The sequence below is a fragment of the Sporosarcina sp. E16_3 genome (genome assembly GCF_017347125.1).
GTDB lineage: Bacteria > Bacillota > Bacilli > Bacillales_A > Planococcaceae > Sporosarcina.
Window position 1 is genome coordinate 1 of record NZ_JADPRX010000031.1, and the last position, 49,228, is coordinate 49,228.

53 protein-coding genes, 1 other RNA gene, 1 riboswitch and 1 other annotated feature are annotated in these 49,228 nt (G+C 39.5%); of the genes, 12 read left to right on the plus strand and 42 right to left on the minus strand.

Going from position 1 to position 49,228, the window contains the following annotated elements:
• Positions 1–718 precede the first annotated feature (718 nt).
• Positions 719–1,912: an NAD(P)-dependent malic enzyme gene (locus I2483_RS15510; protein ID WP_207278011.1), complete on the plus strand. Its 1,194-nt coding sequence runs from the start codon at positions 719–721 to the stop codon at positions 1,910–1,912.
• Between the two features lie 63 nt (positions 1,913–1,975).
• Here I2483_RS15510 and I2483_RS15515 read toward each other — a convergent pair whose 3' ends face one another.
• The 4 genes from I2483_RS15515 to I2483_RS15530 all read right to left on the minus strand — a co-directional run bounded on the left by I2483_RS15515 (position 1,976) and on the right by I2483_RS15530 (position 6,418).
• Complete coding sequence (locus I2483_RS15515; protein WP_481886354.1) at positions 1,976–2,686, minus strand: YetF domain-containing protein; 711 nt, start codon at positions 2,684–2,686, stop codon at positions 1,976–1,978.
• Positions 2,687–2,826: 140 nt separating this feature from the next.
• Positions 2,827–4,740, minus strand: coding sequence for a PTS fructose transporter subunit IIABC (locus I2483_RS15520; RefSeq protein WP_207278053.1), 1,914 nt, complete (start codon positions 4,738–4,740; stop codon positions 2,827–2,829).
• A complete protein-coding gene (gene pfkB / locus I2483_RS15525) occupies positions 4,740–5,669 on the minus strand; it encodes a 1-phosphofructokinase (protein WP_207278012.1) in 930 nt (309 codons plus the stop codon). The genes I2483_RS15520 and pfkB overlap by 1 nt, the downstream gene beginning before the upstream one ends.
• A complete protein-coding gene (locus I2483_RS15530; RefSeq protein WP_207278013.1) occupies positions 5,666–6,418 on the minus strand; it encodes a DeoR/GlpR family DNA-binding transcription regulator in 753 nt (250 codons plus the stop codon). The genes pfkB and I2483_RS15530 overlap by 4 nt, the downstream gene beginning before the upstream one ends.
• Before the next feature lie 133 nt (positions 6,419–6,551).
• On the opposite strand from I2483_RS15530, the gene I2483_RS15535 reads away from it, so the two are divergent.
• Positions 6,552–6,818 carry a phosphocarrier protein HPr gene (locus tag I2483_RS15535; RefSeq protein WP_218624982.1) on the plus strand — a complete coding sequence of 89 codons (267 nt, stop codon included), beginning with the start codon at positions 6,552–6,554 and terminating at the stop codon, positions 6,816–6,818.
• Between the two features lie 95 nt (positions 6,819–6,913).
• Here the strand turns inward: I2483_RS15535 and I2483_RS15540 are convergent, their stop codons facing one another.
• The 3 genes from I2483_RS15540 to metA form a co-directional block, all read right to left on the minus strand.
• Positions 6,914–7,171: a PepSY domain-containing protein gene (locus tag I2483_RS15540; protein WP_207278014.1), complete on the minus strand. Its 258-nt coding sequence runs from the start codon at positions 7,169–7,171 to the stop codon at positions 6,914–6,916.
• Positions 7,172–7,351: 180 nt separating this feature from the next.
• The gene (locus tag I2483_RS15545; RefSeq protein WP_207278015.1) at positions 7,352–8,110 is read right to left on the minus strand and encodes a hypothetical protein; all 759 of its coding nucleotides are present in this window, start codon (positions 8,108–8,110) and stop codon (positions 7,352–7,354) included.
• A 61-nt stretch (positions 8,111–8,171) separates the two neighbouring features.
• Entirely contained in the window at positions 8,172–9,080 is a 909-nt protein-coding gene (gene metA / locus I2483_RS15550; RefSeq protein WP_207278016.1) for a homoserine O-acetyltransferase MetA, read from the minus strand.
• 101 nt (positions 9,081–9,181) lie between these two features.
• A riboswitch (SAM riboswitch) is annotated at positions 9,182–9,289 on the minus strand.
• 183 nt (positions 9,290–9,472) lie between these two features.
• Between metA and I2483_RS15555 the strand changes: the two genes are divergently transcribed.
• Positions 9,473–9,652 (plus strand): hypothetical protein, encoded by a 180-nt coding sequence (locus I2483_RS15555; RefSeq protein ID WP_186673132.1) that lies wholly within the window; start codon positions 9,473–9,475, stop codon positions 9,650–9,652.
• A 172-nt stretch (positions 9,653–9,824) separates the two neighbouring features.
• Here I2483_RS15555 and I2483_RS15560 read toward each other — a convergent pair whose 3' ends face one another.
• The 17 genes from I2483_RS15560 to I2483_RS15640 form a co-directional block, all read right to left on the minus strand.
• A complete protein-coding gene (locus tag I2483_RS15560) occupies positions 9,825–10,622 on the minus strand; it encodes a PP2C family serine/threonine-protein phosphatase (RefSeq protein ID WP_207278017.1) in 798 nt (265 codons plus the stop codon).
• Positions 10,619–11,374 carry an NUDIX hydrolase gene (locus I2483_RS15565; protein WP_207278018.1) on the minus strand — a complete coding sequence of 252 codons (756 nt, stop codon included), beginning with the start codon at positions 11,372–11,374 and terminating at the stop codon, positions 10,619–10,621. The genes I2483_RS15560 and I2483_RS15565 overlap by 4 nt, the downstream gene beginning before the upstream one ends.
• A 29-nt stretch (positions 11,375–11,403) precedes the next feature.
• On the minus strand, positions 11,404–11,769 hold the full coding sequence (locus tag I2483_RS15570) for a hypothetical protein (protein ID WP_207278019.1): 366 nt from the start codon (positions 11,767–11,769) through the stop codon (positions 11,404–11,406).
• 95 nt (positions 11,770–11,864) lie between these two features.
• On the minus strand, positions 11,865–12,515 hold the full coding sequence (locus I2483_RS15575; protein WP_207278020.1) for an SIMPL domain-containing protein: 651 nt from the start codon (positions 12,513–12,515) through the stop codon (positions 11,865–11,867).
• Between the two features lie 80 nt (positions 12,516–12,595).
• Complete coding sequence (locus I2483_RS15580; RefSeq protein ID WP_207278021.1) at positions 12,596–13,411, minus strand: DUF2785 domain-containing protein; 816 nt, start codon at positions 13,409–13,411, stop codon at positions 12,596–12,598.
• A gap of 19 nt (positions 13,412–13,430) precedes the next feature.
• Positions 13,431–13,994 carry a nucleotidyltransferase family protein gene (locus tag I2483_RS15585; protein ID WP_207278022.1) on the minus strand — a complete coding sequence of 188 codons (564 nt, stop codon included), beginning with the start codon at positions 13,992–13,994 and terminating at the stop codon, positions 13,431–13,433.
• A complete protein-coding gene (locus I2483_RS15590; RefSeq protein ID WP_207278023.1) occupies positions 13,978–14,901 on the minus strand; it encodes a GNAT family N-acetyltransferase in 924 nt (307 codons plus the stop codon). Before I2483_RS15590 ends, I2483_RS15585 begins: the two co-directional genes overlap by 17 nt.
• A 53-nt stretch (positions 14,902–14,954) precedes the next feature.
• Positions 14,955–15,824, minus strand: a complete 870-nt coding sequence (locus tag I2483_RS15595) for a hypothetical protein (RefSeq protein WP_207278024.1) — start codon at positions 15,822–15,824, stop codon at positions 14,955–14,957.
• Positions 15,825–15,828: 4 nt separating this feature from the next.
• Complete coding sequence (locus tag I2483_RS15600; RefSeq protein WP_207278025.1) at positions 15,829–16,125, minus strand: DUF2087 domain-containing protein; 297 nt, start codon at positions 16,123–16,125, stop codon at positions 15,829–15,831.
• 35 nt (positions 16,126–16,160) lie between these two features.
• Positions 16,161–17,114, minus strand: coding sequence for an alpha/beta fold hydrolase (locus I2483_RS15605; protein ID WP_207278026.1), 954 nt, complete (start codon positions 17,112–17,114; stop codon positions 16,161–16,163).
• Positions 17,115–17,169: 55 nt separating this feature from the next.
• Positions 17,170–17,727: a GNAT family N-acetyltransferase gene (locus I2483_RS15610; protein ID WP_218624983.1), complete on the minus strand. Its 558-nt coding sequence runs from the start codon at positions 17,725–17,727 to the stop codon at positions 17,170–17,172.
• 94 nt (positions 17,728–17,821) lie between these two features.
• Positions 17,822–18,340: a GNAT family N-acetyltransferase gene (locus I2483_RS15615; RefSeq protein ID WP_346267738.1), complete on the minus strand. Its 519-nt coding sequence runs from the start codon at positions 18,338–18,340 to the stop codon at positions 17,822–17,824.
• 106 nt (positions 18,341–18,446) lie between these two features.
• The gene (locus I2483_RS15620) at positions 18,447–18,986 is read right to left on the minus strand and encodes a Rossmann-fold NAD(P)-binding domain-containing protein (RefSeq protein WP_207278027.1); all 540 of its coding nucleotides are present in this window, start codon (positions 18,984–18,986) and stop codon (positions 18,447–18,449) included.
• Positions 18,987–18,990: 4 nt separating this feature from the next.
• Positions 18,991–19,560, minus strand: a complete 570-nt coding sequence (locus tag I2483_RS15625; RefSeq protein WP_207278028.1) for an NUDIX hydrolase — start codon at positions 19,558–19,560, stop codon at positions 18,991–18,993.
• 143 nt (positions 19,561–19,703) lie between these two features.
• On the minus strand, positions 19,704–20,150 hold the full coding sequence (locus I2483_RS15630; RefSeq protein ID WP_207278029.1) for a GNAT family N-acetyltransferase: 447 nt from the start codon (positions 20,148–20,150) through the stop codon (positions 19,704–19,706).
• Positions 20,151–20,279: 129 nt separating this feature from the next.
• On the minus strand, positions 20,280–21,152 hold the full coding sequence (locus I2483_RS15635; RefSeq protein WP_207278030.1) for a YitT family protein: 873 nt from the start codon (positions 21,150–21,152) through the stop codon (positions 20,280–20,282).
• 80 nt (positions 21,153–21,232) lie between these two features.
• Positions 21,233–21,712 (minus strand): metal-dependent hydrolase, encoded by a 480-nt coding sequence (locus I2483_RS15640; RefSeq protein ID WP_207278031.1) that lies wholly within the window; start codon positions 21,710–21,712, stop codon positions 21,233–21,235.
• A gap of 146 nt (positions 21,713–21,858) precedes the next feature.
• On the opposite strand from I2483_RS15640, the gene ssrS reads away from it, so the two are divergent.
• The 3 genes from ssrS to I2483_RS15655 all read left to right on the plus strand — a co-directional run bounded on the left by ssrS (position 21,859) and on the right by I2483_RS15655 (position 23,828).
• Positions 21,859–22,050: non-coding RNA, 6S RNA (gene ssrS / locus I2483_RS15645), on the plus strand.
• A gap of 74 nt (positions 22,051–22,124) precedes the next feature.
• Positions 22,125–22,682: an SLOG family protein gene (locus tag I2483_RS15650; protein WP_207278057.1), complete on the plus strand. Its 558-nt coding sequence runs from the start codon at positions 22,125–22,127 to the stop codon at positions 22,680–22,682.
• Between the two features lie 420 nt (positions 22,683–23,102).
• Positions 23,103–23,828: a glycerophosphodiester phosphodiesterase gene (locus I2483_RS15655; RefSeq protein ID WP_207278032.1), complete on the plus strand. Its 726-nt coding sequence runs from the start codon at positions 23,103–23,105 to the stop codon at positions 23,826–23,828.
• Between the two features lie 47 nt (positions 23,829–23,875).
• Here I2483_RS15655 and I2483_RS15660 read toward each other — a convergent pair whose 3' ends face one another.
• From I2483_RS15660 to I2483_RS15675, 4 genes are all read right to left on the minus strand, one after another.
• On the minus strand, positions 23,876–24,580 hold the full coding sequence (locus tag I2483_RS15660) for a gamma-glutamyl-gamma-aminobutyrate hydrolase family protein (RefSeq protein WP_207278033.1): 705 nt from the start codon (positions 24,578–24,580) through the stop codon (positions 23,876–23,878).
• A gap of 133 nt (positions 24,581–24,713) precedes the next feature.
• Entirely contained in the window at positions 24,714–25,031 is a 318-nt protein-coding gene (locus I2483_RS15665) for a thioredoxin family protein (RefSeq protein ID WP_207278034.1), read from the minus strand.
• A gap of 112 nt (positions 25,032–25,143) precedes the next feature.
• Positions 25,144–25,938 carry a GNAT family N-acetyltransferase gene (locus I2483_RS15670; protein ID WP_207278035.1) on the minus strand — a complete coding sequence of 265 codons (795 nt, stop codon included), beginning with the start codon at positions 25,936–25,938 and terminating at the stop codon, positions 25,144–25,146.
• Between the two features lie 108 nt (positions 25,939–26,046).
• Positions 26,047–26,556, minus strand: coding sequence for a DUF3231 family protein (locus tag I2483_RS15675; RefSeq protein ID WP_207278036.1), 510 nt, complete (start codon positions 26,554–26,556; stop codon positions 26,047–26,049).
• A gap of 227 nt (positions 26,557–26,783) precedes the next feature.
• Between I2483_RS15675 and I2483_RS15680 the strand changes: the two genes are divergently transcribed.
• Positions 26,784–27,746 (plus strand): M23 family metallopeptidase, encoded by a 963-nt coding sequence (locus tag I2483_RS15680; RefSeq protein ID WP_207278058.1) that lies wholly within the window; start codon positions 26,784–26,786, stop codon positions 27,744–27,746.
• A 131-nt stretch (positions 27,747–27,877) separates the two neighbouring features.
• Here the strand turns inward: I2483_RS15680 and I2483_RS15685 are convergent, their stop codons facing one another.
• The 4 genes from I2483_RS15685 to I2483_RS15700 all read right to left on the minus strand — a co-directional run bounded on the left by I2483_RS15685 (position 27,878) and on the right by I2483_RS15700 (position 32,552).
• Positions 27,878–28,519, minus strand: a complete 642-nt coding sequence (locus I2483_RS15685; protein ID WP_207278037.1) for a Type 1 glutamine amidotransferase-like domain-containing protein — start codon at positions 28,517–28,519, stop codon at positions 27,878–27,880.
• A 148-nt stretch (positions 28,520–28,667) separates the two neighbouring features.
• Positions 28,668–29,150 (minus strand): hypothetical protein, encoded by a 483-nt coding sequence (locus I2483_RS15690; RefSeq protein ID WP_207278038.1) that lies wholly within the window; start codon positions 29,148–29,150, stop codon positions 28,668–28,670.
• A 223-nt stretch (positions 29,151–29,373) separates the two neighbouring features.
• The gene (locus tag I2483_RS15695) at positions 29,374–31,410 is read right to left on the minus strand and encodes a prolyl oligopeptidase family serine peptidase (protein ID WP_207278059.1); all 2,037 of its coding nucleotides are present in this window, start codon (positions 31,408–31,410) and stop codon (positions 29,374–29,376) included.
• A 125-nt stretch (positions 31,411–31,535) separates the two neighbouring features.
• On the minus strand, positions 31,536–32,552 hold the full coding sequence (locus I2483_RS15700) for an LLM class flavin-dependent oxidoreductase (protein ID WP_207278039.1): 1,017 nt from the start codon (positions 32,550–32,552) through the stop codon (positions 31,536–31,538).
• A 154-nt stretch (positions 32,553–32,706) separates the two neighbouring features.
• Positions 32,707–32,934, plus strand: a binding site (T-box leader).
• 58 nt (positions 32,935–32,992) lie between these two features.
• Between I2483_RS15700 and I2483_RS15705 the strand changes: the two genes are divergently transcribed.
• The gene (locus tag I2483_RS15705) at positions 32,993–34,153 is read left to right on the plus strand and encodes a pyridoxal-phosphate-dependent aminotransferase family protein (protein WP_207278040.1); all 1,161 of its coding nucleotides are present in this window, start codon (positions 32,993–32,995) and stop codon (positions 34,151–34,153) included.
• Positions 34,154–35,740 carry a phosphoglycerate dehydrogenase gene (serA, locus tag I2483_RS15710; protein WP_207278041.1) on the plus strand — a complete coding sequence of 529 codons (1,587 nt, stop codon included), beginning with the start codon at positions 34,154–34,156 and terminating at the stop codon, positions 35,738–35,740.
• Positions 35,741–36,300: 560 nt separating this feature from the next.
• Here the strand turns inward: serA and I2483_RS15715 are convergent.
• From I2483_RS15715 to I2483_RS15750, 8 genes are all read right to left on the minus strand, one after another.
• The gene (locus I2483_RS15715) at positions 36,301–36,660 is read right to left on the minus strand and encodes a hypothetical protein (protein ID WP_207278042.1); all 360 of its coding nucleotides are present in this window, start codon (positions 36,658–36,660) and stop codon (positions 36,301–36,303) included.
• Positions 36,661–36,806: 146 nt separating this feature from the next.
• The gene (locus I2483_RS19775) at positions 36,807–37,304 is read right to left on the minus strand and encodes a YjdJ family protein (RefSeq protein WP_481886355.1); all 498 of its coding nucleotides are present in this window, start codon (positions 37,302–37,304) and stop codon (positions 36,807–36,809) included.
• A gap of 425 nt (positions 37,305–37,729) precedes the next feature.
• Positions 37,730–38,083 carry a hypothetical protein gene (locus tag I2483_RS15725; RefSeq protein ID WP_207278044.1) on the minus strand — a complete coding sequence of 118 codons (354 nt, stop codon included), beginning with the start codon at positions 38,081–38,083 and terminating at the stop codon, positions 37,730–37,732.
• A 243-nt stretch (positions 38,084–38,326) separates the two neighbouring features.
• Entirely contained in the window at positions 38,327–38,752 is a 426-nt protein-coding gene (locus I2483_RS15730) for a hypothetical protein (protein WP_207278045.1), read from the minus strand.
• 278 nt (positions 38,753–39,030) lie between these two features.
• A complete protein-coding gene (locus tag I2483_RS15735; protein ID WP_207278046.1) occupies positions 39,031–39,624 on the minus strand; it encodes a hypothetical protein in 594 nt (197 codons plus the stop codon).
• Between the two features lie 465 nt (positions 39,625–40,089).
• Entirely contained in the window at positions 40,090–40,896 is an 807-nt protein-coding gene (locus I2483_RS15740) for an HAD family hydrolase (RefSeq protein WP_207278047.1), read from the minus strand.
• Between the two features lie 106 nt (positions 40,897–41,002).
• Positions 41,003–43,069, minus strand: a complete 2,067-nt coding sequence (locus I2483_RS15745) for a catalase (protein WP_346267739.1) — start codon at positions 43,067–43,069, stop codon at positions 41,003–41,005.
• A gap of 150 nt (positions 43,070–43,219) precedes the next feature.
• Complete coding sequence (locus I2483_RS15750) at positions 43,220–44,308, minus strand: branched-chain amino acid aminotransferase (RefSeq protein WP_207278048.1); 1,089 nt, start codon at positions 44,306–44,308, stop codon at positions 43,220–43,222.
• A gap of 403 nt (positions 44,309–44,711) precedes the next feature.
• Here I2483_RS15750 and I2483_RS15755 point away from each other — a divergent pair, with 403 nt between their 5' ends.
• Positions 44,712–45,680 (plus strand): ring-cleaving dioxygenase, encoded by a 969-nt coding sequence (locus I2483_RS15755; protein WP_207278049.1) that lies wholly within the window; start codon positions 44,712–44,714, stop codon positions 45,678–45,680.
• A gap of 152 nt (positions 45,681–45,832) precedes the next feature.
• Here I2483_RS15755 and I2483_RS15760 read toward each other — a convergent pair whose 3' ends face one another.
• Together I2483_RS15760 and I2483_RS15765 are read right to left on the minus strand one after the other, a co-directional pair.
• Positions 45,833–46,282, minus strand: a complete 450-nt coding sequence (locus tag I2483_RS15760) for an SRPBCC family protein (RefSeq protein WP_207278050.1) — start codon at positions 46,280–46,282, stop codon at positions 45,833–45,835.
• A 154-nt stretch (positions 46,283–46,436) separates the two neighbouring features.
• Positions 46,437–47,054 (minus strand): cyclase family protein, encoded by a 618-nt coding sequence (locus I2483_RS15765; RefSeq protein WP_207278051.1) that lies wholly within the window; start codon positions 47,052–47,054, stop codon positions 46,437–46,439.
• A gap of 315 nt (positions 47,055–47,369) precedes the next feature.
• On the opposite strand from I2483_RS15765, the gene zwf reads away from it, so the two are divergent.
• Positions 47,370–48,806: a glucose-6-phosphate dehydrogenase gene (gene zwf, locus I2483_RS15770; RefSeq protein WP_207278061.1), complete on the plus strand. Its 1,437-nt coding sequence runs from the start codon at positions 47,370–47,372 to the stop codon at positions 48,804–48,806.
• Positions 48,807–48,945: 139 nt separating this feature from the next.
• Positions 48,946–49,228: NAD(P)-binding domain-containing protein (locus I2483_RS15775; protein ID WP_255550477.1), on the plus strand; the 283-nt coding region annotated here is incomplete at its 3' end.

The following is a 49,228-nucleotide window of genomic DNA, read 5'->3' on the forward strand; positions in this document are numbered from 1 at the left end:
CATCCTGTAGGCCCGCGGCAGGCATAAGGCGGGTAAAGGAAGGCAGTCTAAGTTCGCGACGTCGTGTCGCAACTACTGCATGACCTGCATCCTGCAGGCCCAAGCGGCGTTCTTTGCCGCAAGCCGGACCGACTTATGACCCAAGCCTCTAGGCGCTGGAGTCTAGACGTAATCAAAAGCGAAAGACGCCGTTTAGCCCCGACAAAGTAGGAGGGATGCAATTCAATCCCTCCCAGCTGGAGGAATTGATGGTAAAGGCGTTCTTTGCCTTTGTCATCAATTCTGAAGCGACTCGAGGGGCTGGCGCCTCCGAGCCTAGAAGTATCAAAAGCGCAAGCGCCAATGTCCTAAAAAAAGAAACGTACATCCGTATTAATGGATGTACGTTTCTTCAATACGTTCAATTTATACTTTTACACAACAAATCCTTTTTTGAATTTCATGACAGCTGGATAGATGATTAGTATATATGTTTTTACTCTCTTTACGCCCCGTTCTCCAATTTACCGAAGTCTGATAAATCCACCAATTCAATCACACTATTGAATTTTTATCGGAAAATATATTTTCAGTATAAACATTGTAACAAAGCTAATGTAAGCGCTGCAATTTCCAAGCATTTAAATTGTCCGGAATTTTCAGACTTGTGTTATTTTCGAGTTCATGGTAAAAACTTATAATAACAATTAAAAATTCGGAGTGGAATGGGGTATGGTTAATGACGAGTAGTTACAAGTCTTCTTTAGAAATGCATCGTATTCATACAGGGAAAATGGAAACAGTATCAAAGGTTCCACTTGAAAACAGTGTAGATCTCAGCCTAGCTTATTCTCCTGGGGTAGCTGATCCATGTTTAGAAATCGCAAAAAACCCCTATGCGGTATACGACTATACAATCAAAGGGAATCTAGTGGCAGTAATTACAGATGGTACTGCTGTGTTAGGATTAGGCGATATAGGACCCGAAGCAGCACTTCCCGTCATGGAAGGGAAAGCGATGCTGTTAAAGAGATACGCTAACATTGACTCGTTCCCAATCTGTCTTGGCACTAAAGATGTTGATATCATCGTGCAAACAATCAAAGCAATCAGCCCGACGTTTGGCGGGATCAATTTGGAAGACATATCTGCCCCGCGATGCTTCGAAATTGAACAAAGATTGCGTGAAGAGTGCAATATCCCCGTGTTCCATGATGATCAGCATGGTACCGCTATCGTTGTTGCCGCTGGATTATTAAATGCGTTGAAAGTTGTTGGAAAAAGTATGGATTCCATTAAAATAGCCGTTAATGGTGCCGGTGCTGCCGGAATTGCTATAGTGAAACATCTGAAGAATATTGGATTTAAGAAGATTGTCATCTGCGATTCAAAAGGTATTATTTACAAAGGCCGCCCGAATGGTATGAATCCTACTAAAGATGAAATCGCTGAAATTACAAATCCTTCTGGCTTAACAGGCTCGTTACAAGTTGCCATGACAGATGCCGACGTATTCATAGGTGTTTCCGCTGCCAATATATTGACGTTGGAACATATTGACTGCATGAGTAGCGATCCGATTGTCTTTGCTTTGGCAAATCCGGACCCCGAAATCGCACCCGCTTTGGCAAAAGCATATGGAGTTCGCGTCATTGCAACCGGCAGATCTGATTATCCCAATCAAGTCAACAATGTGCTTGCGTTTCCTGGTATTTTCCGGGGGGCACTGGATGTCCGAGCAACCGAAATAAATGAAAACATGAAACTGGCCGCAACTTACGCCATTGCATCATTGATTCAAGAATCCGAGTTACGCGATGATTATATTGTTCCTGATCCTTTTGATGAAAGAGTTGTTAAAGCCGTTACACAGGCGGTAAGTAAAGCTGCGATTGAGTCAGGCGTATCTGCTCTTATGTGTACTGTCCGATAATAGTAAATAACCCATTAAAAAGCGTCGCAGAAAAGTTCACTATCCTTTTCGCGACACTTTTCCTTATTTTTCACCATCAGCCTTCATATCTACATGAAGACTTCCATCTGTTTGGACTTCTGCAAAAAATATATTTTTGACATTTCCAATACCCTGCTTTTTCAATTGTTCGTACAACCATTCTTCCGTCAAATTTAGCTCCGTTAAATTCTTATCTGTAATTTTCCCTTCTGCTATTACTTCAGTCGGTATATATTTAGGCACCTGTGAAGGAGCATTTACATCTTTTTTCGTTGCAGCTTCTTGCCCTGCTTTTTTTAAGACACTTAACTGTCCGTTTGTTTCAAGTATCGCATAATGAACATCTTTGATTGAAAAAATACTTTGTTCGCGAAGCATCATACTTAAATCATTTAAATGGAGACGCAACTTTTTCAAAGAATCTTCAACTATTTTCCCTTCATATACAACGATAGTAGGCTGATCATCAAGAATGATTCGAGCCTTTTTCGATTTAAATGCAATGTAACTCATAAGCATCGTGAGGAATGCCCACCAAACCATTGCTACAAGTCCATCCAAAAGAGGGACTTTGGACACTCCTGCGATTTCCCCTGCAATGGAACCTATCGTGATACCGGTTACGTAATGAAAAAACGTCAGCTGAGAAATTTGTTTTTTCCCCATAAATCGCGCAAGTATAAGTAGGACAAAAAATGTAACCGTCGCCCTCAGTATCATTTCCCAAAAGTCCACTTCAAAAAAGTCTTCCAAGTTCACACCTCCGCTATAAAAGAAGTGTTCCACCATTCCTCATCGCCTATTCATATAGATGACTTAAATTTTATATTTAACAACAAAAGAAAGCTCTTCCAAAAGTAATGTCAGAATGACCTTTGGAAAAGCCTTCATTTTTAAATTGCTTGAATTTTGTTCTTCTTCAATACTCCTGCGAGTAAAGCCGTAACTAAAGCACCAGCGGCTATTGCCAATGCGTATAGTAACACTTTTCCAATTCCACCATCGACAAGTCCCATAACGAAAACGCCGCCATGTGGTGCACGTAAACCAATATCAAATAACATCGTAAGTCCACCAGCCAATGCAGCTCCCACTACAGATGCTGGGATGACACGTGCAGGGTCTGCCGCCGCAAACGGTATGACACCTTCCGTTATAAAGCAAGCTCCAAGGACGTAAGCCGTTTTCCCCGCTTCACGCTCTTGTTTTGTAAAACGTTTTTTAAACAATGTTGTTGCAATTGCCATCCCTAGTGGTGGCACCATTCCCGCTGCCATGACCGTCGCAATGAACCCAAAGTTCTGTGCATCGAGCATTGCAATACCAAATGTGTAAGCGGCTTTATTAATCGGACCTCCCATATCAATTGCCATCATTGCACCTAATAAAATACCCACTAGCACTTGGTTTGTTCCACCAAGCCCTTCCAAAAATGCTGACATCCCTGTGTATAATTTAGTTAATGGAGGATTGACCATCATCATGATTAGTCCAGTGATTGCGATGCTGAATACAGGGTAGAACAACACCGGTTTCAAGCCTTCAAGCGCATCAGGTAGTGCAGCAAACGCTTTTTTAACGAGAACTGTTACATACCCTGCTAGGAAACCGGCAATGATTCCACCTAGGAATCCAGAGCCGCCACTAACACCGTCCACACCTGTAACTGTGATGGCGATTAATCCACCGACCATACCAGGAGCAAATCCAGGACGGTCAGCGATACTCGACGCAATGAATCCTGCTAGCACAGGGACCATCAGGAAGAATGCATTTCCACCGCCGATTGTATTTAACATTGCAGCGAATGCATTGTAATCTGCACTATTCGGGTCACTTGAATTAATACCCCAGAAGAATGATAACGCAATTAAAATTCCACCACCGACAACAAATGGTAGCATGTTAGACACACCATTCATCAAGTGTTTATAAAACCCACTTTTGGTTTCGGATGTGTCATTATCATCTTTAGACTTTTCATGTTTGTAAATTGGTGCATCTTTGAGGATTGCACGATTCAGCAATTCTTCCGTTTCATATATCGCCTTTCCGACCTTAGTCTGTATGACCGGCTTTCCATTAAACCTAGCCATTTCCACTTTAGTATCTGCAGCAACGATGATGGCATCCGCTTCCGCTATGTCAGCATCTGTCAATCGATTTTTCACACCGGATGAGCCGTTCGTTTCCACTTTTAGTGAAATGCCCATTTCTTTCGCTTTATCAGTCAACTTTTGTGCCGCCATATAGGTATGTGCTATCCCCGTTGGACATGCAGTAACGGCAAGTATTTTCGATGTAGGCGAAAGAGTTGATTCTGATTCACTAATCTCTTCAGGTCCTTCCAACTCGATTTCCTTGTCATTCACCGCTCGTAGAATTTCAGTTTTTGACGTAGCACTTAGAACTTTCTCTCTAAAATTTGAATCCATCAAAAACGTAGCTAGTCTTGATAGCGCTTCCAAATGATCGTTGTTTGCGCCTTCGCTGGCTGCAATCATGAAAAACAGATGAGCCGGCTGACCGTCTAGCGATGCATAATCGATACCTGGTAAAGATCGTCCGAATGCGATTCCAGGCACCTTCACCGCAGCAGATTTCGCATGTGGAATTGCAATTCCATCACCGATTCCTGTTGTGCCCTGCTCTTCACGGGCCAAAATATCTTTTGTAAATGCCCCTTTATCACTCAAATTTCCTGCACGATCGAACTGATTGATCAGTTCCGTCAATATATCCTGTTTCGATGTCGCTTTCACGTCCAAAATAATTGTAGCTTCAGTCAATAACTGTGTGATTTTCATCATTTCACATCCCCTTCATCTAATGAACTGATCAACACTTGATCCAGCAATGCTAGTACATCTTCTTTCTCACAAAGATCCATTCTAAAAGCGGTTGCACTTCCGCTTGCAACACCCGTCCGGAATGCCTTGATCGGATCTGCCTCTTTCGTGAAGGATGCAAGAAACCCGGATACAAGTGAATCACCAGCCCCCACTGTATTCACAACTTTTCCTTTTGGCGCTTCCGCAAAAACTGCAACCTCTTTCGTAACCAGCAGCGCTCCTTCCCCGCCCATTGAAACGATGACATGTCCAACGCCTCTTTCAACAAGTTTCTTAGCGTAATGCTGTGCTTGCTGTTTGTTTACGATTACTGTATCGAACAATTCACCAAGCTCTTGCGCGTTAGGTTTAATAAGAAATGGATTCATGTCTATCAAGCCTTTTAACGCAGGGCCCGATGTATCTAGGACGAAACGGACACCATTGTCATTACAAATTGTTGCGATATCCTTGAAAAAGCTCTTCGCTATTGATTCAGGAAGACGACCCGCAAGAACGAACCAATCACCTTTTTTCATTTTCTGCACTTGCGCTATCAATTGCTGTTGCTGTCCTAGTGTTATATCAGGACCAGGTCCATTTAACTCAGTTTCTTCATCGGCTTTGATTTTCACATTGATACGCGTAATTTCTTCTGTTTGGATAAAGTCTGTATGAACCCCTTCTTGATGAAGAGATTGTTGAATATAATCACCTGTGAACCCGCCAACAAAACCTAAAGCGATGTTGTCAACCCCTAATCGTCGTAACAGACGGGACACGTTAATTCCTTTTCCTCCGGGATAGTAATATACTTCTTTAGAACGGTTCAGTTTACCGCTCCTGAATTCGGGTAAATAGGTAGTATAATCAAGCGAGGGTGTGATTGTGCACGTATAAATCATGATTTCCCCACCTTTAGTGTGGTCTTTTGTTCCAATAAGTTGATAGCTTGTTTTTCGAAATCACTTACAATTAATACGGCTTTATCGAGGGGCATAATAGTAGCGAAACTTACTTTGTTATATTTCGAATGATCCGCCACGACATATGTTTTTCTCGAGAGAGTAGCAGCAAGTCTTTTAACAGCGGCTTCTTCTGGATCCGGCGTTGTATATCCTATTTCCAGATGGAAACCGTTGACGCCCAGAAAGCATTTGTCAAACTGATAATCGCCAAGCGTTTGAATTGTTTGAGGTCCAACAAGTGCACGCGTGCGGGACTTTATATAGCCCCCCGTCAAGTAAGTCGTTATTTCGTGTTCCATCAATAAATCAACATGTGTCAATCCGTTCGTCACAACGGTCACTTTTTTATCCTTTAAATAAGGAATCATTTGTATTGTGGTAGTTCCTGCATCAAGAAAAATGCAATCCCCTTCCTGGACAAAAGAGGCGGCATAATTGGCAAGCTGAATCTTCTCTTGAAGGTTTTTGGAGGATTTATCGGAAATACTAAGCTCTTTTGTGATGCGCTCGCTTATAGTAGCGCCTCCATGGATACGATCCAATTTGTTAAGGTCTTCTAGATCATTCAAATCTCTGCGAATTGTCGACTCTGATGCGGATGTTGCATCAACCAACTCTTGGATTTTAACGGTCTTTTTTTCAGTCAATAAATGCAAAATTAATTCATATCGTTCATTTGTCAACATATGAACACCACCTCTAATTAGCTTTAAACTCATAATACTCTAAACAACCTTCACAATCAATCACAATCTTCCATAACCAATCAACAATTTTCATAATGTAAAAATTGATACTATTAATTAGGAGGAATACACAATGATAGAAAAGCAATATACAATTTTAGGAACTGCAGGTTTACATGCCCGTCCAACATCAACTCTCGTTAGTGCGGTCAGTTCTTTTACATCGGATATCACACTGGAATACGTAGGTAAAAAAGTGAATTTGAAATCCATTTTAGGTGTAATGTCACTTGGAGTAGCTTCAGGCACTACTATTACAATTGCGGCGGATGGTGAAGATGAAGCAGATGCCATTGCAAAAGTCGATGCAATTATGGAATCCGAAGGCCTTGGACAGTAATAACAACCACAAATCTTCATAATTTCCATGACATAAAAAAATGAAAGCCACGAATGGTATCCGTTACCATCCGTGGCTTTTCACATATTATTTTATTAATCTAGTTTCACTCTGAGGATTGCACCTGTATTCGCATCAATTTTCACTTCATACTTATAACCTTCTGCCGTTCTTACGTCAATTTCATATACTAACATTCCATCGTCGTAATCCAATTCCGCTTTTACGACCTGGCCTGGAACACGTTCCAATGCAATGGCCATCGCCTGATTGATTGTAATCCTTCGGTATTGTGGGTTCTGATAATGTTCATGCCAATGTTGATTTTGATTATGTCGATTTTGATTTGTCACCCAATCTCCTCCAATTCGATTATCCCGTTGTCCTTAAGATTCTATTCAAGGATCGGCGAATATCTGCTGAATCTCTGAACTTATAACTGAAAATACAATTAATCTGGCCTAAGTACATGATTTTCACTTTCGACTTGCTTAAAAGTGGTGATGTTTTTCATCATTAAATAGCCATCCCTTTTAATCAACGTTCTTCTCTGTTTCTTCCTGCTTTTGGCTCGCCATTAGACGCGTTGAAACTTGATCCGATCTAGTCAATAATTTGGATATATATGAAGACGTCATGTTATAGCTACCCTCTATTTTCTCTGATAAAAAGTGGGTTCGCTCGAATAGGACAAAGCGCAGATAATCCAGTTGCCTTATTATTTTCCCTAGCATCCCTTCTTGGTTGTCCAACCTACTAATCATGTCTTTTTGTACATCATTTTGTTTCAATATTTGCTCGGACAATAGCTTTTGGTAATCTAACTGTTCATTCATTTTGACCACAATTTCCTCATTTGCAGAAGTCAGTGTTTCCATACGATTTACAATTTCTTCATTTGTCTGGCTGACCTCATTCACTTTCTCGATGAATTCTTGATTTATTATTCGCTCATGCTTTAACGTACGTTGTAACATTTCGTTTTTTGTTTCTACTTTTTTTAATGATTCCATAACCTCAATACCAAATTTTTCATGTCGGATATCACTTTTCTTGATTTCATTCAAACGATTATGGATTGATTTCAATTGATTGGATTGTGAATTCTTCTGTTGCTTAAGTAAGGTTTCCATGATATTGAACTGATCGCCAACTGAGTGAGTCGCTTCGCTCTGTTCCTTCATCCATTCCGCTAATGGATCTATTTTGTAGTGTTCTTGATTCATCCCTAAAATGTCTACATTATTTTTAAAAACATCCGGGTGCCCATTTCTGTTTATAAACAACCCCATCCCTCATAACCCCCTTATCGTATTAGCTTATGCAATTCACGACAAAAGGGTCATTAAGTAGTTATTCCCATTCATAAGGTGTTTCTTGATACACATAATAATTAAGCCAGTTGGAGAAGAGCAGGTGGGTATGAGAGCGCCACGTATTCAATGGTTCTTTGCTTGGATCATCATTTGGAAAATAGTTTTCAGGGATATCAATGGCAACTCCTTTTTGCAAATCACGGGCATATTCTTCCGCCAGCGTATCCGCATCATATTCCAAATGACCTGTAATCATAATATGTTTATTGTCTTTAGAGATGACGATGAATGCCCCTGCATCCTCTGATTTGGCAAGTAAGTGTAGACGAGGTTCATTTTCGATTTCCTCTGTTGAAACGGATGTATAACGTGAATGTGGTGCTTTAAATTCATCATTAAAGCCACGCGCAAGATTAATCGTCGGATCGGATAGGCGATGCGTAAAAACGCCTGAACATTTTTTCGGCAATTCAAATTTCTCGATTCCATAATGGTGATAGAGTGCCGCTTGAGCACCCCAACAAATATGTAAAACAGAAGTTACATGTTCTTTTGACCATTCCATAATCTCCGTTATTTCTTTCCAGTAATTAACGTCTTCAAATTCCAAATGTTCTATTGGGGCACCCGTAATGATTAATCCGTCGAAACGACGATGTTTCACTTGTTCAAATGTCGTATAAAATGCATTTAAATGTGTTTTACTAACGTTTTTTGAATCATGAGTGGCCGTGTTCATAAACGTAATATTTACTTGTAGCGGTGTATTTCCTAATAGACGTAGTAGCTGCAACTCGGTTCTTTCTTTTTCAGGCATTAAATTTAAAATAGCGATGTTCATAGGACGTATATCTTGGGATGTTGCGCGTTCCTCATCCATCACGAATATTTTTTCCTTCTTTAATAGTTCCCCTGCTGGCAATTGTTTTGGTATGTTGATCGGCATCTGTCATCTCTCCCTTTTCGCTTTGGTTTGAATCTCATTATTCAACATAAAAAACCCACTTTTCTATAAAACAAGAAAAGAGGGTTTATTTTGGCTCTCTGTTCTTATCTCTCAAGAAAAAAATCTTGTTGGAGGTAGCACCTTCCTGACAATGTCAGAGGTTGCTGAAGCTTCATAGGGCCATATCCCTCAGCTTCTCTTGATAAGAATATTCAATTATTTACTATTATACTATTAAAACCACTATTGTAAACCGTCTTTTTTGATGATAATCACCGCAAGAAATATATTTATTTTAATTTTCCCGTTAATCCAACATGAAAGTTGCTGAATAATATTACTTTAGAAAGCCATATTAACGAGGCAATGAAAAAATGAAGGGAGTTGTTAGAATGGGAAGAGATGACAACAAAACTGGTGGAAATAACGCACGGTCATTACCACAAACGCCGAAAAACCAAAAAATAAAACCGGCTGACATGAAAGAAGAAATGGCCCGCGAGTTTGCTGAACTCCGTTCCCTGCAACCAAAACGCGAACGAATGAACGCAAATGAAAAGAAGAGAAAATGAATTCTTTTCTTAAGAAGATCTACTGAAAACCGCCATGTAAAAGATAAGACCTCGCATAAGTATCATTCTTGTGCGGGGAATTATTTATCCTTAGCCTATATCTGATATAAAGAGCTTTGATTTCATTTAACTCAGGTGATTTCAAATTCTTTTCCTTCTGCGATTTTCCCCTTCACCCAAAATGATTGCTCGGGATGCTGCCTTCCTTTTCTACTTCCACATTCCACGCAATAATTGTTGTACTGTCTCGTACATTCTGTCTTTCGATTTCCATCAACAGCTGCGAAATACCTTCATCAAGCTCTTTTTCATTCAGTGTAGCAACAAGATTTGACGGATCCGAAAAAGGTTCCCCCGGGCATTCCACTAAACCATCAGTCGACAATAAAATAAGGTTGTTCCCTCTTCTCAATTCCCTCGTCCCCGACGTGTAGCATGGTACTGCTTGCCCAAACGTATTCACTTGACCAATCCACTCAAAGAACTGCCTTTGATTGAGTTGAAATTGGTTCAGGGCTATCAGGTCCTGGTGTAATACATATGCTAGGCAATCTCCAACGGAAAACCACCATACATAATTAGCTTTCCTGACAATGATGAGACAAGCCGTTTCTCCTGTGACACGCCTGCATTTATCCAGAAATTTCTCGGATTGAAAAATTTTAAGTAGTATCACTTCCAAATATTTAAAATCCAGAGATTCCTTCATTTCTAAAATTTCTACAAAATCTTCTTTATGCTGTTCAATTGTGTCAATGACAAGTTTCGCACTTTCTGCACTTTTATGTGCATCCAAAATAGCTGCGAATTCCCAATCCCCATTTTGCCAAATAATGCAGCCATCTTCATTCTTGGTTTGTCCCGCTGAAGAATTACCTCCAAAACGACCAACCGCCACACGATTAACCCACCGAACATCCCGTTTATCGACAAAGTCCTCTTCACTTCCAACCCAAGAGAGATTATTCATGAGCGCTCAATCAGTCGATATGGTCTCACTTCATAACTTTCATAAGCAATCGGATCGTCATTTCGAGCATCATCCACTCTAGATGCAAATTGCGGGCGCTTTATCCAGTCTTCTACTTGTTCTTTATCAAAGTCAACAAATTGTGCGTCAATCGTTTCAGGAGGCTGCGCGGCCGGTACACCTGACATCGCTCTCCCCCGAAAAACCATGCAGATGACGCCCGACGTTACATTTTGATAAACGCCTGTCATATCACCGATTTCAGCGTGGATACCTGTTTCTTCTAGCACTTCCCGTTTAACCGCCTCTTTCAAGGTTTCACCAAGCTCAAGTCGCCCACCCGGCATTTCATATGTATCATTCCGGTGATTGTTCCGTACCAATAATACGTGTCCTTCCTCATTGACAATGTAGCCACTAACAGCAACGATTTGTTTAGATTGTTCGTAATCCCCCGTAGAAGTGAAAAATTCTTCGTTTGATGAAATAAATAATGGGGCTAATGATTTTCGATAGTTTTGAGCTTCGGCATGCATTTCCGATGCCCGAATGCCAATGTCAACTGTCTCGTAATGAGCCCTATTATCATATGACCACATTGCCATTATCTCCGTCTGTTCTTCATTGACCCACCGACCAACCAATTGCGCTCCATGCGTCAGCTGATTCGGAAGCAAATAGGTGTGAAAAAAGTGGGTAAACGTTTCGTACATCGCCGGTTCTATCGTGTACGTTTTTCTGCGATACAACATTCAATAATTCCCCCTATACGAATAAATTTTCAGCGAGCCTTTTTCAATAACCAAACTAGGCCTAGCGTAAATACAGCAACTAGGGTTAAAGTGAATTTGAAGTCTATTATTGGTCTGAACTTCACATTTTCCGCATCAATCTCGTAGACACCTAAAGGTTTGACGGAGATATGCCCCCCGCCTCCCTCACCTTGTGCAACTGAAGAACCACCTGTTTCACCAGAATATCCCCCACCCCCACCAACAACATAATTGATTTTTGCTACCGGAAGGACTTTTTTGTTTTCAATACTAATCGGTTCACCATAAATCAACGATACGTCTTGTTGCCGTGAAAACTTGTCAAATATCCGCGCAATAGGTGATTGGTAACTAGAAGGTTTTTTAGTTCCCATGACTTCCTCACTCCTTAAACTTTTAGTCAGTATTCGTTTTGATGTCGATTTTTTTGTCAGCGTAAAATGATATCCATCTATTTTACGCTGATATTTTAATACTGAAATTGCACTTTAACCGTAGCGCTAATCGTAATCTGTCCCTGTTCAATCGGTGTGGAGCCAGTCATTTCCTTCGCTGCAAATGTTCGATACGCAACGGGTTCTGCTCTTAATTCCTCAACGATTTTAATTGGATGGGGATCAAGTTGCAGCTGCATTGTCCCAGCAATTGTTTGCGCTTTGGCTAAAGCATTTTTTAGTGCAAGGCTCAATGCTTTTTGATAGTCCAAATGTTCATTTTCAACCTTGAACTGAATATTTGATACCCTATTTGCCCCATTCTGGACAGCCACATCTATAACATTTCCAACTTGATCAATATCTGTGATTTTTACTGTAATCGCATTCGTAACTTCGTATCCTCTAAATACTTGTTCGCCTTCAATATAGTTGTATTGGGGAACTATAGTGTAAGAAACCGTTTGTATATTCTCTCTGTCAATTCCCAATTTCAGTAACGAATCGATAACCTGATTCATTTCATAAGCATTTTCTTTTTGTGCATGATTAAGCTGTTTGTTTTCCGTACTGACTTCCAACTGGATTTGAGCAATATCCGGTGTTATTTTAAGACTCCCGATTCCAGTAACTGTCATAACTCGCTGTTGCCGACAGGTCATTTGTTGGGCATAAGGATAATACATATGTCTCCACCTTTCCTGAGTATCATTATGCTACCTTAGATAGTATGCTGATTGTCTCGAAAAGATAATTGCGGTGGCACTTAACGAAGATACATCCATTTTTCGAGAACTTCAAAAACGTCGCTGTTTACTTTCTTGCCGATTCCCTTCGAACTCAAAATCACATGAACTGATTTCAAAAAGTTCTTTACTGTTCTTTTAAAATGATAAGCTTCCAGTGATCCTTTATTTTCATCCATTTGAGTTTCGACCATTCCAGTCATCTCCTCAATCCATACTCGTATATCCGCTTCATTATCTTGATGCTTTATTAATGATGCTATTATTATAGCTAAGCGTTCCTCCTCTTCATCCAAATAATCCACTTGCCTGAACAAGGAATGTTGAACTGCATGCAGAATTCGACTGATATCCTCTTTTTTTAGTAAGGAATGTTTCGCCAAGGCGTCCAAAGCATCAGCACCATGTGCAATAGCATGCGCCCACCCTTTCCCATCGACAAAACCTCTAGTGTCTTTTTCTTCCATCATATAGTTTATAACCTTATTCGCTACATGCAGAACAAGATCAGGATTCACTACTTTTTTCTCGATATCATGTTCAATAATCGCAGCAATGACGAGTGCAGAGAAAGAACGTGTAAAAACCGAATCGGTTCCAGAATCGCCAATTCGGTAAAATAGGTAGTCTTCCTGTACGACCGCTTCAAGTAAAGCCTGAAGTTCTTCCGGATTTAATTGATTGGAAACAATCATTTTTCCAAAGCTTTGATAGATTAACCTGTCACGCAAATAACTATCTGGATTTCCGATTTGCTTCAACATCTCTTGCCTAACTTCCTTTGACAGCTTTGTTATTCTATTATCGAGATAACTTTCTAAAGTTGTTGCTAGCATCACTATTCCCCCTATGCAATCAAATAATTTCAACCTTGTTCCATACAGCTCGCCAATTCTTATCCCTAATTCTTTCATCATAAATCTTCATCTGTTCTTTCTGCCCATAGAAAGAAGGGGTAGGTTTTACTCTCAAATTAACAACGTCATGTATACCATGAGGCGCTGTTAATATGACATTGTTTCTTTCATCCAATTTCACTCCTAAAGCTGTTGCTGTTTCAGGAAAACTTGATATCGCATCAATAGACGAGGTATAGGGTGAAACATTATTAACACTATGCATTCTTGCCTGATTCTTGACCGACCAAGGGATTGCAGGTAGAAGCCTTTTCAATGCTTCCTCGTATTCCTTTTCCAAACTCTTTTCCATATTAGTTCGATCATAATAGATTACGTCAATATCTTGAATCCTCGTCCTTTCGTCGAAACCGTGTTGTACGTCCCAAATTTTAGATCGAATAAATCCGGCGCAGATCCACCAATCGGGTAAATTCAGTGATTGAGCGCATTTCAATAGCCCCATCATCCATTTGTCTTCTTGAATCGATGCAATAATATCCTCTTCATTTTTTATTATCATGAAATACTTCCTCGAATCCTGGGAATGTGGTTTGGAAATGTATAAGTTCATGCCTCATTTTGAATCCGGCAGCTAGATATAGTTTAAGGGCACTCTCATTTTCTTTTTCCACACATAATGAAATTTTCTCTATTTCATTAAACGAGAAAAGATTAACTAATGCGAATTTCATTAACTTTGCACCAACACCTTGTTTTCTATTTTGAATAGAAACAGCAATATATTCAATCGAGCCCTCATTATGTTGTGGTTGAGCCTCTATATAGACATATCCCTTAATGCACTGGTCGCCACTTGTCATTATGAATAACTGATTCATATCATTCTGACGACTAAGAATTTCTTGCGCGCTATAATACGTACTAGGAAATTCAGCCTCATGAAGAGCAGAGAAAGTTTGTTCATACGGTGGGCTATATTTTTCTAATTCATCAACATCAACTTCCCCAAGTTCGTCGCGGCGGGCTAGTAAAATTGCATGATGACCTTTTTCAACTCCACCGTGTTTCAATACAAATTCTTTTCCACGTGAATTTTTCTTATTCAGAAAAAAACTAATATGTTTTAGCTGAATTGAAGAATAGGAGATCACTGCTGCCAAAAGCTCGTCAATAACATTTGGATCATCTATTTTATCGTCAATAAAAGGTCCCCATACTTCCGCACTAAATTCAGCTTTATCAATATCCACCCCTACGGCGCCGACAATACATCCTTTTTCATAGGCAACTGCAAAGGACTGAGACAAATCTAAATCCGAGAAGTCATGAAGAAGGGTTTGATAGATTTCCTCTTCTGCTTCACCACAATAGCCGACGTGGCTACTTGAAATTTTATTCATTTTTTCTAAAAAAACTGCGAGATCTCTTATGTCACTTGGTGGAGTAATTGTGATGGTAGTGGTCATGCTTTTCATCCTAACTTTGATTAATGGAAAAACTGTTAAAGTTGTCGAGTAGTTTATGTTTGTACGTACGCATACCAGGTCTCCGACACATCATAGGATAGCGACTTCACAATATGCAGTGAATAGGGACATGTTGAGTCCACTTCTTTTTCGATGTACGTAATTTTTTGTTCATTCGCATCGCGAAGTTGTTTATCCAAAACGAGATTCAATAGAGTCATTTCATCGCTATTGACTACGCCAATCCAACCCAACTCCCAACTGTTTTCTTCACTCTCATACATCAAACTGAAAGCAATTATACTATCTCCGTTTACTACAACATAACTACTTGAGCCGATAAGATCATCAAGAATAACTTTTTCCCAACTTAAATTGGACAAATCAGCAACTGGATTATCTACATGAGTCTCTGTATATGTTTTTTTGCATATCTCAATTAAGCTGGACAGTAAATGCGGGTTATGTAGAATCTGCTCAACGGTTTTAACCTCTTTATCGCTATCAACTTTTACAGAAGAGAATCTTCCAGGATCGATATTAACCACATCTGTTTTTCTAATTAATTGGAAATGCTTTTGCGCCAGTAATTCAGCTAAACGACTAAAACGATCGTCGATCAAAAAAAATAATGGTTTCTTAACTTCATCTTTCAGGAACTCAATAATGAACTGAATTGCTCTTTCATCAACACAATTGAAATCATAGGCAAGACGTACATAAACGCAGTGAGGATGCCAAATCGAACAGTGAGTAGAAGCGGCGACCTTCATTCCATTTACATTTTCGATTGAATAAATCCCCTCATTCATATGACTTTCCATACTCGTACAAAAAAGCTGGATCAAATCGTTATGCTCACCAAAGACCTTTTCAACGAACAAACTAACATCTTTCCGTACCATGTTTCTATGTATTTGCATGTGATCAACCTTCAATCCAGTACTGCCTGCCGTCATAACTTCGAGTCATGAAACGGTAATCTATCAGAAATCGTCTTACTGTGGAAAATTCAGGATAAATCGTCGCCAAAAGGTCATTTATTTCTTTTTCCACATACATTCTATCTACTTCAAATTGTTTAATTATTTCTTGGGCAATAATGTACTTTCTTTTTTCTTTACTCGGAAATACGTCAAGTGGTCCTTGTATACCTTGTTTGAAGTAATTTCCCAATACTTTTTCCCATTCTATATCCGTGATTGTAAATCGTTCACCCAACATAATCATTCCTTCCAAATTAAATAACTTGCCTAATCTTAACGCATGAGAAATGTTTCAATCTCATTTGCAATAAGTTCAGGTTCCCACACATGAACATAATGTCCGACATTCAAATATAAAAACTGACCACGGTCAAGTTGACCAATATAATCAGAGAGCATCTCCCGCCAATTCGGTATCCCGATTTCATTTCCATCTGAGATGAAGAAATACATTGGAACTTCAAAAGGTATCTCAGCTTGGTCGACTTTTTCAGCGTTCGCCTGGACTTGTTTCACTTCTTCAAGCATGTTGGAAGTGAGCGTCCTCCGATAGAAAAGCGAACGATACATCGTAATATCCTCCGCTGTCAAATAGCCTGATTCAATAGCTGAAGAACTATTGACGATAAAAGGAACCAACCTAATCATCCCGGTGCGAGCGAAAGCTGTGGCTGCTAGTATTGAAGGTAACGAAGGAAGTGGCAAGACTTCGTAAATAGCTGGAATCGCGGGGTCAAGGCCGATAATCGCCTCTACTTCTTCCGGGTACTTTTGTGTCCATCGGATGGCTTCCAATCCTGACATTGAATGAGCGGCCAAAACGTACGGTGGTTGAACACCCGCAAGCTGAAGCGCAGTTCTGTTTTCTTCAAGAACGATATCAATCTCCCTTGATACATCCGCTGTATCGCTCCAACCATATCCGGCTTTTTCCACGACCGCAATTGTATACGTAGGAGATAGTTCCGACCAAAGCGGCTTGAAATCCAATGTAGGCGCACTCGTCCCAGCACCCGAAAGGAATACAATCGTTTGCACTCCGTCTCCTTCTGTGTAAACATGTATTTGATGACCATCCACGTCAACAAGTACTCCTGGCGCTGGAGTTGAGGCAATTTCTTTTTTCAAAACAGTCGAATGATAAACCCAAGAGCCCGAAATGATGACAACAAAAAGAATGATAATTGAAAGAACAATAATCTTGAAAATTCTTTTCATCTTCCGCATTTTCACATTCCATTCCTAAGTGAATTCCATTCGTAATGAACAAATGGTTATACAACTATAAATAAGTAGCTATATCATCCCATCCATATGCAACTTCACTTAACTTCTTGCCTTCAATTTCGATTTCATCAGTGTCAATTTTCTTTCCACCAAGCGTTTCATAGAAACGGCAAGCTGGGTTCTCATCTATCGCCCATATGAGCATCGAGTTAAAATTCTTATCTATTAAGTCATCCACAACAGACTGGACAAGTAATCGCCCAATTCCTTTACCTTGGGATTCTTTCAAGATATAAATCGCATATAATTCCCCTGTATATGCTTCGTATTTCCCGGTACGTTCTTTGCCACCTGTAGAAAATCCTACCACTTGACCATGCTCATTTTCTGCTATGTATACGTTATTCTCTTTTATACCCTTTTTCCAGGTAAGCTCGCGCTGCCCGTAGGAAAGGTTATCTAAAAAAGTATTCGGCACAATTCCTTTGTATGTGGTCCTCCAACTATCCACGTGGACTTTCGCAATTCCTTTTACATCCTCTACCTCTGCTTTTCGAATTAATATCTCAATCACTCCTTTAATCGTTGTAAAAAGACTGAAATAACGGGTCAAAATGAGGCGTCGTCATATCCTTAAATTTCAAACAACCTCCTCTCGAAATGTTTTCTAGGTCGTGCTTCATAAAGAAACAATCTTTATATAGTTATTATTTATAATCGGATATATCATCCCATCCGTATGCGATTTCTCTTAATTTCTTACCCCCAATTTCAATTTCCCGAGTACCAATTTTCTTTCCACCTAATAATTCATAAAATTGGCAAGCAGGATTTTCTTCTATGACCCAAATGAGCATTGAAAATAACTTCTTTTTCTTTAAATCGTCAACTACTGATTTGACCAGTAATCGCCCAATTCCTGTTCCCTGGTGTTCTTTCAAAATGAAAATTGAATATAATTCACCTGGAAATGCTTCATAGTTACCGGTACGTTCTTTTCCGCCTACTGAAAATCCAATTACATGACCATTTTCATCTTCTGCTATGTATAGATTATTCTCCATTACTGCACGCTTCCAAATAGGCTCCCGTTTATCGTATGAAAGGCCTTCCAAAAAATCATCCGGCACAATCCCTTTGAACGTCGTCCTCCAACTATCCACTTGGACTTTCGCTATACCTGCCGCATCCTCTACCTCTGCTTTTCGTATTAATATCTCAAACACCCCTTCCTATCACTCGCTTCAAAATCATACCTACTTCCGTATTTTCGTTTCAGCATCAACGCACTCACTTTATATTAATTTCAACGTACAAATTGCTATGAAAAAGTTATCTCGGCCGTGCCTTATATGGATGGATTTGACCTATTATCCTTACCTCTTCATTTGTCTCAATTTGTTTAATAACTCCATTCGCAATCTCATCAAGTGTGAGCCAGCGTGAACCACTCTCTTCTTTTACAAATCCTAAAAAGACTTTTCGGTAGCTGCACAGACTAGGAATCCGGATTGGTTCGTCTTGGAAATACCGCCCGCTTCCCTTTACATGGACTAAACGAAACGGCGATTTTCCAGGATTCATTTCACAAATCCGCTCAAGCATACTGTAATTTGGTGTCCAACTGATAATAAGATCAAACGGACCGCGTTCTCGAATCGCTTTATTAATTTCGACATATACATCATCTGTGTCGTAATCAGTCGTAAGTGGAAATATAGAATTTGGTGGACTCTCTACTATCAATCGTTTAAACTTCGACAATGTACGCCCAATGACAGAAACAGAATAGTCTTCACGTGCAAGATGAATACACACTCCCGCAAGCATCCCCGTACCACCAATGACTAGTGCATGATCATTACGTTTCATTCACTCACCTCTTTTCTGAAGACAAGACAAATGAATTATTCAACAGATCTTTAGCCATATAATAGGCACTAACTGAAAAAAGTTGAGTTATTTGTTGTCCGCGGATCATCTCATCTATTTCATCTAAAGGAATGAGTTTCACTTCTATTTCTTCCGTTTCGTCCAATTCCTGATCATATTCTTTGAAAGCATCTACTATTAGAAAGGTGACAACCCTATTTGTTTGAGTAGCCGGATTTACCATGAATTCACCTAGTTTTATCGGTTTCGTCGTCGAAATAAAACCCGTCTCTTCTCGTAACTCCCTCAAAATCCCCTCCTCATATGACTCTCCCTCTTCAATTTTCCCAGCAGGAATTTCTAAATAAAATCCTTGACCAGGATGACGGTACTGTTCCACGAATACGACCCGATTATCTTTCGTTAGTACAACTGCATTTACCCAATCCTCATACTCGTGGACAAAATAATCTTCAATGATTGACCCGTTCGGAAGCTGACACGTGTCTTTCCTCAAGTTTCCAAAAGGAGTCTTAAAGTGATATTCTGACTTAATCGTTTTCCATTTCTCCATAAAAAAACCTCAATTCTTTTGTGACATAGCAATGCTATATTTCGTAATAAAAACAATACAAAGTTAACCAGGCATAGATATGATCCGGAATCATTTCTGCACCTGGTATTGAATTTATTCGAGTAGACTACGGAGTATCCCTATTACAACTTCATTAAATGTGTCGTCTCAGAAGCAGAGTCATCCAATTCGAATCCATTGGCCCTATAAAAAGCATCTGCTTTTGAAGATTCTGTCCGCACTGTTACTTCTTTGAATGCATCGCGTGAATGGTCAACAATTTCCTTCAGTAAAAGTGAGCCTACACCTTGCCGCCTGGCATCATCTAAAACGTAAAACCGCTGCAAACGTGCAACTTGTGTATCTTCGGAAAAAGGTGATTGGTTTACCCCACCGATCGCTACTACCTCACCGTCTTCATTTTGAACAGCTAACAGTGCTTCACCCGGTTTGTTGAACGTATTTGTTCCATCCTCATAATCATTGACTAGTCGTGTTAAAAATCGGTACCCCTCCGTTTCGCTTTCTTTCACTAAATGAGAGATATCAATTGCCTTTAAATCCTCAACTTGCTCCACTTTGTACGTCATTTCTATTCCTCCTATCAATCAAATGATTGCAACATACAGTCTATTTCGACAAATCAGGTAAAAAAACCTTTATAATTATTAAAAATGACCTGTATGCGAAAGTTTCCGCAACAGGTCATTTTTTCGATTTCATTTCACATCGTCTTCATCATATTGCGCCCTAGAAAAGCCGCGACCGAGTATCTCCGATGCATTTAAGAAGATTACAAATGAGGTCGGTTCTTGTGTTTGAAGTAATTTCTTAAAGTAAACAGCTTCCGATTGTTCAACGACACATAAAATCATTGTTTTTTCTTGATTGGAGTAACCGCCTATGGTTTTAATTTTTGTTAATCCGCGATTGATATCGTTGTTAATAATACTTTGAACTTTCTCTTCTTTATCCGTAATGATGAGAACCAATTTGGTCGGCGACGTTTGCAACTGAACAAAATCGATTACTTTGCTCGTAACATAAATCGCCATCATTGCGTAAAGCGCAAGTTCAAAATTGAAGACGAATGCTGATGTAACCACAACTAGTCCATCTACGAGCAATTGCGAAAAACCACTCGAAAGACCCGTGTATTTCTTGACCAATTGAGCGATTAAAGCAGTACCGCCCGTAGAGCCGTTTGCCCTGTATACAATGCCGAGTCCGACACCCAGCATGATCCCGCCGTAAATAGCGCTTAACAATGGATTGTCTACGGAAAGCTTTATGTCAGTCGTGAGCCAGATGACAAACGGAACAAAGAACGTCCCAACAAGCGTTTTCATACTGAATTCCTTGCCGACAAGCAAGACCCCTAGTATTATTAACGGAATATTAATGAGCCACTGAACGTAAGCCGGATTGAATTGGAAAAGTTCATATAGTATTGTACTAATCCCTGAAACGCCGCCCGCCGCTAGCCTGGAAGGTAACAGGAAAATATTAAAGGCTAGACCAACGAGTGCAGCACCAAAGATGATTTGAATATATTCAAATAAGATCGTTTTTCTAAACTTTTGTATTGCCATTTTTCACGCCCCCCTTTCACCCTTTCCATTCTAACAAAAAGCGGGCTATGACATCGTTTTATTTTCGAAAACGACTTAAATTATAGATAATAACTGAATGCTTCATAGCCAAAATAGAATGATAAAAGCGCTAGAACACTGAACACCGCGCTTTCTACCTTGCTTCCGGTTCTTGTCGTCAACGGAAAGCGTACTGTCATGCTAAGTGGGAAAAGCAGTTTAATACCATTTTTCGTTGCCATGTCTAATATGTAATGACTCACCATTCCCGCTAAAACCCCTGCCTTCACAGCCTCATTCGGAATAAATGAATTCAGTAACGTGGCGATGATCACTAAGAACAACAAACTATGTGTAAATGTACGATGTCCAAATAGCATACTGATGAGTTTTGATAACAGCTTAAATTTCCGTCCAATTTTACTGCCTGTATGACAAATGTCAGGAAGTAACGCGCCTACTATCCCTGCCCCAAGCATTATAATCGGATCATAATTTGTAATTTGTGCATAAGCAAGACTTGCTGCAATGCCTCCTACGATGTGTGTTTTCCCTGTCATGCTTATCCTCCTTTTATCAGCTATATTCTTTACTATACTAGTATAAGCGTTGTTGCGTTTCCTAGCACGGAAACATTTCGGCTGGTTCACAATAGATTTCCAACTATTTCATTTGAAAATACAAAGCGGATGATGTACACTATATTTACAAGCTGCGTTGTGCGTATAAATATTAAGTTTTAACCCTTAAGCTGTAATCGGGAGTTTTACCTAGAAACAGGAATGGCATACCCAGTTCTTTCGATAACTGGGACATACAGGATTGTTTCTGCGAACACCCACTTGGAGAAGTGGTGGTTTAAAACTTTCTAAGACCATACGGCAAAGGCGGCTGTTATTTTAATAATTTAAACAAAACTGGTTTCCATTGGAAGCTGGTTTTTTTATTATAAATTCGAAGGGGGCGGACAACATTCTCAAACGATTGGTGGTCACGGGTTATAAACCCCATGAACTCGGCATATTCGATGACAAGCATCCTGGCGTCCGATTTATAAAGAAGGCATTAGAAAAACGGCTCGTAGCCTTACTCGACGATGGGTTGGAGTGGGTAATTATTAGCGGGCAACTAGGAATCGAAGCATGGGCAGCCGAGGTCGTTATTGATTTGAAAAAAGAATATACAGATTTGAAATATGCCGTTATTACTCCTTTTACAGACCAAGAGAAAAATTGGAACGATATGAAAAAGGAAAAGTATCATACCCTCATCGCTAAAGCAGACTATCATACGAGTCTTACGAAAAGGCCCTATGAAGCTCCATGGCAATTTATTGAAAAAGATAAATTTTTCATGCGTAATTCTGATGGAATACTCATTGTCTATGATGAAGAAAATGATGGTTCACCAAAGTTCGTGAAGAAGGCAGCCGAAAAGTATGCGGAACGTTCCGATTATCAAGTCCTAACAATTAGCGCGGACGACTTGCAAGTGATTGCGGAAGAAGAACAAATGGACGAATGGCAATGAGGATTCCGATTCCTTGACACTTTATGCACTACATGGTATGATAGTTCCGTTAACAATAAGGTAATGCTTAAGATTTGAATATCTGGCATTCTACGTACTGTTTTTGAGAATACTTATTCACACTGGCGCGACTAAAGGGTCGCAAGGACGTAAAAGTAGGCAGGGTTTACGTTGCTTAAGTTAGAAAGCACCCAGTGGAACAATGACCGCGGCTCTGAAAGCTTATCCTTTCTATGGAAATTATTCCCCGAATTATCGGGATGAAAAATTAAATTCAAAAGTATAGTGTTACCTGACAAAACAAAGGGATGTCCTCAATCGAGGGCATCCCTTTTCCAATTTCATTTTCTAATCGGACTTATTATTGCGTTGCTGTTAAACACATATTACAATAGCAACAAAAGGATGGTGGTCTCAATAATGGATATTTATGCACATCGCGGTTCGTCCGGCACACATCCAGAAAATTCACTTGCCGCCTTCCACGAAGCTGCCAGGCTTCCTATTTACGGCGTAGAATTTGATGTTCATTTGACAAAAGACGGTGAACTGGTTGTCATTCATGATGAAACAATAGCTAGAACATCGAATGGCCAAGGTTTCGTGAAAGATATGACACTTGCGGAGTTAAGGTCGTTTGATTTCGGTGGTTGGTTTTCCGATGAATTCCGTGGTGAACTTATACCGACTTTACATGAAGTACTCGAAGTTTTCTTGGAGACTTCTCACCATCTGAATATCGAACTAAAATCGGATATTTTTCCTTACGAGGGGATGCCGGAGAAAGTTGTTGCAATGGTTCAGAAGATGAAACTCGATTCACGTGTCGTTATTTCATCATTCGATCATGAAGCTGTTCGAGCGGTGAAAAAAATTGCACCACACATCGAAACTGCCGCTTTGTTCATGGAAGTATTAGTCGATCCGCTCGATTATATGCGTACTATCCCTGCCGATGCACTCCATATTTCATTACCATCCGCTGTCCGTCCATCTATGAGGAAAGTCGTAGATGAAGGGGTTGCTGTTCGTGTCTTCACTGTTAATGAAGAAAAGTACGCGAAAGTACTAAGGAAAGTCGGTGTCACCGCACTATTTACTGATTACCCCGAGAAAATGATGATTTATTTGGATAGAAAAAGCTAAGCAAGCCCAGCTTTTTCTATTCATACATTCTATTGACGGCGTTATCCTTAATTAGCACACGCGCTAATAAATCTTTCAAATATTCGTAAGGACACAGCATCCCCTTTTTCCGATAATGCTTCAGGATGCCATTGAACGCCGAATACAAATTGTTCGTCCGTACTTTCAATTGCCTCCACAATACCATCGCTCGCTACACCAGTAACTTTGAAAAATGACGGTACATCCTTTAGTGATTGATGATGATACGAATTCACCTGAATGCGTTCACTTCCCGCAATCGATTCAAGCAAACTTCCTTTTTCTACTTGAACATAATGGGAAGAATGCGTGTTGGGTGCTTTTTGTATGTGTTGAAGAATTGGCCCATCGTTTTGTTTATGAAGATCTTGGTATAATGTTCCACCAACTGCGACGTTCAGTACTTGCAGCCCTCTACAAATGCCAAGAATCGGTTTTCCCGTTTTGAGCATTTGACGCGCAAGTTCCAGCTCGCTTGAATCTCTGCTTGGTGAAACTTCTCCAAGATGCGCATGTGGTTCCTCATTAAACAACATCGGATTGATGTCATTTCCCCCAGACAATAGAAGACCATCAAGCATTTCGACCAATTGATCAACGTCTTCCTCCAACCCAACTGGAATAATCATAGGCAATCCACCCGCCCGAATAACTGCCTGTACATATGTGTTTTTTAATATATTTCTACCGTCTTCTTCAAAATCCGTCGTTATTCCAATAATTGGTTTCATCCACTAATCCCCCTGTTAACTAATATATTCTTACGCACCCGTATAGTTTGCACATACCCTTCCCTCTAGTCCTCATGAAAAAAATATAGCTGCCAAGGAATATCCCTTTCGACGAACGGTACCTTCCCTTAATTTAAGCGGAAAGACTGTTAATAAATTCTTCGATTTCCGTTTGCGATTTGCGGTCCTTGCTCACAAAACGACCCGCTTCAACACCGCTATGGAATGCGATAAAACTTGGAATTCCAAAAATATCTAGGTCTCCACATAGATCTATAAACTCATCACGGTCAACAAGAATGAAACTATATTCCGGATAATCTGCTTGGATTCCAGGCAATAACGGCTCAATTACTCTACAGTCGGGGCACCAATCTGCGGAAAACATGAACATTGTTCTCTCCTCATTTTTCAGTTTATCGAATTGTTCCATTGATTGTAGTTTTTCCATTTGAATTCACTCCTAATTTTTAGTTAACAAATACGATTTTATTATATCATTAACAAAGCCACTATTTACTATTTTCAGTGAATTATAGTCGTATATCAACTAGATCATTCTGTTATTCGAAACTCCACATGCACCATTTGCCAATATCGACAAAACCAATTCGTTTATAGATGGAGCCTGCAGCAGGATTATCATAGAAAAGACAGAGCATCTTACCCTCATCAAGCAGTTCGGCACAAAGTACAGACATACAAAACGAAGCTAACCCTTTTTTCTCGTATCCTGACAATGTACCGACGCCAACAATCATGGCAGATTGGCTGTTTTCCGCTGTGCTCGATGCGGAACTTATTAACCGCCCATCCTCTTCGATGAAGTACGTCCGCGCAGATTTATTACTAATTGACTCACGTTTATGTTCAACACTGAACGTTCTCGTAGCAAATTCGGGTATTCCATACATTTGATCGATTATTCGTTCCGCGTCATCGGGCGTAGCTTTCTTCACTTCAATTTGTGCAGGAACTTCTTGCAAATCTTTAGCATGCTCACATTTAGCATAATAAAGTACACGTGGATTTGACGGTTTACTAGTCAAATACGGTTCCAATTTAATAACGATCTGCTCGATTCCTGAAATGAACTCGTACTTTTCATCATGATTGATAATTTCAGCAAACCCTTTTGCATCGAATTCCCCCGGCGCATAGACAATGAAATTTCCATCATATTTTAATAAGATACCCCGTAACTCACCATCTTCGATAAAATCGCCCCATAGTTTCTGAATCGGATTAGTAAATCCATACGCTTCAATATCCCCTATGATAAAAAGATTTTCCGCCGCCTTCTGAGAAACGAAATTCAATGTAACTCTCCTGTCTTCTTCCATAAGCTGTCGAATCATCTGAATCATCCCTCTTGAAGTTTTATGGAATAGCTTACCATATAAGACTTTCATTACGCAATATGAAAAGGACCTTGTCAACTTAATGACAAAGTCCTTTTCGTTTCGTTACTGACTGGGAGAACCCTTATGGAGCGGGGGCGGAATAATCCAGCCTTTTTCTTTGTTCATTCTTAATAATTTAAAACCGAACAGCATTTTATCCGTATGGAATTTCCCGAACAACATTGCAATGTCTTCACGCAGGCATTGCCCCATCACTTGACTGCAAGACACGAGAGCTTGTCCGACATTTATCGAGATGGCACCGCTGATTTCAGGATCCATAAACCTTGCACCAACCGGTATATCCTCCGCATTCGCTTTTGGACGCTCTGGCAATGACGGTGGCAATGCAATTCCATTCTCTTTTAAAATGTTTTCAAGTTGTTTGTTTTCCGATTTCATCGTTTTTATTGCTTCTTTTAAAAGTTCGATAAGCTCCTCGTCACCTGCATGATTAACAAATCCTTCATAAGCACTGATTAGCCCATTATTTGCCCCAACAAATGCCCATGATCCTAGTACTTCACCATAGTGCAATGGTTCATCTTTTGGTTCACCATTTAAAATACCCAATTTATCTCTCCCTTTCTCTCCACTTGCGTAATGGAATTCAATTGTATTATGTGTAAGGAAAACATTAATATACGCCAATCTTTAAAGGGACAGTGACCAAGTCTACACAAGTTCAATTCTGAATTGTTTTTCCAGAAATACACTCATGAATAAATCCAATTGGGGAATTCTAAATAACATATGTATAAAGAGGAGGTTTTTTCGTGCGTCACTGGTTTATCTTACCGATGTATGTCATTGCATGGTCATTTTTGTTTTTGACGGTTGTTTCGGCAAAAGAGGAGCCGACAAAAGAAAATATCCTAGATGAACGAATGCGTCTATATTTACGTTTTGAAAACGTTACTGTCCCTTGGTATTATTTAGCGGCCGTTGATCAATTTGAACGTAACATCCAACAAGTTCGAACGGATATTCCGAAGAAAGAAGGATCCATCTCCATTCAATTTTCTGATGATTATTGGACAGGTCCACTAAACCCCGATAAACGGGACATCCTTGCTGAATCGATTGCCTACTTTGACGGGAATGGACTCGACGGCAATGATGACGGGTTAGCTGATCCAAACGTTGCAGAAGACATTCTCTATACAATGGCAACTTATTTAAGCGCATATGGGCAAGCCGAGGAAGATTTCAAGTTGGCGATATGGGATTATTACCAGCGCGAGGACACAGTTAAACAAATAATGACAATCGCAAAACTATATAAGCGCTTTGAAACGCTGGACTTGGATGAACATGCCTTTCCTGTTCCAACTAATTACAATTACAGTTACAAAGGGACATGGGGTGCTAGCAGAGGGTGGGGTGGCAGAAGGATTCATGAGGGGACCGATTTATTCGCCGGATATGGTACCCCAGTTCGAGCCACATCTTACGGGGTTATCGAAATAATGGGGTGGAATGACTTCGGAGGTTGGAGGGTCGGCATTCGTGACACCCATAATACGTACCATTATTTTGCCCATTTAGCTTATTTCAATAAAGACTTGAAAGAAGGCGACATCGTTGAGCCAAAGACCATCATTGGTTCAGTAGGAAGCTCAGGTTACGGAAAAGCAGGGACGTCCGGCCGATTCCCTCCTCATCTCCACTATGGGATGTACAAATATAACGGTCGAACAGAATGGGCTTTTGATCCGTATCCTTCGCTTAGAATTTGGGAACGACAAGACAAGCAAAAATGAATTAAGCGGAAAGCATCGGTAATCACATCGATGCTTTTTATTTTCGAATACGTTTCATCTTAAAAAACCCCGCCCCCTTCTCACCTAAATGCCAATTTTCCGGTTTCTTCTTCAAGTAAAGGGGCACTTTTTTAGTCAATAACGAAATTAATTATTTTCCCTTCCGTTAGTGAAAGTGTTTCATTTTTAAAATAGATTCCTGCTTCATCATCAATTCCATAACCTATTGATAACTGGGTTCTAGCTAAAGCAGTTTTCAAGTTTTCTTCTTCATCCCATTTAGTGAAATGAACACTTATACAACAATTCTTTATTAGCCCAAGTCCATTGAGAAATAGATGCTTATTTTCCGTGTTATCTATTGGGGGTATCACGCAGTTTTTGGGACAAATTAAAGCACCCGCTGAAAATCCTGATACCGGAACGCCCTGTTCATACATTTCTCTAATATGTTTAGCCATTAATGTCTCAACGATATAGTTATGATAAAGCTCCGTTTCTCCTCCACAAATAATTATTCCAGTGCAAGAAATCAGCTCCTCTATGGTGCTTTTTGAAGGTTTCGAAGAAAGTGGTAGATAAGTAACTTGAACTAAACCATTTTCCTCCAAAACACTTTTATATTTTTTCATATAATCTTCCCAGCCATCTTTTTCAATAAATAAAATCGCTACCTTCCCATTATCGTTTAAGGAAAGGTTTGCAAACTTTCTTCCAAGAATTTTACCAAACGGCGGACTTCCTCCAAATAAAAATAAATGTCTATCTTTCAAAATTCCACCCCTCAATTCTATTAAAACTGTCAAACTGACTTTAAAAGTGATGCAGAGTTTAATAAAAAAACGAACAATAAATTATACGAAAAACCGCAACCTTATCACAGTTTAGCCGCAGATTCCATCGTTCTTACCAACCCTATCTTTAATTAATTCCCCTTTTTAATAACATAAGAATTTGATAACCATCCGAAGGAAGTCCCGCATAAGGTTTCCACCATTTTGGGTATCTAATGGGAATAATCGTGCAGATAAACATGAAGAGATTACAGTAAACAATTCCATTTAGAAAGTTCTTGGTTTCAAAATGTGTTACTTCTGCCATCGCAAGATAAGCGGTAACAAACAGCACCAGAGAGACGATTGGCCCACCTATGAAAAACATGATGTTTTGAAATTTCGAGAAGTCTGTCTTGTTGTTCACGGCACAGAAACCAAAATATGCCCAATTCATGTGGAATTGTATCCTTCCAATTTGAAAGTTTTTCTTATTTGAATCATTTGCGGAACCAAGATATACATGCGGTTTTTCTTTTGTAAATATTATTACGCCCATTGCGTGACCCACCTCATGTAAAAGCACGGAAACAGGTATTCCTATTAAATAAAAAAGAAAAAGTGAAACCATTTCCAACTCACCTCAAGAATTTATATAGGTTGTAAATCACTACTAGTTTCAAATAACTCTGAAGGTTCCCCCCGTGAAATCCACCTTAAATCTGTTACCTTTTTATTGAAAAAACCATAGAAATGCATACACCATCAAAACTAGGACCTACCCGCTATAGCGAATAGATCTGTAGTTTCTCTATCAAAAGAACTCGTTACTTTTGTTTCGGTACTTGCCTAAATTAAATTTCAATCTCCAATGTTTTAAACAAGAACGAATACATATCTGTCTGCTCTTCGATGATCTTAACTGTCGGTTTACCCATTCCATGACCAGCATTCTTTTCCACTCGCAGAAGGATTGGGTTATTTCCTTGTTGTGATGCTTGCAATGTTGCCGCAAATTTCGTCGCATGCCACGGAACTACACGGTCATCCGTATCAGCTGTCGTAACAAGTGTCGGCGGATACTCGATTCCTTCTTTGACATTGTGAAGCGGAGAATACTTGTACATGAACTCAAATTGTTCCTTGTTTGTTTCAGCATTTCCATAATCGGTCACCCAATAGCGTCCCACGGTAAATTTATGATAACGCAACATATCAGTGACAGGAACGAGACAAAGTGCCGCCCCATATAGATCAGGCCGCTGAGTGATGCATGTAGCAACAAGCAATCCACCATTACTCCCGCCCATAATGGCGAGTTTCTTGCTGTTCGTATAGTTTTGTTCAATCAACCACACCGCCGCGGCAATAAAGTCGTCGAAGACATTCTGCTTTTGCCCCAACGTCCCCGCTTTGTACCACTTCGTACCGAACTCCCCACCACCACGTAAATTCGCAACCGCATACACGCCGCCCGCCTCAATCCACATACGCTGTGATGGAGAAAAAGCCGGAGTCAAGCTAACATTAAAACCGCCATAGCCATACAACAAAACAGGATTATCACCCGTCAATTCCAACCCTTTTCGATGCGTTAGGAACATCGGAATATGCGTACCATCTTTGGATGGATAAAATACTTGAGTAGTCTCAAAACCAGCTGTTTCAAACAGCTCCGACGTATCGAAGACAGTATCCAATTCATCCTTTTCAAAATCATAGCGTGCTATGGTTGTCGGCACCAAGTAAGAAGTGTAGCCTATGAACATCGTTGACGCTGTTTTCTTACCGGTCACGCCAGATAATGAAATGTAATTAGGAAGAGGCACTTCTTTTTGTAACTGCCCCTCTAAGTCATAAATACGTAGTTTGTAATGGGCATTCTGCAAATAGCAAACGACAAATTGCTCGTTAATGATTTTTGCGAATGTAAGTACGTCTTCCTGTTCGGAAATGATATCAACCCAATGCTCTTTCCCCGGTTTATCCAAATGGACAGCAATAATTTTTTCCTTAGAAGCACCATAATTTGTTGTGAAATAAAAGAGCTTCCCTTCATTTCCAATAAACGAATATTCCCCATCATCGTCAGCAAGTAAGTGAACAAATCCTGCATCGGCTTGTTCATCACGATAATAGATCCGGCTCTTATTTTCTGTTCCTTTCCATACTGATAAAATCAAATAACAATAATCATCAGAGTACATTGGATTAAAAGATAATTCTTTATCCTCAGTGTCCTCATACGCCAAAACGTCCTCAGCTTGGACTGTGCCAACCGTATGCCAATACACACGATTATAGTTACTCTCATCTTCAGAATCTACCGTCCCGGGTTCAGGGAATCGATTATAATAAAACCCGCTTCCTTCTTCATTCCATGCTATACTGCTGAACTTACACCATTTGATAACGTCAGACTCGTCTATGCCCGACTGTAAATTGCGGATTCGAATTTCCTGCCAATCACTTCCGTTCATTGAAACGCCATAAGCCAAGCGATTCCCATCTTTCGTAAACGCAAGATTTGTTATAGCCGCTGTTCCTTCTTCATTTAACGTATTCGGGTCAATAATGACCTCAAGCTCATCTGTCGATAAATCCTTTGTCCGATAAAAAACAGCTTGGTTTTGTAGTCCATTATTTTTATGAATATAATAATAGTCCCCCTCTTTTTGCGGAACGGAGTATTTAGGATCATTCCAGGATTTCGTTAATTTCTCTTTTACTTTTTCCCGTTCTGCATACGTTGCTAGGTAGTTTTGAGTCGCTTCATTTTGCTCATCAATCCAAGTCTTTACCTCTACAGTTTCCGGCTTTTCGAGCCAGCGAAAAGGATCTGCAACATCAATGCCATGGTAGTTTTCAACAATCGTCTCTGTCTTTGTCATATTGCCCACCTCATTACCCCCTATATACTTCAATCGTCTATATTTTACCATATTATCTACTAAATTAAATAACTATTCAAAATAAAAAGCCGCAATCCTAATTAAAGGTTGCGACTTTCACTTATTTAATCCATCATATCTGCAATTATGCTATATGAACGCAAGCGATCTTCATGACTATATACTTGCGTATTGATAATTAACTCGTTTGCCCTTGTTTCTTGAATGAAACTTTCGAGCTTGCGTTTAACAGTTTCGGGACTGCCAACAATTGTTGTACGAGGATCAAGTGTTTGCTTAATAGATGCTCGTTGTTGTGGTGACCAAAACTCATCGATATTATCGACGGGTGGTCTAAGTTGTGACGGCATTCCCGTAGTGATTCCAAGGAATTGCAGTTGTTGTGAAGTTGCTAACCACTCCGCTTTTTCGTCCGTCTCCGCTGCGATGACATTGATCCCAAGCATGGCATACGGTTCCTTCAAAAACTTGGATGGCTTAAAATTTTGATGGTATAACTGCAATGCCTGCAAAGTATAGGCAGGTGCAAAGTGACTTGCGAAAGAAAATGGTAAGCCTTTCTGTGCTGCTAGTTGTGCACTGAAGCCGCTCGAACCAAGAAGCCAGATGGGGATATCAAGTCCTTCACCTGGAAAGGCGCGAACACGAGCAGATCTGTCCGGTTCAAAATAAGACTGAAGTTCGGCTAATTGTTCTGGGAAATCGTCACCAGTACTTTGTAATGTGCGACGTAGTGCATAAGCAGTTGCTTGGTCAGAACCTGGCGCACGTCCAAGGCCCAAATCGATTCGTCCCGGATAGATTGATTCAAGTGTACCGAACTGCTCGGCGATAACAAGTGGCGCATGGTTAGGCAACATAATACCGCCCGAACCGACGCGAATTTGTTTTGTTACTCCTGCAATATGACCTATCAGTACCGATGTTGCAGAACTTCCAATGCCAGGCATATTGTGATGCTCAGCGAACCAGTATCGATTGAATCCTAATTTCTCAACATGCTGTGCCAATTCCGCACTATTTTTGAAGGACTGTGTTGCATTGCTACCTTCATTTATTGGTGAAAGGTCCAAAACGGAAAGTGGAATCGAATTGAACTTTTTTATTTTATCAGCAACCAAATGTCCTCACTCCTTATTTAGTTCTTATAGGAAAGGATACCGCTCCTAACTAGATTCCTCTACCAATTGGACTCAGAAAAACGTAGTTTCGGATAAAATGGTACTTGACATTCGCATTTCATTTGTTATGATTAGTTCTAATTCCATAACTAATCTAACTATTTTGATGGAGACACACTTTATTTACTGAAATCTTAAGAGAGCTGATGGGTGGTGCAAATCAGTGATTTCGCAGTAAAGTAGCACTCTGGAATAGATAAACTGAAACATCTAGTAGGTTTATCCGTCACATGCGCGTTAAGCATGCTAACCAAGACTGTCTATTTTTTTTGACAGTAAAAAGGGTGGTACCGCGTGAGTATTTCAGCTTTTCGCCCCTTACATTTATTTGTAAGGGGAGGAGGGCTTTTTTTATTCCCAAAATCGAGAGGAGAATGAAGATGTTACCAGACCAAATGCTACTACGAATTCCAGGACCAAGCCCTATCCCACCAAGTGTACAACGAGCGATGAGTCAACCGATGATTGGCCACCGAGGACAAGAGACATCGAATATGCTTAAAAATATCGCACCGGGTCTGCAACGGATTTTCGGCACGACACAAGATGTTGTTATTTTAACAGGCAGTGGAACAGCTGGTTTGGAAGCTGCTGTTGTCAATATTGTGAAACCTGGCGATGAGGTATTAGTCATTGTTACAGGCGCATTCGGTGAACGTTTCTCAAAAATTTGTGATGCTTACAATATTAAGGTTCAAAGCTTAAATGTCGAATGGGGCGAAGCGCTGAATCCCCTAGAAATTAAATGCTATCTACAAGAGCATCCTGAAATCAAAGCTGTATTTTCTACATATTGCGAGACTTCGACTGGCGTATTAAATCCTATCAAGGAACTCGCACAGGCAGTCCGTGAAGTGTCAGACGCACTCATCGTCGTCGATGGCGTTTCCTGCGTTGGCGGTGTTGAAACAAAAATGGATGACTGGGGAATCGATGTCTTAGTAACAGGTTCTCAGAAAGCATTCATGCTACCAGCAGGACTAGCTTTTATCGCTGTAAGTGATCGCGCTTGGACTATCATCGAAAATAATCCACAACCACGCTACTATATGGATTTAGTAAGATATCGCGACAATTTGTTAAAAGATACGACCCCTTTCACACCTGCACTTTCATTGTTATTCGGCTTGGAACAAGTTCTTCAGCTTATCGCTAAAGAAGGAGTCGAACAAGTAAATGCACGCCATATTTTGATGATGAACATGACGCGCGCCGCTTTCCGGGCATTAGGTATTCCTTTATTAACGAGTGATAAAGATGCCTCCCCTACTGTCACAGCGGTTAAACCTGAAGACTTCGATGCAGAAGCGTTTAGAAAAGTGATTAAACAAGAGTTCGGTTTAATTGTGGCAGGCGGTCAACAGCATTTAAGTGGTAAAATATTCCGCATCGGCCATATGGGGTACTGTTCCCCGGCAGATGTCCTTCAAACGATTAGTGCGATGGAAATCGGCTTACTCAAAATCGGCAAAGCTATTGAATTAGGAAAAGGCACTGCTGCTGCACAACAAGTCTACTTAAACGAAGGAGTGTTGGTCTAAATGACTTTTAATATACTAATTAGCGATCCGTTAAGTGAAGATGGTATTTTCCCATTAAGACAAGCTGAGGGCTTAAATATCGTAGTGGACACAACAAATACTGCTGCTGAATTAGCTGAGAAAATTCACGACTTCGATGCCTTACTTGTTCGCAGTCAAACACAAGTGACGCGCGAAATTATTGAAAAAGCAACGAAACTAAAAATCATTGGACGTGCTGGTGTCGGCGTCGATAATATCGATTTAGATGCGGCGACTGAACATGGAATTATTGTCGTCAATGCTCCGGACGGCAACACGAACTCCGCTGCTGAACATACAATTGCAATGCTAATGTCCCTTGCACGCAAAATTCCGCAAGCCTTCAATTCATTGAAAAACCAACAATGGGACCGCAAATCATTCATTGGCGTTGAATTAAAAAATAAGACACTCGGCGTGGTAGGTCTTGGTCGTATCGGTGCGGAAGTTGCGGCAAGAGCAAAAGGACAGCGAATGAATGTCATTGCCTATGATCCTTTCTTAACTGAAGAGAAAGCGAAGAAAATGGGTATTACCGCGGGAACTGTTGAAGAAGTACTAAGAGCAGCAGACTTTATTACTGTCCACACTCCACTTTTGAAAGAGACGCGGCATATGATCAATAAAGAAGCCTTTAATTTGATGAAAGACGGCGTTCAAATTATTAACTGTGCACGCGGTGGAATTATTGATGAAGATGCATTATATGATGCAATTGTATCGAAGAAAGTCGCTGGAGCTGCACTCGATGTCTTTGAAACAGAACCATTTGTTGGCCATAAACTGCTGACACTCCCTGAAGTCATCGCGACTCCACACTTAGGTGCAAGTACGATTGAAGCGCAAGAAAGTGTTGCAATTGATGTTAGCCGTGATGTTGTCACATTCTTAAATGGCGGTGCAGTGCAAAACCCAGTTAATCTTCCTTCGGTTTCAAAAGAAGCGTTGGCTAAAGTTGAGCCGTTCTTTGACTTAGTTGAAAAGTTAGGAGTATTCCTATCCAATTTAGCAGAGGGTGTTATCGAGGAAGTAAACATTTATTACTCAGGACAACTTGCTGAATCTGATGTCCGTCCTTTGACACGCAACACGCTGAAAGGTCTATTGAAACGTAATCTTGGCACACATGTCAATGATGTTAACGCTAAGTTTTTGGCGGACCGTATCGGCATAAAGGTCAATGAACATAAAACTTCTACATCGAAAGGTTTTTCAAACTTAGTTACTGTTGAAGTATCGACAACGAATGGAGTAAGACGCGTTGCAGGAACTTTACTGAACGGTTTAGGTGCACGCATCGTCAAAGTCGATGATAACCTTGTCGACGTAAAACCTGATGGCCATTTACTGTTTATTAAACATAAAGACCAGCCCGGTGCTATTGGTAGAGTCGGAACATTACTAGCAATCGAAAACATCAACATTGCAACGATGCAAGTTGGCCGGTCCACTGTTGGCGGCAATGCAATCATGATGCTGTCTGTCGATAATCATGTTGAGAAGGCAAACGTTGAACGCTTGAAAGAGCTTGAAGATATCTTTGATGTTATTGCGATTGATTTGTAAGCATAATTTTGGTTTATTTAAATATTTTATATAGCCGGTACTTAACAATTGGAATGTTCGTCCAACACCGCTATGTCGCTTGGTGATGGCCTTACGCAATAAGCCCGCAGAAGATCACTGGGGAGGGATTGAACTGCATCCCTCCTAGGTCTTATTGCTTCGGCGCCTGCAGGATGCGGGTGTGCAGCCTTTGCCGCAGGACGCGGCGATATTGGGCTGCCTTTCATTAGTGTCGCTCCTTCACTAGATTTGTTCGTTATACGGGTGAAGTATAGTGCCGAATATATAGTCACTAAACAAATGGATAGAGTCATCAGACAACATCTGATGATTCTATCCATATTTCTTTATTAAAAATAGTGAGTGAACAAATAAACTTTCAAACGCTCAAAATGACTACACAGCTAACTTTTCTACAACAGTGCCTGATTCCCTGCCTATGAAATTAATACATAATAAATAAAAGGGATATCTAATTAGTTCCACAATAGATTATTTATATTTATTAAAAGACGTTCTTTTTGGCATTATGGATTTGATAAATTTGATATCTTTTTCATTTACCATGTCCGCAAAGTATTCCGTTCCGTTATGTTCAGAACTGAAAATTGAAGTTTTATTTTTTTAAGAAAGATTGAAAACCATTTGATGTCACTATTTCGGTTTAAATTAGTAAATAAATAATCAAGCATCTCCACTGTTTTATTTCCTTTGAAAATAGTCATTCCATTTTCAGTAGATATTTCATAGGATTCTTTGACCCTTGATTCCATTTCTTCTATCAAAGCCCTTTCAACACTCCAGCAGTGGATCTCAATATTGTCCGATTGATCCAAAAAATATTTCCTCAAAGGTACCCAGTAATCATTTTCTCCATTCTCTTTCACTACCGGTATTTCAAAATGTAATTTATAATTCATTTTAATAATCCCCTTAAACGCGTTTTTCATACCCTAAATATTGGACAAATAAATACCTATATAAGCTGAGCGAAGGAGCCTTACATGGGTAGCCGAAGCCATCAGACTGGTAGCGAAGCTGCCTGGCTTAGGGCGGGAGGCATCCCCTAGCGCCGCAGCGGATTCAATGGGATTCTTAATTTCACCCTATATAGTCTAACCAACGCAATAACCAGAAATAAAATACCAATAAACAACAGACTAGCGAAAATAATTTTCAACCCGCTAGTTGGAGAATTAGACACGAAACCACTTAACACCAAGAATAAAACACCAATAGAAGTTAGGTAATATATGAATCCCGTATAGTTACTTTTGAATGAAATATACCCCATAAGGATAATGAGATATGTACCACTTAACAACATTAGCAAAGGAAATAAAGGTGCAAATTTGGCAGCATATAAAAAATAATCAATGGGTAGAATATCGCTTGTGTTCTCCACTTGTCCATTGACTATTCCAGAAAAAATCGCTGTATGCTTCCATTCCCAAGAATGCTCTAGTAGTGCGCTACCTTCATACCACGCGGCCCCAGTAGAAAACAGTAACAGTATTGATGCTAAAACCAATTGGATGACAACCCTAAAAGACACTTTCTTCACCTCAAGTATAAGTTAAAAATTAAATAGCTCAGAAAATCTGAACGTTTTTTGATTTATATTTACTATCCTTATTTTACTAAAGCACCCCGTTAGTTGGAGAATTTTATTAATATTTACTTTTTCTTTTTTAAAATAAATATTTCTCTAATAAAGGCACCAATTGCTCCAGATACAAAGATTGTAGATATTAAGTTAACAACTCTTACAAATGTATGGGGCGTGTAAATAACTTGAACGCTTTGAATAATTACAAATAAGCCAAAAATAATGGATATCACTACTAAAAATTTAGGCGTAGCTTCCCTTCGTTTATTTATTATAATCCCCCTCCAATATTCCAATTATATACCAGATAACTTTATATGACGTTTCTTATTGAACTAACCTGCCCCGTTAGTTCAAATAAGAAGCAACAGAACATCCTGTTAATTTAATGGACCAGTCACTCCAAGGCATTTTCCATTATATGCATTAATTTTAACGGTTGGTTCTTCTCCATTTTTTGTTTTCAAAGTTATACTCAAATCGCGTTTATTAGTGTATTGATTAAAAAAACCACTCTTTTTATCAATAGACAATTTCTTCAGTGTAATGTCATCAAAAGTAATATTAACAGCTTTTATTTCCAATTCTTTTGGTGGAACGTTCAAACACAAAACTGCATAACCTTCAGCTTCCCCAGTTGTCAATATAGGCTTTTGGTATTCAAATGCAAAACAAATGATAACAAAAACTAAAATTTTGAAAACAGTTTTCTTCAAGTTTGTAGTCTTTAACACGTTTCAATCACCCCTCCAATATTGTACAAAAATGTAATTAGACAACTCCTTCAAAATTTTTGCCTTATTGCACTAAACTGCCCCGTTAGTTGAATAAGAAACTCGATTCGAGCACTGAACGGGTTTGTATTCTCTATACACACCAGGTTAACATAACGCCCGTTCACGGAAGTAGTTACCTCCATTACTCAATAAGAAAAAGCGCCCTGTAAAGGCAGCCGATGGACTTTTTTTTGTTTAGACTTATCTTTTTATTAGATAGGAATACCCTTTATAAAGTATATTGGTAACGCCATTTAAAAAAAGCAAGATAATTAATTGTAATGGTGAAAATATAGCAACAGTTAAAAGTAAATCGAAATAAGCTTCACCAGGCAGAAAGTCTTCCGAAGTATCTACATTAATATAATTAATAATATAAAAGATAAAAATGGAACAAAAATAACCTATGTATGCAAAAATCCAATGTAAATAGAATTTAATTCTAAATCTACTAAACCAGAGGGATAGATTAACAGACACAATAATCAAAGGAAAATATAAGAGTTGAAAATTATCTGATTCAATTTTTTCACCCTTCATAAAAACATATAAATATTGAGTTAGACAAAGGATAATAATGTTTGTTAAAGCTACTAAAATAATTGATGAACGTTTATTTGTATGCATTTTTTATCCCCCTGACTTAAAGTATCTTAATTTTAACATTCTTATATTACTGAGTTTTTTTTATTCAATGGGAACTTTGTTTTTAGATTGACCTATGAGAATTCTGCGAAGTGCGTAAAGGGTCATTAATTTTATCTTTCAAAATCGAATTTCATCTTGAACTAACCTGCTTCTTTAGTTGAATAAGAATAAAGGCTTTCTAATGACAGCGTTGTTCTGCTAAAGCAACCGTTAGTTTAAGAAGAAAAGTGTATTTATTAAAAGATGTTTAAGGTAACTCAATCTGAATTACTAAGGTCAAAACGTGCGATTTCTTCACCTTCGATAGACACAGTTAAAAATGCATCCATGGCATGTTCCTTCAACTTTTCTAATTGTTCGGAGGATGGGGCAAGTTTTAGATCAGGATTTTTTTCTAACGCTCCTAAAGTATAATCAAAGGTGTATGTTCCTTCTTGATTTGGCTCAAGAACGGCCAAAATCGACCTTCCCAAACCTATATGCCCTTCCTCGTCGTAAATATTAATGCCCATTACTTCTTCAGAAACCGCCTTTAATTTTTCATTCGGTTCAATACTCACTTTTATTCCATCATCAAATTCATAGTTCTGTTTATTTAACTTCTTGGTTTCCCCGAAGCTCTTTTTGCCAGTATTTTTTAAAACGAAATCATAACTGAGCGCAATAGGTACTATAATTTCACCCTTTTTTTCGCCTGAGGTAATACCGACTCCCCCTAGTCTCTCTTCATCATTTCTAAGTTCGACTTTTGAACTGACTAAATCTAAAGAAGGTTTACTTGAACACCCTGACAAGAGTAATAAAACTGAGAAAACACTTATAACAAACTTTAACATCCCTTTACTTTTCATTATAAGCACAGCCCCTTTCTTTATATTCTATACGTTTATAAATCCCAAATTTGAGATACTTTTTTATTCAACTAAACTGCATCGTTAGTTTAAGTGTAAACCTTCACAATATACAGATTTAACTAAACATAAAATCTCCAAATCCCTTCAAAATTAGTTCGCTTTATATTAAACGAACGACCTCAGTTTTAGCACTAGTTTTAGCAACACCTCATAAATTTATGTGGTGTATTCAATTTGCGTGCCTATCGATATGCTAATAAACATGTCAAATTGAATAGAGCATTGATAAGACAACAAAATAGGAGACACCAATTCATATGCGAATTATGTCCCCTATTGAGCTGTTACTCGATGTTTTCTCCCCATCAATCGAATCCGTTAACCAAATAGGCACGCCTTTTCGTTTTTTAATGTTAGTAGTTTATCAATCCACTTTTGGAACTTATAAAGTAAATAGGTTGCCTACTGTACGGCTTCTTTCTTCGTCAACTCTTCAAGAATTGGAAATAGCTTCTCTAAATGATCAATTTCATAAGTTGGTACAACTTCTTCACTTGGCAGTTTATTCTCCCGGTTAATCCAAACGGAACGCATTCCTACACGCGATGCCCCTAAGATATCGGTCATTAGATTGTCACCTACCATTATTGCTTCATCTGCAGTTACACCGCTTTCAGCAAGGACATGTTGAAATATAGATGCATCGGGCTTCCCTATTCCAAATGCGCCTGAGATGATAATTTGGTCAAAATAAGGGACGAGTGCAGATGTAATTTCAAGTTTCGTTTGTTGTAAACTTGGCGAACCATTTGTTAAGAGAACGAGTTTGTATGTATCTCTTAGACGGTCCAATACTTTGAATGTTTCTTCATATAGAAAAGGATGCTTTTTTCGTTCCTGTGGAAATAGTTCCGCTAACGTGCTGCCAAGATTTTTATCATTTATACCTATTCGCTGTAGCCCATTTGTCCATGCTTCTTTACGATAGCCTGGGACAATTGCTTTCATCTTTTGAAAATAAACGCCTTCATCATCAAATGTGCCCCACAGGCCTTCAAACGGGTTAATGCCAATAATCTGTGTGAAATCATATGTATCGTACGTTTCGTAAAGCTTTCTAGCTTCCAATCTAACAGCTTCTTCAAGTTCAGCGGGATTAAGATCATGTACTTGGGCCGCGTATTCACATGTTTTTAGGAATGCCGTTTCCACGCTCTTTTTATCCCACAGTAACGTATCGTCCAAATCAAAAACAATCGCTTTTATCATAAGAAATCATCCCCTATCTTCTTTATAAACTAGTATACATGATTTCAGACTAGTTAAACGAATAAAGAAAAAACCGCCCCTAATTCTAATCCGGAGCGGTCATTCTTCAATAAATTTCTCTGTCCCAGAAGCGTTGTTGTGCGATTGCTGTTACAAACTCATTATCGAAGTTGGGATTATCGGTCGCGAATACAATTCCAGGTCCCACCTTTGCATTTGATAAGTCGAAGAAAGGAGCGCCTGTCGATGCAAATCCTATCGGTTTATAATGCTTGAACGATTCGTTAATAAAGTATTGGATATTCGAATTGAACTTTGCTTGATTTTCAGCCGTACCGCCAACAACATATAAACTATCAAACAACACCGGATCCATTGTAAGAAATGTTTCATTAACAATCACATTAAGACCATCAGCACCTCTCACTGTGCCAAGTTTTTCACCAACGATATCCACAGTAACACCATATTTCCTTAACGTTTTGACAGTTCTTTTCACCTCTTCACCATTAAAGTCATTGCCAATCAGTACGCCGACTTTCAATGTGTAAGGGACTCTCGTCGTATTTGCCTGACTGAGTGCAGGTGATGAGGCCTTGACGTTCACTTGCTTACCAGTAGGACGGTTCACTCCGACGCCGTCCGCCACCATGTCGGCCATAGCTTTATCAACATGAACGAACATATCGACGACCTGCTGTCTGACGTCACGACTTTGTACTTTTCCAACTTCAAAGATGAAGGCATCAATGATATGCTGCTTCTCTGGTGGTGACATACTGTTCCAAAAAAGCCTTGCCTGAGAAAAGAAATCTTTGAACGAATCACTTCTCGCTTGAATGATACGCCCTTCCACTTTTTCTGCGTAATGGACGAATCCGCCTTCCTTCGCAGTTGAGGTGGACGGTGTATTATCAGCAAGTGAATTTTTATGGTAACTTACCTGGCCGACGTCAATTCTCTGTCGACTATAGCCATTTCGCTGATTATTATGGAATGGACAGACGGCACGATTGATTGGGATTTCAGTAAAATTCGGCCCCCCCAGACGAATGAGCTGCGTATCTAAATAAGAAAACAATCTGCCTTGTAGAAGTGGATCATTCGTAAAGTCAATTCCAGGTACGACATTGCCAGGGTGGAACGCAACTTGCTCTGTTTCGGCGAAGACGTTGTCAACATTACGATTTAGTGTCATCTTGCCAAATATTTTTACAGGAACAATTTCTTCCGGCCAAAGTTTAGTTGCATCAAGCACGTCAAAATCGAACATGAATTCATCTTTTTCATCAATCATCTGCACGCCAAATTCATACTCCGCAAAGTTCCCATGTTCAATTGACTCCCATAAATCCCGTCGCTGGAAGTCCGGATCTTTTCCTGAAATTTTCTGCGCCTCATCCCAGACAAGCGAATGTACGCCGAGTAAAGGCTTCCAGTGAAACTTCACAAACCGCGCTTTGCCTTCCGCATTGACGAATCGGAATGTGTGAACACCGAATCCTTCCATCATCCGCCACCTAGTTGGAATTGCCCGATCTGACATCAGCCACATGACCATATGCGCTGATTCCTGATTGTTAGCTACGAAATCCCAAAACGTATCATGGGCAGAGGCAGCTTGCGGCATTTCGTTATGCGGTTCTGGCTGTATCGCATGGACAAGATCCGGGAACTTAATCCCATCTTGGATGAAAAAGACGGGAATATTATTGCCCACAAGATCATAATTACCTTCTTCCGTATAGAACTTAACAGCAAACCCTCTTACATCCCTTACAGTATCCGCAGAACCTTTGCTTCCTACGACATTTGAAAATCTAGTGAAAACCGGTGTTTTTGTTCCGGGCTCTTGTAGAAACTTGGCTTTTGTAAACTCCTTCATGGATTCATACAATTCGAAAACTCCGTGAGCTGCATATCCTCTGGCGTGTACAACCCGCTCTGGAATTCGCTCGTGGTCAAAATGGGTTATTTTTTCCCTAAAATGGAAGTCCTCCATTAATGTCGGACCACGAATACCCGCTTTCAATGACTCCTCATCGTTCGACACTTTCAGTGCTTGATTTGTCGTCATTTTTGTACCTGCATTATTCACACGGAATTGTTCCAACTGTTTATCCTTACTGTTTTCATCTACGACATGTTTGTGATTTGATGATGATTTATCCACACAATCCCCTTCCGTTATGCATTTAGGTATTGCCTGTTAAGAATACTAGGCGCTTCCCTACTATATGCGGGACTTTCCAGACTGTGCAAAAAGAAAAGGATAGCACCTTGGAAGGGCTACCCTTTTCTTACTTTATTATAGAAGGAACAGTTATGCTTTTACCGTATCAGTGACTTCGACTACCCATCCGAATGGATCCTCCACTTTACCAGTTTGAATACCTGTTAGTGTCTCATATAGTATTTTAGATAATTCACCGGTTTCATTATTATTAACGATCATTATGTCATCGCCCCAATTAAGTTCCCCAATTGGCGAAACTACTGCCGCTGTTCCTGTTCCGAAGGCTTCCTCTAAAATACCTGCCTGGTGTGCCGAACGAAGTTCTTCCATAGAAATTTTACGTTCAACAACTGGAATGTCCCAATGTCTCAGTAATTGAAGGATTGACTTCCTCGTAATCCCTTCTAAAATACTGCCATTTAAAACAGGTGTAATGACTTCACCATTAATTTTGAAGAAGACGTTCATGCTTCCTACTTCTTCTATATACTTTCTTTCAACTCCATCAAGCCAAAGAACTTGTGAATAACCTTTTTTGCTTGCTATTTCTTGTGCTCTTAGTCCGGACGCGTAGTTACCAGCCGTTTTTGCTGTACCAGTTCCGCCTTCTACTGCACGCACATACTCATTTTCAACGAGAATTTTAACCGGATGAATTCCTTCTTTATAATACGATCCAACAGGAGATAGGATAATAATGAATTTATATTTCTTCGATGGTGAAACGCCGAGATAGGGTTCAGTCGCAACCATGAATGGTCTTATGTACAGGGATGTTCCTTCTGTTCCAGGAATCCAGTCCTTATCAATAGTAATTAGTTTTTCTAAAGCTTCGATTGCGATTTCTTCATTGAAAGCCGGCATGCATAAGCGATCACTTGATTTGTTCATGCGACGCATGTTTTCTTCAGGGCGAAATAACAGAACTTGCCCCTCTTTGCCTACATAAGCTTTCAACCCTTCAAAAATTGTTTGACCGTAGTGAAAAATAGTTGCCGCCGGATCCAGCTCAAGTGGCGCATATGGAACGATTCTGTGATCCGTCCAGCCTTGCCCTTCACAATAGTCAGCTATAAACATATGGTCAGTAAACACTCTTCCGAATTCTAATTGATCTGCTTGTGGTTTTTGTTTTTTTGATTCACTCAAAGTGATTGTAATTGCATGGTTCGTCATGATGTGTGCATCTCCCTATGTCTAATTTTCAGGCCAGCTGATTGGGCTATTTCCGTATATTATGTGATTAAAAAGGAATACCAAGATAAGCGTTACCTTAACGCTTAAACGATATCCCTTCATTTATCCAAGTACGTAAATAACTTTCTAATAATATAGATTATATCAACTTCTTCGTAAATAAGCTATCTAATCATAAAAATAGTTCGCACTTTTTTTGTAGTTTCTTTCCAGTTTAAAGAAGATTCCTAACGAACACCTATGAAGATAAAAATAAAAGATATGTGTGGAAATTGAAACCCAGAAGGCGCACATCACTTGACAATTTCATCCCGCCGCTGTAATATTATCTTGAATTCAAGATAATATTATGAAGATTTTATCACAGAGAGGATTGATAAAGATGAACGTAAAAGGTATACACCATCTTACTGCGATGACAGGAAGCGCAGCACATAACTTTAAATTTTACACAGAGGTACTTGGTATGAGGCTAGTGAAAAAAACAGTGAATCAGGACGACACAACTGCTTATCATTTATTTTACGGAGATGAAAAAGGGAATCCAGGAACTGAACTGACATTCTTTGATTTCCCCAATGCTGGACCAAAAAGAGCTGGCGTCAGCAGCATTTCCAACTCATCGCTTCGTGTAGCTAGTAACGACGCGTTGAACTATTGGATTGAACGCTTTACTGAATTTAACGTTAAACATGAACCTATTTCAGAATTTGCTGGTCGCAATGTTATTTTCTTCGAAGATGCGGAAGGTCAGCAATTGACGCTTGTATCCGATGAGACAAACACAGTCGCTGCAACTGGAACTCCATGGGATAAGAGTCTTGTTCCGGTTGAGTATGGGATAACCGGGCTTGGTCCAGTTAGACTAACTGTCCGCACTCCTGAACCGACAATCGCAGCGCTTCAGATTCTTGGATTTACGGAGAAGAACCGCGTTCCAGCACTTGTCGAAGGACAAGATGACATCATCGTTATGGAAGTCGGAGAAGGCGGAACGGGAGCTGAAGTGTTCGTTGAACCACGCACAGATTTACCTGCTGAGGTTCAAGGGATAGGTGGCGTTCACCATGTAGCCTTCCGAGTTGACGACGAAGAAGAACTGCATGCATGGATTGATAAAATTAACAGTACACGCTTGCCAAACTCTGGGATTGTAGAACGATTCTATTTCACTTCTTTATATTTCCGCGAGCCAAATGGCATCCTATTCGAACTTGCAACAGATGGGCCTGGATTCGCAACAGATGAGCCACTAGAAACATTGGGTGAATCACTTGCACTACCACCATTTTTGGAAGGTAAACGTGCGGCTATTGAAGCGAATATCAAACCTTTGAATACGAAAAAATAAGAACGTTCAAGCAAAGTAAAAATGAGAAGGCCATCCCACCTCGTAGATACTTCTGATGGGATGACCTTCACTATTTACAGCAAATTATTTGAAAATGCTTTTGTCCGTTCATTTTTGGGTCCATTAACTAATTTTGGTGACTGGTAAAAAGTTTAGTTTTCCGATTCAGCTACTTTTTTTACGCGTTGCACAAATTCAACAACTACTTTGTCTGTAGCAAACAGTGAAAATAATTTCACGAACCACTTTAATGGACGATTCGTCGCGGTGTATTTAAATGAAGTTTTATGATCGTCGAGCTTGACCAGTTCGAATCGAGCCGTAATATCGAACATATTAGCTAGTGTGAACCCTATTTTCAGGTTTTTCTCGTTCATAGAGTCTATATACTCTAACGTCTCTACATCGTACTCCATCACGCGCTTACCTTCTTTATATTTCTGTAAATATATACTTCCAACCATTCCATCTACTATTTTTACAGGTTCGTTTCCAACGACTTGCGGCATAATCTTTTGCATATTTTCTAATGACCCATCAAAATATTTCCACACTTGCTCAATAGGGGCATCAATTTTAATTTCTTTCGTCCACTGTTTCATACTAAAAACCACCTCTCACAAGTTCATTTCCTGTTATCCTATATATTCACTTCACTTTACCACATCACTAGATTAAAGACATTTTGTCGCCGCAAACAACAAAATCCCACCGGAACTATTCATCCGGCGGGACTTGATTATCAATTAATGAACTTTATTGTAGTCCTTCAAATAATAACACTCTTGCAGGTGATGCATCTGTACCCGTTAATTTTAAAGGTGCAGCAACCATAAAATAGTCCCCTTGTTCAACTTCTTTTAAGCGAAGCCCTTCAATAATAATGATATCGTTTGCAAATAATGTTTTATGTGTTGGATGCCCTTCTTGGCTTCTTTCGATTCCAAGCGTATCTATTCCGACTCCACGAATACCAATGTCGGAAAGATATTTCGCCCCATCTTGTGCTAGATAAATAAAATCGAAATTAAACGTATCCTCAAATGAGTTTTTCGTCTTAAATAGAACAAAATCATTCTTTTGGATCTCGAATTTTTCCAAATCCTGTTTAGAAATTCCGTCTTCTACATTTGTTAAATCAAGTACTTTACACTGCCCCACAAGACTTTCCATTGAAATTGATTCGAATGTATCTCCATCTACAACCATGTGAAGCGGCGCATCAATATGTGTTCCAGTATGCACATCTATCTCCATCCGAGTTTCAGTTACATAGCCATTTGTTACTCGATTAAATTTCGGTTGTTTTTCAGGCTTATCTTTGTAAACGGTCATACCTTCATAAATGGTCCCTGTTACATCATACATTTTCATTTTAGCAACCCGTCCTTTATTTTTAGTGTCTAACTCTAAAGCTATCCTCGCATGTAGTTTAGCCTGCCGTCTAGCAAAACTACTTTAGTTACCAGCTCAGTATACCAAAACTGACGCTAATTTCATGCATGTCCTCTGTATATGATTTCATCTATAGTCTTAGAATCACGCATCGTTTAATGATATACTTGAAACTGTTTCAAGTATGATTCTTGTCTACATTAAAATTGGAGGAAAGCAAAAATGAATAACGAAGCGGACTTAGTTGACCCTCAAGTAAAGGATCAATTAATTGATTTTCAAGAAGAATGGGCAATGCAAGACATGACCTTTGTTTTATTCGGAGCGACAGGAGACTTAGCAAAACGAAAATTATTTCCTGCTTTATATAATTTGTTTCTTGATGGAAAATTGCCGGATTCATTCTCTATAATTGGTTTAGGCAGAAACTATTTTCCTGATGACATTTTTCAATCAAAAGTCGAAAGTGCACTTCGGGAATATTCTAGAAGTACTGTCCAAACTACGGGATTGAATGAGTTTTTAGCTAAGTTTCGATACTGTAAATTTGATGCAGCAGACGATGATTCATATCTAAACCTCCATGAACTTATTAAAGACAGTGAGATAGAATTAAACATACCCGGAAATCGACTTTTCTATTTGTCGGTTGCTCCACAACTGGTTGATGTTATTACATTAGGTCTAAATAAGAGCGGAATCAGTCAAACGAAAGGCTGGAAACGACTGATTGTCGAGAAACCCTTCGGAAGTGACCTAAAGACGGCACGACAATTAAACGAGACATTAAACAGTACTTTTAGTGATGAAGAAATTTATAGAATCGACCACTATCTCGGAAAACCTATGGTCCAAAATCTCGAATCCTTTGAATTTGCTAATCCGATATTTGGTTCAATATTAGATCATAAACGAATTGCTAATATACAAATCACAGCAAGTGAAACGGTCGGGGTTGAAACACGCGCTGAATATTACGATCGAGCAGGTGCAATTCGGGATATGGTTCAGAATCATCTACTTCAGTTAGTTATGATGACAGCCCTTCACCTCCCTGAAAAGATGACCGCTGAGGAAATTCGAAAACAAAAAGTAACAATCATGGAATCTCTTCGACCTATTTATATAGAAAATATCGCTCGGGACATTGTTCGTGGTCAATACCAAGCCGGTGAGATTTTCGATACTCCGGTTGTTGGTTATACAGAAGAGCCCGGGGTTGATGCGTCCTCAATGAATGATACTTATTTCGCAGCTCGTCTACATATTGACAATCCATCTTGGAGCGGAATTCCCTTTTATATACGGACTGGTAAACGGATAGGTAGAAAATCCACCAAGATTGTCATCGAGTTTAAGAACGATGTGAAACATACAGATCGCTTGACCCCAAACTTATTGATATTTGAAATTAGTCCAAGTGAAGGTATTTCTTTAATGATAAATATGAAAAACCCTTCAAGTAACCAATTTGAGCCTAATTTCATAAACTTCTCTACTATTACAGAGGATCAGCCAGAAGCATATGAACTACTTCTATTTGATGCGATTCGCGGAAATGCAACATTCTTCGCCAATTGGAAAGAAGTTGAATTATCATGGCTGTGGATTCAACCCTTATTAAAAGCATTTCAAGAGAATTCACTACCTCTACATCCTTATCCTGCTGGTTCAGATGGGCCAGAAGCTGCTAATCAACTATTGCAGGCTGATCAATTTAATTGGTGGTAAAGAACAAAAGCGGAAGCGCCTGTTCAGAGGCACTTGCGTCTAGACTTGAAATCTCCATACTGCGGATTAGCCATAGTACGAAGTTTTATTATTTTAGAAGTAAAATGTGGTAAATAACATAATTGAATGGGGTAGGGTTATGACTAAGAAACAAATGGGCGTTATTGGTTTAGGTGTGATGGGGATGAACCTAGCACTAAACATCGAAAGTAAAGGCTATTCGGTAGCTGTTTATGATTATTGGACAGATCGAACAGATGAGTTCTCCAACAAAGAAGCAAAGGATAAAAACATTCACGGAACCTACAGTATTGAAGATCTGGTCGATTCGCTCGAAGTTCCACGGAAAATTTTATTAATGGTTAAGGCTGGGGAAACAACAGATACGGTGATTCAGTCCCTAGTTCCTCATCTTCAACAAG

Coding starts and splice junctions, on each gene's coding strand:
- I2483_RS15510 (WP_207278011.1), top strand. CDS start 719: ATGACGAGTAGTTACAAGTCTTCTTTAGAAATGCATCGTATTCATACA.
- I2483_RS15520 (WP_207278053.1), bottom strand. CDS start 4,740: ATGAAAATCACACAGTTATTGACTGAAGCTACAATTATTTTGGACGTG.
- pfkB (WP_207278012.1), bottom strand. CDS start 5,669: ATGATTTATACGTGCACAATCACACCCTCGCTTGATTATACTACCTAT.
- I2483_RS15530 (WP_207278013.1), bottom strand. CDS start 6,418: ATGTTGACAAATGAACGATATGAATTAATTTTGCATTTATTGACTGAA.
- I2483_RS15535 (WP_218624982.1), top strand. CDS start 6,552: ATGATAGAAAAGCAATATACAATTTTAGGAACTGCAGGTTTACATGCC.
- I2483_RS15545 (WP_207278015.1), bottom strand. CDS start 8,110: ATGGGGTTGTTTATAAACAGAAATGGGCACCCGGATGTTTTTAAAAAT.
- metA (WP_207278016.1), bottom strand. CDS start 9,080: ATGCCGATCAACATACCAAAACAATTGCCAGCAGGGGAACTATTAAAG.
- I2483_RS15555 (WP_186673132.1), top strand. CDS start 9,473: ATGGGAAGAGATGACAACAAAACTGGTGGAAATAACGCACGGTCATTA.
- I2483_RS15560 (WP_207278017.1), bottom strand. CDS start 10,622: ATGAATAATCTCTCTTGGGTTGGAAGTGAAGAGGACTTTGTCGATAAA.
- I2483_RS15565 (WP_207278018.1), bottom strand. CDS start 11,374: ATGTTGTATCGCAGAAAAACGTACACGATAGAACCGGCGATGTACGAA.
- I2483_RS15570 (WP_207278019.1), bottom strand. CDS start 11,769: ATGGGAACTAAAAAACCTTCTAGTTACCAATCACCTATTGCGCGGATA.
- I2483_RS15575 (WP_207278020.1), bottom strand. CDS start 12,515: ATGTATTATCCTTATGCCCAACAAATGACCTGTCGGCAACAGCGAGTT.
- I2483_RS15580 (WP_207278021.1), bottom strand. CDS start 13,411: ATGCTAGCAACAACTTTAGAAAGTTATCTCGATAATAGAATAACAAAG.
- I2483_RS15585 (WP_207278022.1), bottom strand. CDS start 13,994: ATGATAATAAAAAATGAAGAGGATATTATTGCATCGATTCAAGAAGAC.
- I2483_RS15590 (WP_207278023.1), bottom strand. CDS start 14,901: ATGACCACTACCATCACAATTACTCCACCAAGTGACATAAGAGATCTC.
- I2483_RS15595 (WP_207278024.1), bottom strand. CDS start 15,824: ATGCAAATACATAGAAACATGGTACGGAAAGATGTTAGTTTGTTCGTT.
- I2483_RS15600 (WP_207278025.1), bottom strand. CDS start 16,125: ATGTTGGGTGAACGATTTACAATCACGGATATAGAATGGGAAAAAGTA.
- I2483_RS15605 (WP_207278026.1), bottom strand. CDS start 17,114: ATGCGGAAGATGAAAAGAATTTTCAAGATTATTGTTCTTTCAATTATC.
- I2483_RS15620 (WP_207278027.1), bottom strand. CDS start 18,986: ATGAAACGTAATGATCATGCACTAGTCATTGGTGGTACGGGGATGCTT.
- I2483_RS15625 (WP_207278028.1), bottom strand. CDS start 19,560: ATGGAGAAATGGAAAACGATTAAGTCAGAATATCACTTTAAGACTCCT.
- I2483_RS15630 (WP_207278029.1), bottom strand. CDS start 20,150: ATGACGTACAAAGTGGAGCAAGTTGAGGATTTAAAGGCAATTGATATC.
- I2483_RS15635 (WP_207278030.1), bottom strand. CDS start 21,152: ATGGCAATACAAAAGTTTAGAAAAACGATCTTATTTGAATATATTCAA.
- I2483_RS15640 (WP_207278031.1), bottom strand. CDS start 21,712: ATGACAGGGAAAACACACATCGTAGGAGGCATTGCAGCAAGTCTTGCT.
- I2483_RS15655 (WP_207278032.1), top strand. CDS start 23,103: ATGGATATTTATGCACATCGCGGTTCGTCCGGCACACATCCAGAAAAT.
- I2483_RS15660 (WP_207278033.1), bottom strand. CDS start 24,580: ATGAAACCAATTATTGGAATAACGACGGATTTTGAAGAAGACGGTAGA.
- I2483_RS15665 (WP_207278034.1), bottom strand. CDS start 25,031: ATGGAAAAACTACAATCAATGGAACAATTCGATAAACTGAAAAATGAG.
- I2483_RS15670 (WP_207278035.1), bottom strand. CDS start 25,938: ATGATTCGACAGCTTATGGAAGAAGACAGGAGAGTTACATTGAATTTC.
- I2483_RS15680 (WP_207278058.1), top strand. CDS start 26,784: ATGTATGTCATTGCATGGTCATTTTTGTTTTTGACGGTTGTTTCGGCA.
- I2483_RS15690 (WP_207278038.1), bottom strand. CDS start 29,150: ATGGTTTCACTTTTTCTTTTTTATTTAATAGGAATACCTGTTTCCGTG.
- I2483_RS15695 (WP_207278059.1), bottom strand. CDS start 31,410: ATGACAAAGACAGAGACGATTGTTGAAAACTACCATGGCATTGATGTT.
- I2483_RS15705 (WP_207278040.1), top strand. CDS start 32,993: ATGTTACCAGACCAAATGCTACTACGAATTCCAGGACCAAGCCCTATC.
- serA (WP_207278041.1), top strand. CDS start 34,154: ATGACTTTTAATATACTAATTAGCGATCCGTTAAGTGAAGATGGTATT.
- I2483_RS15715 (WP_207278042.1), bottom strand. CDS start 36,660: ATGAATTATAAATTACATTTTGAAATACCGGTAGTGAAAGAGAATGGA.
- I2483_RS15730 (WP_207278045.1), bottom strand. CDS start 38,752: ATGCATACAAATAAACGTTCATCAATTATTTTAGTAGCTTTAACAAAC.
- I2483_RS15735 (WP_207278046.1), bottom strand. CDS start 39,624: ATGAAAAGTAAAGGGATGTTAAAGTTTGTTATAAGTGTTTTCTCAGTT.
- I2483_RS15740 (WP_207278047.1), bottom strand. CDS start 40,896: ATGATAAAAGCGATTGTTTTTGATTTGGACGATACGTTACTGTGGGAT.
- I2483_RS15750 (WP_207278048.1), bottom strand. CDS start 44,308: ATGACGAACCATGCAATTACAATCACTTTGAGTGAATCAAAAAAACAA.
- I2483_RS15755 (WP_207278049.1), top strand. CDS start 44,712: ATGAACGTAAAAGGTATACACCATCTTACTGCGATGACAGGAAGCGCA.
- I2483_RS15760 (WP_207278050.1), bottom strand. CDS start 46,282: ATGAAACAGTGGACGAAAGAAATTAAAATTGATGCCCCTATTGAGCAA.
- I2483_RS15765 (WP_207278051.1), bottom strand. CDS start 47,054: ATGAAAATGTATGATGTAACAGGGACCATTTATGAAGGTATGACCGTT.
- zwf (WP_207278061.1), top strand. CDS start 47,370: ATGCAAGACATGACCTTTGTTTTATTCGGAGCGACAGGAGACTTAGCA.